Genomic DNA, 57,671 nt, shown 5'->3' with positions numbered 1-57,671 from the left:
CCGCTGACCAGGCCGAAGGAGTCGAGATGACCGCCGAAGTTCACGACCTGCTGGACCAGGTGCTCGCCACCGCGGCGCGTGGCTGGCACGTCTTCCCCTTGATTCCGGGGAGCAAGCGTCCCGCGACCCCGAACCACCCCGCCGCCCGCTGCGACCGGACCGATTTCCGGTGCCGGGACGGGCACACCGGGTGGGAACAGCGCGCCACCACCGACCCGGACCGCATCACCCGCGCCTGGATGACCTGCCCGTGGGGCGTCGGGATCGCCACCGGCCCGTCCGGGCTGCTCGTGATCGACACCGACACCCCCAAGCCCGGCGACGCCATCCCGCCGGCGGAGTTCACCGGCGGTGCGGCCAACGGCGAGGACACCCTCGCCGCGTTGGCGGCCGGGCACGGCGGGCTGCCGGACACCTGGACCGTGACCACCCCGTCGGGCGGGGTGCACCGGTACTTCACCACCCCCGAGCGGCTCGGGAACTCCGCCGGGTTGCTCGGGTGGCTCGTGGACACCCGCGGCTCGGGCGGGTACGTCGTCGCCCCGCCCACCGCGACCCCGGCGGGCCGGTACACCGTGACGCGCGAGACGGCCCCGGCGCCGCTGCCCGCGTGGCTGGTCCAGCGCCTCGCGGGCGGGCGGCACCTGACGGTCACCCGGACCACACCGGTACCGCCGGCCGGCCGCGTCACCGACGTGACCGGGTACGTCCGCGCCGCCCTGGACGGCGAGACCACCAAGGTCCGGGCCGCGCAGCCCGGACACCGGAACCACACGTTGTTCGTGGCCGCCGTGGCGCTGGGCCAGCTCGTCGCCGGCGGCACCCTGCGCGAGGACTTCGCCACCGGCGCGCTGCTCGACGCTGCCGCCGGGCACATCACCGCCGGCGCCTTCACCGACCACGAGGCCGCCGCCACGATCCGCTCCGGCTTCCGCGCCGGGGCCCGCACCCCCAGGCGGGCCGCATGACCACCCCGCCGACCGCGACCGCACCCACCGCACCGCCCACCGCTGAGGGAGCACCCGTCATGACCACCCCCACCACGTCGACCACGCCGCCGACCACACCGTCCGTGCCCCCGTCGGACCCGTACGCGGCAGCCGACTGGCTGCTCGCCCGCCACGAGTGGCCCCGCGACCTCGTCGCTCGGGTCGTGCTGCCCGACGAGGGCCCGCATTGGCTGGACCAGCTCGTGGACGCGCACGCCGACCTCGCCACGTTCACCGCCGCGTGGGCTCGGTATGAGGACACCCACCGTGAGCCCGGCACCCGGGCGACGGATGCCGAGTGGGACGCGTGGGAGGCCGCCGGCCCCCGACCCGCCCCGGCCGCGCGGATGCTCATGGTGATGTCGAGCGGTGAGGCGCGGATGTGCCGCCTGCTCGCGACCCTGCACCCCACCGAGCGCACGGCCTGGTGCCTGGGCGACCTGGACGGGCTCGACCACCGCGGCGTCGCGTTCGTCGTCGACTGGACCGCCGTCGCCCTGGCCGGCGTGGCATGGGACCCGGCCGGCGCCCGCGCCCTGGCCGCCGTCCGGGCGGTGACCCGATGACCCCCGCCATCACCACCCCGCACACACCGAGCGCTGCGGGCCCGTTGCGGGTCGGTGCCCTGTTCGCCGGGTACGGCGGCCTGGACCTCGCCGTCGAGCACGTGTTCGGCGCGCGCACGGTGTGGGTCTCGGAGATCGACCCCGGTGCGTCGAAGATCCTTGCCGCCCGGTTCCCCGGCGCGCCGAACCTCGGCGACGTGACCGCCGTCGACTGGACCACCGTCCCGCCCGTGGACGTCCTCACCGGCGGGTCGCCGTGCCAGGACCTGTCCAACGCGGGCAAGCGCGCCGGCATGCGTCACGGCACGCGGTCGGGGCTGTGGGCCGCGATGTGCGACGCCGTGGAGACCATCCGCCCCCGATTCGTCGTATGGGAGAACGTCCGTGGAGCCCTCAGCGCAGCCGCCGATAGCGCGGTGGAACCCTGCCCGATCTGCCTGGGAGACGACCCGGGTGTCACTCTGCGGGCACTCGGACGTGTTCTCGGCGACCTGGCCGAGCTCGGGTATGACGCGGCATGGGTCGGCCTACGCGCTGCCGACGTGGGAGCCCCCCACGCCCGCTACCGCGTCTTCCTCCTCGCCTGGGACACCACCAGCCCCACCCGGGTGGGAGGCCACCCCGTTGATGCCGACCCCCGAGGCCAAGCTGGGCAGGAGCGGGCCGGACTACGCCCGCCGGCACCGCCCCGGGACGGGCGGGGACTCGCTGCACGAGACCGTCGCACGCCTCACCCCACCGGACCAGGAGCCGAGCCCACCCGAGGAACGGTGACGTTGTTGCCGACGCCGGCTGTGAACGACATGGGCGACGGCAAGACCCTCGAATGGTGGGACGAGTGGGCACCCCGGCAGAAGTCCGCCACCGGCGCCCCCGCACCCCACGGCAAGTCCCTTGCGATCGAGGCCCAACGCATGCTCCCCACCCCCACGACACGGGACCACAAGGGGCACAACCAGCGCGGCGACACCACATGCCTGACCGGCGCGCTGATGCCGACCCCGCGGGCGAGCGACGGCACCCACGGCGGCCCGAACCAGCACGGCAGCGCTGGTGACCTTGCGATGCCGGCCGCCGTGCAGCCCGCCCGGTTCGGGCAGTACGCCCCCGCCATCACCAGGTGGGAGCACATCACCGGCACCCCGGCGCCCGACCCCACCGGCAAGCACGACGCGCCCCGCCTGGCACCGGCGTTCGTCGAGTGGCTCATGGGCCTCCCTGCCGGGTGGGTCACCGACACCGACACCACCCGCAGCGAACAGCTCCGCGCCCTGGGAAACGGCGTCGTGCCCCACCAGGCTGCCGAGGCACTGCGCCACCTGCTGGCCGTCCACGCCGCCGCTCTCGGCGACACCGTCGCGACCGCCCGCCGGCCGCTCGCCGACCGTCCCCTTCACGCCCGCACCGCCGCCTGACCGAGAGGACACACCCGCCATGCGCACGCACACCACCAACGCCGCCACCGCCACTGCCACGGCCCGTCGTGCCGCGCCTGCCCTGCTCACCCCGCAGGAGGTCGCCGACCTGCTGCGCATCCCGGTCCGGTCCCTGTATGTCCAGCGCTCCGCCGGCCGCCCGACCCCGCCCGGGGTCAAGATCGGCCGCCACCTGCGCTACCGGCTCGCCGACGTCGAAGCGTGGATCGACGACCAGTTCGGAGACGCAGCATGAACACCCCCAAGCCTGCCCCCGAGACCACCAACGATGCTGTCCCTGCCGCCGGCCCCACGGCCGGCGGCGGGACGGCCGCCCCCGACGACGGGGGCGGGAAGAAGTCCGCCGCCGCTGTCCTGGTCGACCTGGCCATGGAGCGCTACGACCTCGGCTGCACCCCCGACGGCGAGGCGTACGCCATCCCGCAGACGAGCGCGAACGTCGTGCGGATGCTGCGCGGTGGCCGGTCCTCGCTGCGCGCCGAGCTCGCGAAGACCTACCGCAGCCGTACCGGCGCCATCGCCGGGCAACAGGCCCTCGCCGACGCGATGCTCGTCCTGGAGGGCGCTGCCGGCGAGGCCGACCCCGAGGAAGTGCACCTGCGGGTCGCCGAGCACGCCGGGGCAACGTGGATCGACCTCGGCGACGCCGACGAGCACGTCGTACGGATCGATGCCCGCGGGTGGGAGGTCGTCACCGAAGCACCGGTGTTGTTCCGCCGCACCGCGCTCACGGGCGCCCTGCCAGTGCCGGAGCCGGGCGGGAGCCTGGACGACCTGTGGGCGCTGCTGAACGTCACCGAGACCGACCGCCCGCTGGTGCTCGCGTGGCTCGTCGCGGCGCTCGGGTGGGCGCACATCCCGCACCCGATGCTCGCGCTGCTCGGCGAGCAGGGCACCGGTAAGTCGTCGGCGACGAAGAACCTGGTCCAGCTCGTGGACCCGTCGCCGGTGCCGCTGCGCAAGCCACCGCGGGACGCCGACGGGTGGGTGACCGCGGCGTCCGGGTCGTGGGTCGTCGGGCTGGACAACCTGTCCACCATCCCCGCGTGGCTGTCGGACTCGCTGTGCCGGGCCGTGACCGGTGACGGGGACGTGCGCCGCCAGCTGTACACCGACGACGGACTGTCGGTGTTCTCGTTCCGGCGCGCCATCGTCATGAACGGCATCGACGTCGGCGCGATGGCCCCCGACCTCGCCGACCGGTCCATCGTCGTCAACCTGGACCGCATCACCGAGGACCGCCGGCGCCCCGAGTCGCAGCTCGTCGCCGCGTGGCGCGACGCCTGGCCCCGGGTGTTCGGGGCGCTGCTGGGGCAGGTGCGGGTGTGCAAGGCCAAGATTCCCTCTGTCCGTCTTGGGTCCATGCCCCGCATGGCCGACTTCGCCATGGTCCTCGCCGCGCTGGACCAGATCCACGGCACCGACAGCCTGACCGCCTACCGCGACCAGGCCAACAGCCTCGCGCTGGACGCCGTCACCTCAGACCCGTTCCTCGCCGCCATCACCGAACACATCACCACCCGCTGGGAAGGCACCGCCGCGGACCTGCTCACCCTGGTCCAGCCCGACGGCACGCCCCCACGGTCCTGGCCCCGCAGCGCACGCTCGGTCACCGGCGTGCTCAAGCGCAACGCCCCCGCGCTGCGCGCCGCCGGCTGGTCCGTCGACGACCTCGGAGCGCGGAACAAGGCCGGTGTGACCATCTGGGCTGTCACGCCACCCGAGGAAGCACGGGAATCATCCCCGCCATCCCCGCCATCCCCGCCTTCGCAGGTCACAGCGCTGCGCGAGGCGGGGAACGGCAGGGATAGGCGGGGAAGCGGCGGGGAACCCTTCCCCGCCTCCCCGGCCACTAACCCGCCTATCCCCGCCGTCTCCGACCCTCTGACCTGCGAAGACGGGGAAGCGGGGAAGGCGGGGAACGAACACGGGACATCTCAGGTCGCCGGCTGCCCCGACTGCGGCGAACCCCTCACCGGCCCCGGCTACACCACCCGCTGCCGCCCCCACCACGACGTCGCCACCCTGGAGGTCACCCACCATGTCGCGTGAACCGATGCCCGTAGGAGCCAACGGCAAGGTCAGCGTCTCGCCGTACCTCGGCGCCGTCCTGCTCAGCGGGAAGGGGCGTACCTGGCACACGCCCGACGGCGAGCTGGTGCCTTTGAAGTCGATCACGTGGAGGGCCCGTGCCAACGTGCGCGACCACGACGGGCGGACACGGCGGGTCGAGGCGTGGGGCCGTTCAGCGGCCGCCGCCGAACGGCGCCTGCAGGACAAGCTGACCGTGCGCAAGCGGTCGGCGTCCACCACGATCACCGCCGAGACATGTCTGGAGGTGCTGGCCGACTACTGGCTGCGCACGAAGGTCGACAACGGCAAGCTCGCCGTGAACACCCGGCAGAGGTATCGCTACACGACGGAGGGTTACGTCGTGCCTGGGCTCGGCGGCCTGCGGCTGCGCGAGTGCACGGTGGCTCGCCTGGAGCGGTGGATCGCCGACGAGGCCGCCGAGCACCCGGCCAACGCACGACTGTCGCTCACGTGCCTCAAGGGCATGTTCGACGTCGCCGTCCGAGAGGACGCCATCACGGCGAACCCCGCACGCTCGGTCACGCCCGTGCCGGCGACGGCCGCCGAGGACGTCCGCGCCCTGAGTGTCCCGGAGGTCGTCGAGCTGCGCGCGGCCCTCGCAGGCGACCGCAAGGCCACCGCCGCCGACCTCGGCGACCTGGTTGACCTCATGCTCGCGACCGGGTGCCGGATCGGCGAGGCTCTCTCGCTGCGCTGGCACGAGACCGACACCGCCGAGCACGTCGTCTACCTCACCGGGACGGTCGTCCGTGAAAAGGGCGTCGGACTGTTCCGGCAGGACACCACCAAGGGCAAGAAGCCGCGCGGTCTGCTCATCCCGGAGTTCGCCGTGCAGATGCTCGAACGGCGCTCCACCGCGGTGCCGGACAACGAGCTCGACCTGGTGTTCCCCACGGTGCACGGCGGGCTGCGCGAGGTGACGACGGTCGAGGCGCAGTGGCGCAAGTTCCGCGAGCGTCACGCGGAGTGGACGTGGATCACCCCGCACACCTTCCGCAAGTCCGTGGGGACCGCCGTCGAGCGCGGCGCTGACATCGAGGCGGCAGCCAAGCAGCTCGGGCACGCCCGCTCCGCGGTCACGGCGAAGCACTACGTCGCCGCCCCCGACCTCGGGCCGGACCACCGGGCGATCCTGGAGAAGTTCGGAAGATCTCACTGAGAGGCATTTGGGGGTGTGGGCTGAGCGACCGGGGTCCGTAGCGCAGTCGCCTTGGGCCCCGGCAGGCGGCTACCGACGGCGGGCCCATCTCCGCGTACGCAGCGAGAACTGGACAGCGGTAGCGTCCCTCAAGTGAAAGCGAAGGTGAAGGCAAAGCAGCTCGTCGACCAACTGAGCCAGGCCCTTGACGCAGAGGTCCGGCCAGGTTGGCGTCGCGTCCTCCAGGGTCCGTACAGCGAGTGGAGGTCCACGGACATCCGCGTTTTCGCCGATACCGACAAGTTGCTAGAACTCACGCGAGCCGCAAGGCTCGACACCCACGTTCACCGTGCGCTAATCGACGACGGGTCACATCTCGCCCGCCGCGTCCCCGATGCGATCAGTCCCTATGCCGAAGGAGGTGCCGAGGCCTCGCGCGCCACGGTCGACTTCTACGCTCGAAGCACGACGGCGCGCAGGCTCTGGATCGAAGGCAGGGACGAGGGCGACGTCCTGCGAGCGTGGAGCATCGAACTGGTCATTGGCCAGAATCGGCGGGAGTCAGGCATGACGCTCTGGAGTCGTGACGTCGAGTCCGAAGGGAGACTGAACCAACTTGCCGACCTTCTCGAGCAGCACACCGACCGCGTACCTCGCGGCGTCCGTCTCGGGAGGCTTCGACTGGTCCAGCCGTATCCCGCACCCGACGCTGCCCGTATCGACCACGAGCGTCAGGTAGCACGCAAGGCGGGGTGGTGGGGAGTCCTGGGAGGCGCGATCAGCGGACTGATCGGCGGGTTCCTCAGTGCTCTCGCCACGCTTTCCGCTACGGGTGCCGGCTGACCGCCCGACTCGGCGATGCAGCACGAACGCTCCGGAGGGGCGCCTACCAGCGCCAGCACAGTCAGCTCTCGGCAAGCGTGACGCACGATTGTGGTGAGTTTCCGGTGAGTCAGCACCGTGTAACGCAAGCGGCCCAGGTCAGAAAGTGCTTCTGACCTGGGCCGATGGAGCCGCCTGTCGGAATCGAACCGACGACCTATTCATTACGAGTGAATCGCTCTGCCGACTGAGCTAAGGCGGCGTGCTCTGGCTCCGCGACGGGTCCCCCGTAACGGCGAGCGCGCCCACAGTACCTGATGCGCTCGGCGCTGACCAAAACGGCCGGTGAGCAGCGCGGGGGTTCCGCGCGACAGGGGCGTCACCCGGCTGCATACTCCTGCGCAGGACGTGTCACGACGCAGCCGAGCTCCCCGGAGGGACCCGATGCACACCGCACCCGAGCCACGGACCGACACCGACGTGCGGACGCCGCACGGGTGGTGGTGGAAGGCGCTGATCGGCGGTGCGGCGCTGTGGCTGGTGACGGCCGCGGTGACGTACACGACGCAGAACACGAACCTGGTCCCGACGGTGATCCTGCTGGGCAGCTTCCTGGTGCCGTTCTGCGTGGTGCTGTTCGTCGTGGAGCGGGCGCGGGGCACGCTCGACACCTTGTGGCTGTTCGTCGCGTTCTTCGTGGGCGGCATCTTCGGTGTGCTCGGGGCGTCGATCCTGGAGTCGCGGCTGCTGGAGCCGTCGCTGTGGATCTACGTCGGTGTCGGCGCCATCGAAGAGCTGGTGAAGGCCGTCGTCTTCCTGGCGGTGGGGGCGCGCATCGTGGCCAAGACGGGCCTCAAGGGTGCGCTGCTGGGCGCCGTCGTCGGTGCCGGCTTCGCGGCGTTCGAGTCGGCCGGCTACGCGTTCAACGCGAGCCTGACCCGCTGGGGCAGCATCGACCTCACTGCGCTGCTGGAGACGGAGGCGGTCCGTGGCCTGCTGACGCCGGTGGGGCACGTGCTGTGGACGGCGATCCTCGGCGCGGCGATCTTCCGGGCGGCGTCGGCGGACCGGTACCGGTTCACGGGCGGCGTACTGGGGGCCTACGGGGTGGTGCTGGCGCTGCACGCCCTGTGGGACTCGATGAGCTTCATCGCCGCCTACCTCGCGATCCGGCTCACGGGCGGAGTGCACTACGAGCTGGCGTACGGGCAGATGCTCCCGACGGCGGCGGACAACGCGGGCCGGATCTCCACGATCCTCTACGTGGTCGGCCTCGCCGTCATCTCCTGGGTCGGGATCACCGTGCTGCGCCGGTGGGCCCGGCCGCTTCCGGTGGCGCCGGCCGCCTGACGACGGCCGTCGAGCACGACGTGGGGGTCGCGACCGCGTGCGGTAGCGACCCCCATGTCGTGCTCAGCCCGGCGGCACTCAGCAGGTCGTGCCGTCCTCCGGCACCTCGCCGTCCACCAGGTACGACTCGACGGCGTCGGACACGCACTCGTTGGAGTGGCCGTAGGCGGTGTGCCCCTCGCCCTCGTAGGTGACCAGGACGCCGGAGGACAGGGTGTCGGCCAGGCCCTCGGCCCACACGTACGGGGTGGCCGGGTCGTTCGTGGTCCCGATGACGACGATCGGCGGGGCACCCTCGGCGTGCAGGTCGAACTCCTGCTCCACCGGGGGGTAGGGCCAGTCCGCGCAGGCGACGCCGCCGTAGGCGAAGAACGAGCCCACGGTGGGCGCCGCCTCCTCGATCTCGGCGGCCTGTGCCCGCATGGCGTCGGGGTCGGAGTCGCCGGCGCCGTCGAGGCAGTTCACCGCCCGGAACGCCTCGGAGGAGTTCGTGGAGAACGACCCGTCGGCGTTCCGGTCGTTGTAGACGTCCGCGAGGTACAGCAGCGTGTCACCGGTGCGCTCGTTGATCGCCTCGTCCAGCGCCTGGGTGAGCATCGGCCAGCTCCCCTGGTCGTACAGGGTCACGGCGACCCCGTAGAACGCGAGGGTCTGCGTCACGCTCCGGTCGGGGTCCGACGTCGGGAAGGGCCGCTCGTAGGCCTGGTCGAGGACGGCGCGCACCTGACGCATGCCGTCGTCGGCCGAGCCCGTGAGCGGGCACTGGGCGCCCGCCTGGCAGTCGGTCACGTACGCCCGCAGGGCGTTCTCGAAGCCGACGGCCTGGCCCTCGGAGATCTCGTCCGCCGACAGCGAGGTGTCGATCGCGCCGTCGAGCACGAGCCGGCCCGCACGGTCGGGGAAGAGCCCGGCGTACGTGGCGCCGAGCTGCGTGCCGTACGAGAACCCGAGGTAGTTCAGCTCCTCGTCGCCGAGCACGGCCCGCAGCAGGTCCAGGTCCCGCGCGGCGCTCTGGGTGTCGACCTCGCCGAGCAGGTCGCCGGTGTTCTCGGCGCACGTCTCGGCCCAGGCCCGGGCCTCCTCAGCCATCGCGGAGAGCCCGGCGTCGGTGCTGGGGTCGAAGTCCTTCGACAGCGACTCGTCCTTCCGGGCGTCGTCGAAGCACTCGACGGCCGTCGACCCCTCCACACCCCGCGGGTCGAACCCGACGATGTCGAACGACTGACGCAGGGGCTTGCCGAAGGTCGACGCGACGGACCGCAGGAAGTCGGTCCCCGAGCCGCCCGGCCCGCCCGGGTTGATCAGCAGCGAGCCCTGCTTCTCCCCCTCGGCACGGGTGCGGACCAGGTCGAGCTCGATGGTGCCGGCGTCCGGGTCGTCCCACGACAGCGGCGCGGTGACCGTGGCGCACTCGTAGGAGTCGCACCCGGTCCACTCGAGCGTCTGGCCGTAGAGCTCCTCGAAGCCCTCCGGCGCCCCGTCGGTCACGGCCGACGCCTCGGACGAGCGGACCGGGACCTGCTCCTTGGGCGGCGCGGTGCAGCCCGTGAGCAGCAGGACCCCGCCGAGCAGGGTGGCGACGGTGGCACGGAGGCCGGTCGTGCGGCGCGCGTCGAGTCTCACCGGGTCAACCTACCGTTCCGGGTCCGCGGACCGGACATCGCGCGCGTCGCACGACGTCGCCTCGTGGGAGGTGGCGGGCCGGGCGCCGGGTCAGGCGAACCGGAGGCGGGCCGGAGTCTCGACCGGTGCCGCCTTGCGCAGGAAGTCGCGCCGCTGCGCCGCGAACCCGCGACGGTCGTCGAAGATGTCCCGCGCCATCTCCGCGAGCTCGATCGTGCGGTAGTAGGACAGGGGCCGCGTGGGCGCTCGCCGTTCCTCCGCGGCGTCGAAGCTGCGGCGCCCCTCGCGGGTGGTGAGACTCCGGGCACGCTCGGTGATCCACTCGGCGAACTGCCGTGCGTCGCGGGGCCCGACGCTGTCGACCAGCCCCTGCTGCGCCGCCGCGACGGCCTCGATGGGCAGCTTGGCGCCGAGCAGGCGGTCGGCCGCCTCCTCCCCGACTCGCGCGGAGACGGTCCACGTGTGCAGCTCGGAGCCGAAGATCCCCATGTCGTAGTACGGGTTCAGCACGACACCGTCGCGGGCGAGGACCACGTCGGCGCACAGGCCGACCATCACGCCGCCGGCGCCCGCGTTGGCGGTGAAGACGGCGACGGTGAGCTGGTCGGCCCGCGCGATGGTCTCGCACAGGTCGTCGATCGCCTGGATGTTCGCCCAGGCCTCGGCGGCAGGGTCGTCAGCCGCCTCGATCGCGCCGAGGTGGATGCCGTTGGAGAAGGCGTGCTCGGTGCCGCGCACCACCAGCACGCGGGTGTCCTCCGTGAGCGCCTTCTCGACGGCGGTGGTCAGCCGGCGGCACTGCGCCGTGTGCATCGCCCCGCTGTAGGAACGGATCGTGAGGTACCCCACGTCGCCCTCGCGCTCGTAGACGGACTCCGCCAACGCCTTCGGCACCGGGAGATAGTGGGCCTCGGAGACGTCGAGCACCCAGGAGGCGGGGAGCTTGGTACCGCGGCGCTCCGCCAGTGTGGCCGCGTAGCCGACCCACAGTGTTCCGTCGCCGGTGGCGATCGCGACGGCGTCGCCGTCGTGCCCGACGACGGTGCCGGGCGCCGCGGGCCCCTCCGGCGTCTCGTCGCCGACGGCCGCGTCGAAGAGGCACACCCGCGCACCCCCCACGGTCGCCGGGGCGCCGGGCGCGCCGTCGGCGGCCGCGATCGTCCGCGCCAGCTCGGCCGCCGGCCGGTCCCAGTCGAGCTCGAACGCGGCGCGTCGCAGCAGCGGCAGCTCGCCGGTGCCGGGCACCTCGCGGGTCAGCTCCTCGGCAGGTACCGGCCGCTCACCCTCGGACACCATCCGTAGCACCGTGTCCACGCACCTCATCGCGGCGTCGGCGACGAGCCCGTTGTACAGAGCGCTCTTCGCCACGGGCGGCGACGGCATCGCGAACGTGGAGGTCGCCCACACCGGGCCGGCGTCCATCTCCTCGACGGCGGACAGCGCCGTCACGCCCCAGCGGTCCCGGCCGTCCAGGATGGCGTGGTCCAGCGAGGACGGCCCCCGGTCCCCCACCGGCCCGGGGTGCACGACGACGGTCGTCCAGCGATCCCACACCTCGCGCGGCACGCGGTGCTTGAGGAACGGCGCGAGGATCAGGTCCGGGTCGATCTTCTCCACGGCGGCCGTGAGCGCCTCCGGCGTGTCGAACGTCGGCGCCAGCTCCACCCCGACGTCGTGCCCCCCGTCCTGCAGATGGCACCAGACGCGCTGGGTCAAGCCGTTGAACGCCGAGACGAGCAGCAGGATCTTCATACGAACTCCCTGTGGGTCACGAGGGTCCCCCTGACCCCCACCGCGCTACATCACATGCCAACGACGGCGCTGAGGCAAACGCCGAGGCGTATATCCGCAGAAATCACCCGGACCGCAACCGATGCGACATCTCGGCGTCATCCGGGCGTCATCCCCGGGGACGCCCGGGCGTCAGCCCTGGGGGCGCAGCGCGACCGCCATCGCCTCGAGCGCGAGCAACGGCGCCACGTTCCCCTCCAGCCGTTCGCGCGCCGTGCCGATGGCGTCCATGCGCCGGATCGTCTGCTCCGGCGTCGAGTCCGCCGCCAGCGACCGCACGGCGCCCGCGTGCTCGGTGTTGACCAGCTCCACGTCCGCGCCGAGCTGCACCACCAGCACGTCGCGGTACAGGGAGAGCAGGTCCACCATCGAGCGGTCGAGCACGTCACGCTGCCGGCGGGTGGCCCGCCGCTTCTGGTCGTCCTCGAGCTGCTTGACCTGTGAGCGCAGCCGCGGCGGCAGGGTGTCGCCCTCCTGCACGCCGAGGCCGCGCATCAGCTCCGCCCGCTCGGCGGCGTCCCGCTCGGCGGTCGCCGCGGCAGCCTCCGCCTTGGCCACGTCGACCAGCTCGCCCGCAGCCAGCACGGCGTCACCCACGCCGCGGATGCGCCGCGCGATCTCCAGCACCGAGTCCCGGCGCTCGCGCGCCTCCGGGTCGCGCGCCAGCCGGCGCGCCAGCCCGACGTGCGACTGCGCCGCCCGCGCCGCGGCCAGCGCCACCCGCGGGTCCGCGCCGTCGCGCCGCACCAGCAGGTCGGCGACGTCGGCGGCAGGCGGGACGCGCAGCACGACGCCCCGGCACCGCGAGCGGATCGTGGGCAGCACGTCCTGCGCGCTCGGGGCGCACAGCACCCACACCGTGTGCGGCGGCGGCTCCTCGATCGCCTTCAGCAGCACGTTCGTGGTGCGCTCGGCCATGCGGTCGGCGTCCTCGACCACGATCACGCGGTACCGGCCGGACGACGGCGTGCGGGCCGCGGTCGCGATGAGGTCGCGCACCTCGTCGATGGTGATGACGACCTTGTCCGTCGCCACGACGGTCAGGTCGGGGTGCGTGCCGGCCCGTGTCGTCGTGCAGGCCTGGCACTCCCCGCACCCGCCGGCGGCGCCGCCGTCACCGGTGCACTGCAGGGCCGCGGCGAACGCGCGGGCGGCGACGGACCGGCCCGACCCGGGCGGTCCCGTGAGCAGCCACGCGTGGGTCATCGCGGCCGGGTCCGTGGCGGCGCGTCGCAGCACGCCCACCGCGGCGGGCTGCCCGACGACGTCGTCCCAGACGCTCATCGTCCGCCCTCCGGCAGGCCGGCGGCCTCGTCCACCACGGGGGTGAGGTCGAGGCGGGCGGCGACGTCCACGCGCAGCTGCGCCTGCACGTCCTCGCGCGGGGCGGAGGCGTCGACCACGACCCAGCGCCGCGGGTCGGCCGCGGCACGCCGCAGGAAGGCCTCCCGCGTGCGCCGGTGGAAGGCCTCCCCCGCCCGCTCCAGCCGGTCGGGGGCCCCGGACAGCCGCGTGGCGCCGACGACGGGGTCGAGGTCCAGCAGCACCGTCACGTCGGGCAGCAGGTGGCCGGTGGCCCACAGCGAGAGCCGCTCCACCTCGTCCTCGGAGAGCTCGCGGCCGCCGGCCTGGTAGGCGACCGACGAGTCGAGGTAGCGGTCCGTCACGACGACGGCGCCCCGCTCGAGCGCCGGGCGCACCACCGTCGCGACGTGGTGGGCGCGGTCGGCCGCGTACAGCAGGGCCTCGGTGCGCGGGTCCATGTCGTCCCCGTGCAGGACCGCCTGCCGCAGCTTCGCGCCGAGGGGCGTGCCGCCCGGCTCGCGCGTCAGCACGACCTCGCGGCCCGTCACCTCGCCGAGCCACTGCCCGAGCAGGCGCACGTGCGTGGACTTGCCGACGCCGTCGCCCCCCTCGAAGGAGACGAAGTACCCGGGTGCGTTGCTCACGCGCACACCCTAGCCGCGACCCCTCACACCGACTCCCGCAGGCGGGATCCGCGCCGTGGAGGGACGATGGGAGCGGTCCGACGACGTACCGGCCCTCGACGCACACCTCGACCCCGGGAGGCCCCGATGTCCGAGCCGCTGTCCCCCGTGCTCACGACGGACGAGTGCTGGGAGTTCCTCGCCACGCAGGAGATCGGCCGGCTCGCGACCGCCGTCGGCGGCCACCCCGAGATCTTCCCGCTCAACTTCACCGTCGCGGACCACCACGTCTACTTCAGGACGAGGCCGGGGACGAAGCTCGCGGAGGTGGCGGTCAACTCCCACGTGGCCCTGGAGGCGGACCGGTGGGACGAGGCCGTCGCGCTGAGCGTCGTCGTGCGCGGCACCGCGAGGATCCTGGAGCGCGACGCCGAGGTCGCGGCCGCGGAGGCCACCGGTCTGGTCAGCTACGTCGACGACGGCAAGGACGTCTGGGTGCGCATCAGCCCGACCGAGATCACCGGCCGCCGGCTGGTGCGCGACTGACGCCCGCCGCGCCGGGTCACTCGCCCGGGTAGACGACGCCCACCTGGCGACGCACGTCGTCCAGCGTGTCCATGACCTCGACCGTGCCGTCCCACGACATGCGCGGGCTCTGCGTCTCGCCCGCCGTGACCCGGCGCGCGGCCTCGGCCGCCTGGTACTGCTTGCCCTCGCCGCGGAACCCCTCGTAGGTCCAGACGGCGCCGTCGTGGCGCTCGACGCGGAAGGAGGTCGGGGCGTAGAACGTCCGGGCCACCTCGATGCGACCCTCGGTGCCGGAGATCACCGCGGTCGTGGCGGTGCGCGACCAGAGCGTCGTCGAGAGGGTGGCCTGCACGCCGTCCGGGTAGCCGAGGACCATGCCGACCTGCCCGTCGACGCCGGTGGGCGTGAGCGCGCCGACGGCCGTGACGGTCTCGGGCGCGCCGAGCAGGTCGTGGGCGAACGAGACCGGGTAGACGCCCAGGTCCAGCAGGGCGCCCCCGGCGAGGTCGGGCGCGTACAGCCGGTGCTCCGGCGCGAAGGGGAAGAACTGGCCGTGGTCGGCGACCACGCTCATCACGCGGCCGATCTCGCCGCGCGCGACGACGCCGCGGAGCGCCGCGACGTGCGGCAGGAAGCGCGTCCACATCGCCTCCATGACGAAGACGCCGGCGTCGCGCGCGGCCGCCAGCACCTCGCGGGCCTGGGCGGCGTCCTGCGTGAACGCCTTCTCGACGAGCACGTGCTTGCCGGCGCGGATCGCGAGGAGCGCCTGCTCGTGGTGGTGGGAGTGCGGCGTGGCGACGTACACGACGTCGACGTCCGGGTCGCCCACGAGCGACTCGTAGTCGCCGTGCGCCCGGGCGCCCGGGGCGTGGGCCTGGGCGAACGCCTCCGCCTTCGCCCGGTCGCGCGACCCGACCGCGACGACGGTCGAGGCCGTGTGCCGGCGCACCCCGTCGGAGAACGACCCGGCGATGTTGCCGGCGCCGAGCACGCCCCAGCGCACGGCGGGCGCGTCCGCCGGGTCCGGGACCGTGCCGGCCAGGTCGGCGGCGGTGAGGCGGGGCGCGAACGAGGAGGGCGCGGCAGGAGTCATGCCCCACACCGTAGCCAACCGCCGCGCCCGCGAGGTCGAGCCGAGGGTCCGAGATCGATGTTCCGCACATCGACCTCGAGCCCTCGGCTCGACCTCGGCGCCGGTTACTTCTGATTGCGGACGCTCAGCTCGTAGCCCGCGTCGAGGAACGTCAGGTCACCGGTCGGCAGGTTGGACGTCAGGGTGGCGAAGTCCCGCCGCGGCCCGTTCGCGCACTTCGTGACGAAGCCGCCCTGGGTGAACGCGTCGCCCGTGAGCCGGTACACGTGGTTGCCCGCCGCGTCGACGATCTCGAACTCGTCGGTGCCCGACGGCGTCAGGTCGCACGACGCCACCACCTGCACGGTCCAGTCGTTCTCCTGGATCCCGGTCGTGGCGGACCACTGCCCGTCGGCGGACGAGACGGCCGCCTCCGCGCCGTTCACCATGACGTCGTCCACGAACCACCCGGTGTCCAGGTACGCGGCGTCGGTGGAGTACCGGAACCGCACGCCCGTCGCGCCCGCCGGCAGGTCCGCCGTGAGGTGCACGTACACCGGGTCGTCCACGAAGTACTCCCCGCCCGAGGTGCCGGTCAGCCCGTTGCCCTCGGTGTTGTTGCCGTGCGGGTCGTCGTTCGTCGTCACGACGTTCCCCTCGTCGTCGGCCAGCGGGACCGTCACCCACTCGCCGCCGACCTGCGCCTCGACGAAACCGAAGTCCCAGCCCTCCTCGATGAAGTACCAGGACCAGAAGTCGAGGCTCGTCACGTCGCCGCTGACGTCGACGTCGAGCACGTTCTCCGCCTGGCTGGCGTACCCGCCGTACCAGTGCGTGTCGCCGGTGTGCGGCGCCACCTGGCTCATCGGCTCGCCCTCGAACCCGACCGTCACGCGGGGGCCGGGGTTGCGGAACCGCTCCACCTGCAGGCCGTAGGGCACCGCGACCTCCGACTGGCCGTTCGGCCGGCGGTCCCACCGCGCCTTGGGCTGGGCGCCCTGGTTGAACCCGCGGCCGTCCCAGAACTGGTCGTCCGCGATGTCGATCGTCCACGTCGTGTCCTCGGGGTCCCCGAAGTCCACGGCCTTGATGTCGAAGACGTCGCTGTCCTCGTCGTCCAGGTACACGGCCACGGCCCAGTCCTGGTAGAGCGTCGTGACGTCGGGCAGATCGCCGCCGGCCGCGTTGAACTCGTCGATCGCCGCCTGTACGCCGTCCATCCCGTCGGCCTGGTTCGCGAAGATCCGCTTGACGAGCAGGTCACCGGCCACGCCGTCGTACGTGAGGTCGGGCTCGAAGCTGCCGCCGCCGTTGCCGCCGGCCCGCTCCCAGAGGTACTGGAAGAACGTGAACGACGCGCCGTAGTTCGCCAGTGATCCGGCCCAGCGGGTGAGCGACGTGTCGGCGTAGAACACCTGGTGGTTCGACAGGTGCGAGCCGCCGATGTCGAAGCCGTTGAGGAAGCCCGCGAAGTCCGCCAGCCCCTCGTCCACCCACGACAGCTCGCCCGGGTCGGAGTAGTGGTGCAGCAGGTGCTCCAGCTCGTGCGCGACGACGCCCTCGTACAGCTCGGGGCTGTCGTTGGACGGGTCGCCGTCGTCGTTCCACGGGGAGTCGGCGGGGCCGACCCGGTTCGCCCAGTCGAACGCGTCGATGACGATCGTGTTCATGCCGACCGACTCGATGAAGTCGGGAGCGAAGTAGCCCGCCGTGTAGGTGGTCTCCTCGCAGTCGTAGTAGTTCTCGTCCTGCACGTTGTAGACGACGGTGACGAGCGCGTCGGTGGCGGGCTCGTCCGGGTCGGCGGCGCCCATCTCGCCGAAGTGCTCCTCGTCGACGGCGACGATCTGGTCGGACAGCGTGTCCCCGAGGTAGTCGATCTGCGCCTGGGTGAGCACGAACTCGCTGGCCGAGCGGTCGGCGCAGGGGACGAACTCGTCCCCAGGGGCGTGGTCGAACGCGGGATCGAGGCTGTCGACGCCGGTCGGCGCCGTGCCGTCCAGCGGCGTGCCCGCCGGGACGTAGACGTACACCGGCGTCCCGTCCGGTGTCTCGCCGGCGTACGCCCGGTCGAAGTCCTGGGAGTACGTACCGCCCGCGGCGCTGTCGTTGATCGGCAGCGTGATCGACTCGTCGCCCGGCAGGTTGTCCGGGTCGGCCGCCGCGCCCGCGGGCACGGCCACGGCGGCGGTGAGGAGCAGCGCACCCGCGCCGCTCAGGAGAGTGGTGGCTCGACGACGTTCTCGCAACATCTGGCGATCCCCTCCAGGGGTGGCCCTGCACAACCCCGGGGTGCCGTGGGGCAGGGCCGGATCGTGGAAGCACTGTGCAGTGCGACCGCACCTCGTCGTGCGATCAGGGCACAGTCAACCACCGAGGGCGCAGGCGCGGGGGCTCGTTGCCCTGGCATACGGTGGCGCGCCCACCCAGACGGTTGTGGGTACGAAGATGGCGTGGAATCCGGTCGGGATCCACGCCATCTTCGTACCCACAGCACCCGGGGGCGGCTACTTCTTGGTCGTCGTCTTCTTCGCCGCGGGCTTCCGGGCGGGGGCCTTGCGCTTCTTCGCCGGGCCCTGCGCCCGCTTCTCCGCCAGCAGCTCGATCGCGCGCTCGGGCGTGACGCTGTCCGGCGTGAGGTCGCGCGGGAGCGTCCGGTTGGTCTCGCCGTCGGTCACGTAGGGCCCGAACCGGCCGTCCTTGACGACGATCGGCTTACCGCTGTTCGGGTCGTCCCCGAGCTCGCGCAGGGGCGGCGTCGCCGCCCGCCCGCCGCGGCCGCGCTTCGGCTCCGCGTAGATCTTCAGCGCCTCGTCGAGCGTGATCGTGAAGAGCTGCTCCTCCGAGCCGATGGTGCGCGAGTCGGTGCCCTTCTTCAGGTACGGCCCGTATCGCCCGTTCTGCGCCGTGATCGGCTCCCCCGACTCCGGGTCGGTCCCGACGACGCGCGGCAGCGACAGGATCTTCAGCGCGTCCTCGAGCGTCACCGTCTCCAGCGACATCGACTTCAGCAGCGAACCGGTGCGCGGCTTCGGCTGCGCGGCCTTCGCCTTCTTCTTCGCCGCGGCCGACAGGCTCGGGTCGATCTCCGGCAGGTCGAGCACCTCGGTGACGTACGGGCCGAACCGGCCGTTCTTCGCCACGATCTCGTTCCCGGACTCCGGGTCGACGCCGAGCACCTTGCCGTCCTCGGCGCCCGCGGCCAGCAGCTCGCGTGCCCTGGCGACGGTCAGCTCGTCCGGCGCGATGTCCTCGGGGATCGAGCCGCGCGGCGGGGTGCTGCCCTCGGGGACCTCGGCGCCCAGGTCCTCCACGTACGGGCCGTAGCGCCCCACACGGACCCGGATGCCCTCACCGACCTCGACGGAGTTGATCGCGACCGGGTCGATCTCGCCCAGGTTCGCGACGATGTCGCGCAGCCCCCACCCGGTGGCGTCGCCGCTGCCGTCGCCGAAGTAGAAGCGGGTGAGCCACGCGACGCGCTCGCGGTCCCCCGCCGCGATCTGGTCGAGGTCGGCCTCCATCTCGGCGGTGAAGTCGTAGTCCACCAGCCAGCGGAAGTGCTCCTCCAGGAGCTTGATGACGGCGAACGCGAGCCAGGTCGGCACGAGCGCCTGCCCCTTGGTGCGCACGTAGCCGCGGTCCTGGATGGTGGAGATGGTCGCGGCGTAGGTGGAGGGGCGCCCGATGCCGAGCTCCTCCAGCGCCTTGACGAGCGACGCCTCCGTGTACCGGGCGGGCGGCGTGGTGGAGTGGCCCTCGGCGGTCAGCTCGTCGCCGCGCAGCCGGTCGCCCTCGGCCATCCGCGGCAGGCGGGTCTCCTTGGCCGACTGCTCACGGCCCTCCGCGACGTCCGTCCCCTCCTCGTACGCGGCGAGGAAACCGCGGAACGTGATGACGGTGCCGGACGCGGAGAAGACGGCGTCACGGCCCGCGAGGTCCCCGGCGTCGGCGGACAGCGTCGCGGCGAGGCGCACGGACGCCGTCGACCCCTTGGCGTCCGCCATCTGCGAGGCGACCGTGCGCTTCCAGACCAGCTCGTACAGCTTGAACTGGTCGCCGGAGATCTCCCGCGCCACCTGCGCCGGGGTGCGGAACTCGTCGCCGGCGGGGCGGATCGCCTCGTGCGCCTCCTGCGCGCCCTTGTTCTTCGGCGCGTACAGGCGCGGCGAGCCCGGCACGTACTCGGCACCGTACAGCTCGGCCGCCTGGCGGCGGGCGGCGTCCGTGGCCTCGGCCGACAGCGTGGGCGAGTCGGTCCGCATGTAGGTGATGTAGCCGTTCTCGTACAGCGCCTGCGCGGTGCGCATCGTCTGCCGCGAGCTCATCCGCAGCTTGCGGGAGGCCTCCTGCTGCAGCGTGGAGGTGGTGAACGGCGCGGCGGGCTTGCGCGAGTACGGCTTGGTCTCCAGGGAGCGGACGGCGAACGACGCCTCGGCGAGGCCGGCGACGACGGCGTGCGCGGACGCCTCGTCCAGCCGGACGACGCCGGTGGTCGCCTTGAGCCGGCCGCGGTCGTCGAAGTCGCGGCCCGCGGCGACGCGCTCGTCGTCGAGCGCGGTGAGCCGGGCGCGGAAGGCCTGGCCCGCGCCCCCACCCCACGAGTCTCCTCGCTCCGCTCCGGGGACTCGCGGGGACCCCGGTTCGTCGCCGGCGGTCGGGGCGAACTGCCCGGACACGTCCCAGTAGTCCGCGGTGATGAACGCCATCCGCTCCCGCTCGCGCTCCACGACCAGCCGCGTCGCGACGGACTGCACGCGGCCGGCCGACAGCCCCTGGCGCACCTTGCGCCACAGCACCGGGGACACCTCGTAGCCGTACAGGCGGTCCAGGATGCGGCGGGTCTCCTGGGCGTCGACGAGGTCGATGTCGAGCTCGCGGGTGTTCTCCAGCGCGCGGGCGATGGCCTCGCGCGTGATCTCGTGGAACACCATCCGCTTGACGGGGACCTTGGGCTTGAGCTCCTGGATGAGGTGCCACGCGATGGCCTCGCCCTCGCGGTCCTCGTCCGTGGCGAGGTAGAGCTCGTCGGCGTCCTTGAGCGCGGACTTCAGCTCGCGGACCTTCGACTTCTTGTCCGCGTGCACCACGTAGTAGGGGTCGAACCCGTTGTCGACGTCGACCGCGAACTTCTTGTACGGCCCCTTCTTCATCTCGGCGGGCAGCTCGGACGGCTGGGGAAGGTCACGGATGTGCCCGACGCTCGCCTCGACCTCGTACTCGTCGCCGAGGTAGCCCTGGATCTTGCGAGCCTTGGTGGGCGACTCGACGATCACGAGCTTGCGTGCCTGGGGCATCCGTTCCTGCTTTCCGTGGTGCGTAGGGCGTCCGACCGGCCGGTTCCTGTCACGGTACGACATGACGAGAGCCGACACGGTACGGCGGAGAAGGCCGTGCGACGGCGGCACTCTACCGAGATGCCGCCCGGCGGGGCGCGCCGAGCGTCAGCCCGTGGACCGCGCCGGGTCGCGCGGCCGGGCGGTGGCCTGCCGCACCAGCAGCAGCAGGGCGAAGACGACCGCGGTGGCCGAGAGCACCGCCACGACACCGGCGGCGTACGCGGTGAGGTCGGGCGACAGGGGCAGCGGCCATCCCGTGCCGGCGACGCCGCCGACCGAGACGAGCGCGCCGAGGGACCCCCCGAGCAGCGCCAGCCCCGCCAGCACCGACGAGCCCGGGGACGCGAACGTGTCGCCCGGGCGCCCCGGGCGGTCGAGCGCCGACCCGGCCGTGACGGCGCACACCAGCGCGCCCCACGCCAGCACGACCAGCAGCGCCGCCACGACGTCGGACGGGCGGTGCCACTGGCCCACGAGCGTCGACACGCCCGTGGCGGCCGTGTAGGCCGCTCCGAGCAGCGCGACGACGGGCCGCCACGCCCGCGGCGCGGCCATGAGCATCGCGGCCGAGACCGACGCGGCCACCGTGGTGTGCCCGCTGGGCAGCGTGTTGGCCCCGTTCCACCCGTCGAGCAGGTCGGGCCGGTCGAGGACGGCCTTCTTGAGCACCTGCGTGGTGACGTTGGCTCCCCCGACCAGCACGACGACCTGCACGGTGAGGAACCACCGGCGCCGGGCGGCCGCCATCGCCACGGCCGCCACCACCCCCGCGACGACGAACGCCACGGAGACGACGTCGAGCACGGGTTCCGCCACCGACCACAGCCGGCCCTGACCGTGGGCGGCACCCCACCACGCCATGTCGTCGACCTGCTGCCCGGCCTCCGTGGTGACGAACACCCGCCAGGTGAGCCACACGCCGACGGCGGCGAGCGCCGCGACGACCCCGGCCACGGCGAGCGCACCGCGGCGGGGGCGCGGCGGAGGCGGGAGGACCCCCTCGCGCCACGCGCCGACCGGCAGGATCGGCGCGCCGGCGCCCGCCGGTCCCCGGTCCGGGGACGGCATCGGAGGCGTGCGGGTCGCGGCGGTCACGACGTCAACCTACCGCCCGGGTGTGACCGATCCGTGTGGCCCCTGTGCAATGCCCGGGCGGTGGTCGTCGCCACGCTCAAGCGGCGTGTCGCGCCCCGGGCGGCCCGTGGTGCCACACTGGGTCCTCGTGCGCCTCGTCCCCTGGTTGCGGCGGCTCCTCGCCCGCCGTTCCCCGACCCAGCAGGCCTCCCCGGCCAGCATCCGCCGCCGTCCGGCTCAGGTGATCACCCTCGCCTTCCTGGCGACCATCGCCACCGGCACGCTGCTGCTCAGCCTCCCCGTGGCGTCGACGGGTCAGCGGGCGAGCTTCGTCGAGGCGCTGTTCACCGCGGCGTCGGCGACGTGCGTGACGGGGCTGATCGTGGTCGACACCCAGACCTTCTGGACGCCGTTCGGCCAGGCGGTGATCGTCGTCCTGATCCAGATCGGCGGCTTCGGCGTCATGACCGTGGCGTCCCTGCTCGGCCTGCTGCTGTCCCGGCGGCTCGGCCTGCGCACCCGCCTGGTGGCCGCGGAGTCCACCCACTCCGTGAGCCTCGGCGACGTGAAGCAGGTCATGCTGGGCGCGCTGCGGTTCACCCTCGTGGCGGAGGCGGTCGTCGCCGTCGTCCTGGCGGTGCGCCTGACGGTGACCTACGGCGAGAGCCTCGGGCACGCGGTGTGGTCCGGCGTCTTCCACTCGGTGTCCGCGTTCAACAACGCGGGCTTCTCGATCTACGGCGACTCGCTGATGCGGTTCGTGACCGACCCGTGGGTGTGCCTGCCGATCTGCCTCGCCGTCATCGTCGGCGGCGTCGGGTTCCCCGTGCTGCTGGAGCTGTGGCGGCTGCACCGGACGCGACGCTCCCCCGGCACGCGCTCGTTCCTGTCCCAGCCCTCGCGGTGGAGCGTGCACACGCGGCTGACGCTCTCGGCGACGGCGGTGCTCCTCGTGGTCGGCACCGTCTTCTTCCTCACGGTGGAGTGGCGCAACCCGGCGACGTTCGGGCCGCTGGACCCGCCCGGCAAGGTGCTCGCCGCGTTCACCCAGGCCGTCATGCCGCGCACCGCCGGCTTCAACTCGGTCGACACGTCGCAGCTCAACCACGGGTCGTGGTTCTTCACGGACATGCTGATGTTCATCGGCGGGGGCAGCGCCGGCACGGCGGGCGGCATCAAGATCGGCACGTTCGCGGTGCTGGCGTTCGTCATCTGGTCGGAGCTGCGCGGCGACCCCGACGTCACCCTCTTCGACCGCCGGCTGTCCCTCACCACGCAGCGTCAGGCGATGACCGTGGCGCTGCTCGGTGTCGGGGCGATCGTCGTCCCGACGCTGGCGATCACGGTCTCGGTGCCGGCGAGCGTCATCCCGCTCGACCGGGTGCTGTTCGAGGTGATCTCCGCGTTCACGACGACCGGCCTGTCCACGGGCATCACCGCAGACCTGGAGCCGTGGCACCAGACGATGCTCGTCGTGCTGATGTTCCTCGGCCGGCTGGGCCCGATCACGCTGGGCACGGGGCTGGCGCTGCGCGAGCGGAGGCGGATGTACCGGCGGCCCGAGTCGGCCGTGATCATCGGCTGAGGCGCAGGTGTCAGACTGCCCAGCGACGCACCGACACGACCCGGGGGGACCATGGCGGAACACGTGACCTTCACGAGCAGCACCGGCCCGCGGCTGGCGGGCCTGGTCGACGAGCCCGAGGGCGAGGTCCGCGGCTGGGGCGTGTTCGCCCACGGGTTCACTCTGGGCAAGGACTCCCCGGCGGCGGCGCGCATCTGCAAGCAGCTCGCGGCCGAGGGCATCGGCATGCTGCGGTTCGACAACCTGGGCCTGGGCGGCTCGGAGGGCGACTGGGGCGACGGCTCCTTCACCGTCAAGGTGGCCGACACGGTACGCGCGTGCGAGTTCATGGCGCGGCGCGGCACCCCGGCCGACCTGCTGGTCGGTCACTCGTGGGGCGGGGCGGCGGCGATCGCGGCGGCGCCCGACGCCCCGGGCGTGAAGGCGGTGGCCTCGGTGTGCGCGCCGTTCGACCCGAGCCACGCCGAGCACCACTACGACGACCTGGTGGACCAGGTGCTCGCCGAGGGCGTGGCGGAGTGGCGCGTGGGCGGCAAGCGGTTGAACCTCAAGCGCGGCATGGTGGAGGACGTGCGCGAGGCCGACCTGGAGCACCGGATCGGCGACCTGGGGCTGCCGCTGCTGATCATGCACTCGCCGACCGACAACACCGTCGGGATCGACAACGCCAGCAAGATCTTCGCGGCCGCCCGGCACCCCCGCAGCTTCGTGGCGCTCGACGGCTCGGACCACCTGCTGACCCGGCCGGGTCAGGCGCAGCGGGCGGCGCGCATCGTCAGCGCCTGGGCCAACATGTACCTGACCGACTGAACGACCAGGGGGTGCCGTCCCTCGTCGGGACGGCACCCCCTGGTGGCGCGGGTCGTGGGTCAGCAGTTCTCGGCGGTGTACGTGCTCACGGCCTGCCCGGCCTCCTGGAACGACTCGTCGGAGAGCGACGACATCGCCTCGGACACCTTGGTCATGGCCTCCGTGTCGGTCGGGTCGTCGACGGCGCCCTGGAGGCTGTCGGTGACGCCCCGCAGGGACGTCGCCATGGTGCCCCAGTCGTCGGCGACCTCGGCGGGCGCCTCGACGCCCTCCACCGTGGCCGTCAGCTCCTCGAGCTGGTCGAGCGTGGCCTGCAGGTCGTTGGGGTCGACGTCGGCCATCGTGGAGGACATCTCCGTCAGGACGTCCGTGGCCTCGCAGATGTCGCCGGCGCTCGCCTGGGAGTCGCCCTCACCCTCGCCCTCGGTCTGCTCCTCGGTCCGGCTCGCGGCGTCGCCGGTGTCGGTGGACGAGTCGTCCGAGCCGCCGCCGCAGGCTGCGAGGCCCACGACGAGGAGGGCGCTCGCCGAGACGGCGGCGGCACGGGTCATGGTCTGTCGGATACGCATGGGGCCCATCCTTCCTGACCTGCGCCGATCGTGCCTCGCCTTCTCACGGGGAGATCTCCCCGTCGTGACGAGAGTCACCCCGCGGGCCGGTCAGGAGCCGGGGCGCAGGAACCCGTCCCGGACCAGACCGCGCACGGCGGGGAACAGCTCGGCCCGCAGGTCCGCGGCGGGGACGTCGAACAGCGCCGCGATCGCCCCGACGATCTGTCCGACGGCGAGCTCGCCGTCGCACGCGCCGACGAACGCCGCGAGGCCGGTCGAGGCGTGCACGCCGCGCCCGAACCCGTCGCCCTGGCGCACCACGACGACGTTCGGGTCGGGAGACCCGGGGGTGAGGTACCGCTCCTCGGTGACGTCGGCGGCCACCACCAGGTGCTCCGCGCCCAGCGCGTCGTCGTCCCGCGCGGCCAGCCAGTCGTGGGCGGCGAGCGACGCCGCCAGGTGGGCGCCCAGCGGCTGGCGCACCGATCCGGTGTGCTCCTCGAGGCGGCGCAGCGTCGGCCGGGCGCCGCCGGTCGGGCGGCGCAGGGTCACGACGCCGAACCCGACGCCCTCGACGTCGCGCGCGGCGAAGTCGTCCAACCAGGCGCGGTACGCCGCCGCCCACGCCTCGGGCTCGCGGCCCGGGGTGGTGCCGCCGTCCCGGATCCATGTCTCCGCGTACTCCGCCGGGTCCAGCACCTCCCGCTGGACGACCCAGCCGTCCAGCCCCGCGGCGTCGAGCCAGGAGCCCACGCGCTCCGTCCACGGCTCCCCGCGACGGTGCTCCCAGTTCCCGAGCATCTGGGCGACGCCACCGGGGGCCAGCACCTGCCCGACGCCGGTGACCAGGTCGCGCACGACGTCGTCGCCCGCGCGCCCGCCGTCGCGGTACTCGTAGTCGCCCAGCGCGTCCGCGACGGCACGGCCCGCGTCGCCCGAGCGCGGGGTGATCACGAACGGGGGGTTGGACACCACGAGGTCGAACCGCTCCCCCGCGACCGGCTCGAGCATCGACCCGAGCCGCAGATCGACGTCGGGCTCGACGCCGTCGGGCGGCCCGGGGCGGTTCAGCACCAGGTTGAACCGGGCGAAGTCGAGCGCGCGGGCGGAGACGTCGGTGCCCACGACGTGCCGCGTGTGCCGCGCCGCGTGCATGGCCTGGATGCCGCCCCCGGTGCCGAGGTCCAGCACCCGGTGCACCGGGGCCCGCATCGTCACCTGCGCCAGGGTGGTCGAGGCGCCGCCGGCGCCGAGCACGTGGTCGGTCGCCAGCCGGCCCCCGGTGGCGAGCTCGCCGAGGTCGCTCGCGAGCCACCACGACACCGATCCGCCGGCGTCCTCGGCGGCGTAGGGCCGCAGGTCGACGGCGGCGCGCACGGCGTCCTCGCGGCCGCCGCCGGCGGCGCGGACGAGGCCGAGACGCTCCGCGCCGGCCGTGCCGAGGCGGCCCAGCGCCCGGTCGAGCGCGCCGCGCGGCACGGCCCCGCCGAGGAGGAACAGCGTGGTCAGCGCGGCGCGGGGCTCGGCCGCCGGGTCGAGCGCGGCGAGGACGCGCTCGGCCGGCACGGTCTGCTCGCGGTGCAGCGCGGCCGAGGCGACGTCGCCCAGCAGGTCGCCGACGCCGTCGACGGTGAACGCCGCGTCGTGGAGGTCGGCACGCAGCCGGCCGGCGAGGTCCGCACCGTCCCCGGAGGCGTCGGCGTGCCGCCCGGGCGGGACGGGGCCGGTCACCCCGCGGAGCACGTCGTCGCGAGGTACTCGGTGACCTCCTGGCCGGCGGCCGCGGCCTCGGCCGTGTCGTCCGCGGTGACGGCGTCCGCCATCGCGCTGCTCACGGCGTCGGCGTCGTCCTCGTCGACGTCCTCGAAGGCGTCCACCGCGGCGCCCAGGTAGTCGGACATGGTGCCCCAGGCCGTCGCGACGCCCTCCGTCGGCTCCGCGGACGTCATGGCCCGGTTCCCGGCGCGGAAGCTCTCCACGAGGGTCCGCGGGTGGCCGGCGCTGGCGTCGAGCTGGACGAGCGCCCGGTTCGTCGACGACCACGCCTCCTGCATCAGGGCGCAGCGCTCGGGGTCGACGTCCTCGCCCTCGGCGTCGGGGCTCGGCGACGCGGACGGGCTCTCGGACGCCTCGGCGTCGCTCTCGCTCCCGGTGCCCTCGTCGTCGGTCGCCGCCGCGGACTTCGTGGTCTCCTCGCCGCCCGCACCGCTCATCGTCAGGTCCCCGGGGACGGAGACGGCGGGGGCCGGCTCGGCGAGGGGCTCGGCGTCCTCGGCCGGTCCGCCGCACGCCCCGGCGAGGGCGGCGACGCTCACCAGGCCGACGAGGGCGGCGAGCGTCGACGGGCGACGGAGGGACTGGCGGGGCCGATGCATCCCTATATGGTGAACCACGCGCCCGCGCGAGGGAAAGTCGTCCTGCTCAGGCGCCGTCGCCGGCCGCCCCGCAGTCCTCCTTGAGGAAGGCCGTGATCCGTCCGGACGCCGCGGTCATCGCCGTCGTGTCCAGGTCGCCCATCGCGCTCGCGACGGCGGCCGCCACCGCCTCCGGGTCCTGCCCGGCGCCGTGGGCGCCGGCGACCTCCTCCTCCACGGCGTCGGTGACCGCGGAGAGGTATCCGAGCACGACGTCCCAGTCGTCCGCGACCGCGGCCGGGGGCCGGACGGCGGACAGGGCGTCGCGCGCGTCGCGGAACCCGCGCTGCAGCGTCGCCGGCTCGTCGGCCGACAGCCGCAGCTGCGCCTGCGCCGCGCGCGCCCACGCGTCCTTCGCCTCGGCGCACGACGCCGGCGCGACCGCGCCCTGGTGCCCGGCATCGGGGCCGGCGACGGCACCCGCCGCGAGCCCCGCGCCAAGACCCAGGGCGAGCGCCAGCGCCCCGCTCGCCGTGAGCACCGGGGGCCGGGCCAGCACCCGGGGCAGCGGCCGGGCGTGCCAGCGCGGTGGACGACGCCGGCGGGAGCCCCGCCTCGTCCGTCTCGCTCCCATGTCCGCGAAGAGTACCCGGCGCCGGTCGAGGCTTGACCCGACGCCGCTGTTCGGCCACATTTTGCGCGTGACACGAACTGCTCCCGGTATGTGGGTCGACCCCCAGCACGACCCGCGCGTGACCGGCGTCGACCCTGTGGGCGAGAAGGAGACCGTCTGGGAGTACCTGTGCCGGTACCGCATGACCCTGGTGCTCAAGTGCGAGGGGCTGGACGCGTCGCAGATGGCGCGGCGGGCGGTGCCACCGTCGTCCCTGTCCCTGCTCGGCCTCGTGCGCCACCTGGCGAACGTGGAGCACTACTGGTTCCACCGCGTGCTGCAGGGCAAGCCCGGCCACGGCCCGTTCGAGATGCCCGGCTACCCCGACGTCGACTTCGACGGGGCCCTGCCGGACGAGACGTGCGTCGCGGAGGCCTGGGGCGCGTGGCACGCCGCCGTGGAGGCCTCCGACGACTGGATGGTCGGCGAGGACCTGGACCGCGAGGTCCCGTTCGACGGCGCGACCGTCGAGGCCCGCGACGTGCTGCTCCACCTGCTCGAGGAATACGCCCGGCACATGGGCCACGTCGACCTGCTGCGCGAGTGCCTGGACGGCCGCACCGGCCAGTAGCCACCCCGGCGGGTATCGGCTTGCGCCCCGCCCCTGTCGACGGCTGGGATGTGCGCATGAGCGACGCGACGCAGCGACAGGCCCCCGACGCGGGGACGGACCCCGCCCAGGACCCCCGCGAGCGGTGGGCCGAGCCCGTCGGCGAGCTGCAGACCCACTGGTACTACCTCAAGTCGTACCGCGAGACGATCGCGATGAAGTGCGAGGGACTCGACGCCGAGCAGCTCGCCCGCCGTTCCGTGCCGCCGTCCACCCTCTGCCTGCTGGGGCTCCTGCGGCACCTGGCGGGGGTGGAGCACATGTGGTTCCGCCGCGTGCTGCAGGGCGACGCGCACCTGCCGATGCTCTACGACGCCGACAGCGCGCCCGACGCGGTCTTCGACGGTGCCGTCGCGGACCCGGCCGTCGTCGAGGAGGCCTGGGCCACCTGGCGGCGCGAGACGGAGGCCGCGGACGCGTGGCTCGCCACGCAGACCGACGCGGACATGGGCCGGACGGTCGAGCACCGCGGTCGGCAGGTGCCCGTGCGCGACATCCTCGAGCACCTCGTCGAGGAGTACGCCCGCCATGCCGGGCACGCCGACCTGCTCCGCGAGTGCATCGACGGCCGCACCGGCGCGTAGCCACGCCCCGCAGTGCTGTGGGTACGACGATGGCGTCCGATCAGGCCTGATCGGACGCCATCGTCGTACCCACAGCGGGCTCGGGTCAGACGCGGAGGGCCTCCGTGGCCTGCTCGCGGTCCACCCGGGCGGCGCGCAGCCGGGAGACGACGACCGCGCCGAAGGCGACGGCGGCGGCCGCCACGGCGATGGCGATGCGGACCCCGTGGTTGGCGTCGGCCGGCACGCTCATCATCACCACGGCCGGCGCGATGAGCACGGAGACCAGGTTCATCACCTTGATGAGGGGGTTGATCGCCGGGCCCGCGGTGTCCTTGAACGGGTCGCCGACGGTGTCGCCGATGATCGTCGCCTCGTGCGCCTCCGAGCCCTTGCCGCCGTAGGCGCCGTCCTCCACGATCTTCTTCGCGTTGTCCCAGGCGCCGCCGGAGTTGGCGAGGAAGACGGCCATGAGCACGCCCGCGCCGATGGCGCCGGCGAGGAACCCGGCCAGCGGGCCGACGCCGAGGCCGAAGCCGACCGCGATGGGCGCGAACGCCGCGAGCAGACCGGGCGTCGCGAGCTCGCGCAGCGAGTCCTTGGTGCAGATGTCCACGACCTTGCCGTACTCGGGGCGCTCGTCGTACGTCATGATGCCGGGGTGCTCGCGGAACTGGCGGCGCACCTCGAAGACGATCGCGCCGGCGGCGCGGGTCACGGCGTCGATCGCGAGCCCGGAGAACAGGAACACGGTCGCCGCGCCGAGGATCACACCCACCAGGGTCACCGGCGAGATGATCTCGAAGCTGAGCATCGCGGGCACCAGCCCGCCGCCCATCTCCGCGACGTCCGCGAGCGCGCCCTCCACGGCATCGGCGTACGAGCCGAACAGGGCCGTGGCCGCGAGCACGGCCGTCGCGATCGCGATGCCCTTGGTGATGGCCTTCGTGGTGTTGCCGACGGCGTCCAGGTCGGTGAGGATCTGCGCGCCCTCGTCGTCGACCTCGCCGGACATCTCCGCGATGCCCTGCGCGTTGTCGCTGACGGGGCCGAAGGTGTCCATGGCGACGATCACGCCGACCGTGGTGAGCAGGCCGCAGCCCGCGAGCGCCACGAGGAACAGCGCGAGCCAGAGGGACCCGCCGGCCAGCAGGAAGACGCCGCAGATCGCGGCGGCGACGATGCCCGCGGTGTAGACGGCGGACTCGAAGCCCACCCCGATGCCGGACAGCACGACGGTCGCGGCGCCGGTGCGCGACGTCGCGGCCACGTGCAGCGTCGGCTTGGACGTGGTGCCCGTGAAGTAGCCGGTGATCCACAGGATGACGCCGGCGAGCACGACGCCGATGACGACGGCGAGCGACGCGACGACGCGCGGGTCGGCGGTGACGTCGCCGAGGTCGGCGGTGCCGGCGAGCTGGTCGAAGGAGCCGGGCAGGTACACGAACGCGGCGATCGCGGCGAGGATCGCGCCCACGACGGCCGACAGGTAGAAGCCGCGGTTGATGGCGGCGAGCCCGTTCTCGTTGCCGCGCACCCGGGTGACGAGCACGCCGAGCAGCGCGACGAACGCGCCGATCGCGGTGACGATCAGCGGGAAGACGAGGCCCTGCTCGCCCATGGCGGCCTTGCCGAGGATGAGGGCGGCCACGAGGGTGACGGCGTAGGACTCGAAGAGGTCGGCGGCCATGCCGGCGCAGTCGCCGACGTTGTCGCCCACGTTGTCGGCGATGGTGGCGGCGTTGCGTGGGTCGTCCTCGGGGATGCCCTGCTCGACCTTGCCGACGAGGTCCGCCCCGACGTCGGCAGCCTTGGTGAAGATGCCGCCGCCGACGCGCATGAACATCGCCAGCAGCGCGGCGCCGAAGCCGAAGCCCTCCAGCACCGCGGGAGCGTCGGACCGGTAGACGAGCACGACGAGCGCGGCGCCCAGCAGGCCGAGGCCGACCACGGACATGCCGACCACGCCGCCGGTGCGGAACGCGATGCGCGCGCCGGCCGACCGGCCGTCGGGCCGGGTGGCGGCCGCCGCGACGCGCACGTTGGCGCGGACGGCGAGCCACATGCCGAGGTACCCGATCGCCGCGGAGAAGCCGGCACCCACGAGGAACGCGACGGACCGGCCGACCCGCACCCCGCCGTCGCCGGGCAGCAGGAACAGCAGCGCGAACACGACGACGGCGAACAGCGCCAGGGTGCGGAACTGGCGGTTCAGGTACGCGGACGCCCCCTCCTGCACGCCGTGGGCGATGTCCTGCATGCCCGGGGACCCCTCGGGCGCCGCCAGCACCTGCCTGCGCAGGGCGGCCGCGCACACCAGGGCGGCCAGCGCCACGACGGCGATGACCACGACGATCGTGATGCTGCTGGATCCGAGCGTGAGCATCCGTCCTCCTCGACGTGCTGCAGTCCTGGTCCTGCCGCTCCGCCGACGCCGCCCGGTGGGGCTTCCGACCGCAGGAACGGAAGGTCCCGCCGGCACCGTTGACGGCGGGATGCGCGCGAGTCTACTCACATGTGACGGCCGTCACGAACACGGGCCCGCGGGTGCCGGCGTCGGGCGGGCCGACGGCGCGCTCACCGACCGGCGCCGGGGCACCCCGCCGACGCCCTAGAATCCCCCGGGCGTCCTCCTCGGACGCCCCCGGCGTCGACGGCGACAGAACGGAACGAACCCATGAACTCCCTGGTCCTCATGCTGGTGGGGCTGGCGATGATGCTGGCCGGGTACTTCCTGTACTCGAAGTACCTCGGCAGGCGCGTCTACCGGCTCGCCGCGGGCTTCCGCACCCCCGCCCACGAGCTGTCCGACGGGGTGGACTACGTCCCCACCAACAAGTTCGTGCTGTGGGGGCACCACTTCACCTCCGTCGCGGGCGCCGCCCCGATCGTCGGGCCGGCGGTGGCCGTCATCTGGGGCTGGCTGCCCGCGTTCCTGTGGGTCACGCTCGGCACCGTCTTCTTCGCCGGCATGCACGACATGGGTGCCCTGTGGGCGTCCGTGCGCAACCGGGGCCAGTCGATGGGCATGCTCTCCGGCCGCTACATCGGAGCGCGGGGCCGCAACCTGTTCCTCGTCGTCATCTTCCTGCTGCTGCTCATGGTCGTGGCGGCGTTCGCCACCGTCATCAAGAACCTGCTGATCTCGACCCCGTCGTCGGTCATCCCCGTCTGGGGCGCGATCGTCGTCGCCGCGGTCATCGGCCAGATGATCTACCGCTGGAAGATCAACCTGCTGGTCACCACCGTGATCGGCGTCGTCGCGCTGTACACGCTGATCGTCGTCGGCGACCGGTTCCCGGTCGTGCTGCCGGACCCGGTCCTCGGGATGTCCCCCGCCACGTTCTGGATCGTGGCCCTGTTCGTCTACGCGGGCATCGCCTCGCTGCTGCCGGTGTGGGTGCTGCTGCAGCCGCGCGACTACATCAACGGCGTGCAGCTGTTCATCGGCCTGGGGATCCTCTACCTGTCCGTGCTGTTCGCCAGCCCGGCCGTCGTGGCCCCCGCGATCAACCAGGACGTGCCCGAGGGCACGCCGAGCCTGGTGCCGCTGCTGTTCGTCACCATCGCCTGCGGCGCCATCTCCGGCTTCCACGGCATGGTCGCGTCGGGCACGTCGGCCAAGCAGCTCGACTCCGAGACCGACGGCCGGTTCGTCGGCTACTTCGGCGCGGTCGGCGAGGGCATGCTGGCGCTCGGCGCGATCATCGCCGCCACGGCCGGCTACCGGACCCTCGCCGACTGGGAGGCCGTGTACAGCGCCTTCAACGAGGGCGGCGTGTCCGCGTTCGTCTCGGGCGGCGCCTCCATCGTCAACGCGGGCCTGGGCATCCCCGCCTCGCTGTCGGCGACGATCCTCGCGACGATGGCGGTGCTGTTCGCCGCCACCACCATGGACACGGGCGTGCGCCTGCAGCGGTTCGTCGTGCAGGAGGCCGGCGAGGTCCTCGGGGTCCGGGTCCCCAAGGGCTGGGCCACCGTGATCGTGCTCGTCGTCGCGGTCGGCCTGACGTTCAGCGCCGGCGGGGACGGCTCCGGCGGGCTGCTCATCTGGCCGCTGTTCGGCACCACCAACCAGCTCCTGGCGTCGCTGACCCTCGCGATCGTCGCGGTGGTCCTGCTGCGCAAGAAGCGCAACCCGCTGCCCGTGCTCGTCCCGCTGGTCTTCGTGCTCGTCATGTCGATCTACGCGCTGGTCGTGCAGCTCGGCACCTTCTGGGCGGACCGCAGCTGGCTGCTGCTCGGCCTGGACGTCGTCATCCTCGTCGCGTCCCTGTGGGTGGCGCTGGAGTCCGCGATCGCCATGCGCGCGGCGCGCCGGGGCGACTTCGACCCCGAGACGGACGAGCCGGTGCTGGCGTCGTCGGCCGGCGGAGGCGACGAGCGGGCGTGACGTCGTGACCGTGCGCGACCGCTTGCGCGGGGTGTCCGCCGGGCTCCGGGAGCTCTACGAGGCGCCGTACCGGCGCACGCTCTCGGGCGCCCGGCGGGACGAGGACGACCTGTTCACCGTCGTCGTCCTCGCCGAGGCGCTCGGCGTGCCCAACCCGGCCTCGTACTACACCGTCGAGCTGCTGCCGCTCGTCGCGGAGCGCGTGCACGAGTGGCACACCCGCATGGGCATGGACCGCTCGCCCCTGGAGCACGTGTCGTGCTGCTAGACCTCGCCGCGCGGCGGCGCGTGCTGTTCCTCGGCGGCAAGGGCGGCGTCGGCAAGACGTCGCTCGCCTCAGCGGTGGCCCTCGCGCAGGCGCGCACCGGGCGCCGCGTGCTCCTCGTGTCCACCGACCCCGCGCACAACCTCGGGCACCTGTGGGAGCGGCCCGTCGGGGACGACGCCGTCCGGCTCGCCGGGCCGTTCCCGGGCGGCGGGCTGCTCGACGGCGTCGAGATCGACCCGGCGCGCACCGCCGACGCGCACCTGGCGCAGGTGCGGCGGACCCTGCACCGCCTGGTGGCCCCGCACCTGGCCGGGGAGGTGGACCGCCACCTCGACCTGGCCCGCGACGCGCCCGGCACCCACGAGGCCGCCGTGCTGGAGCGGGTGGCGACCGCCGTCGAGCAGGGCCTGGCGAGCCACGACCTCGTCGTCTTCGACACCGCGCCGTCGGGGCACACGGCCCGCCTGCTCACCCTGCCCGAGACGATGGGCGCGTGGACCGACGGGCTGCTGCGCCGACGCGACCGTTCCGAGCGGCTCGGCGCCGCCGCGCAGATGCTCGGCGGCCGCGGCGAGGCCGAGGCCCGGCGCGACGGCGAGATCCGCCGCGTCCTGGAGGACCGGCGCGCGCGGTTCGCCACGCTGCGCGAGGTGCTCACCGACGCCGGCACCACGGCGTTCGTCGTGGTGCTCGCCGCCGAGCGCCTGCCCGTCGCCGAGACGATCGAGCTGTGCGCCGAGCTCGACGGCCTGCGGGTGCCCGTCGGCGGGCTCGTCGTGAACAAGCGCTCCCCCGCCGACGCCGGAGCGCTGCTCGCCGCCCGGCACGCGCAGGAGGACGCGCACCTGCGCACCCTGCGCGAGGCGCTGGGTCACCTGCCCCTCGACGAGGTGCCGCTGCAGGCCGACGACGTCGTCGGCCCGGCCGCCCTCGACCGCCTGGCGGCGCACCTCGGCTGAGCGCTCAGCCGGGCGGCGGGTGGTCCCGGCAGAACGCGCGCACCGCACGGTCGAACGCGGCGGGCCGGTCGAGGTTCGTCACGTGCCCGCAGCCGGGGATCACGACCAGCGTCGCGTCCGGGATCGCGCGCTCCATCGTGCGGGCCACCGCGAGCGGGGACCGGGCGTCCTGCTCGCCCCACAGCAGCAGGGTGGGCACCACGACGCCGGGCAGCACGGTGCTCAGGTCGGCCTCGGCCATGATCTCCAGCGCGGTCCGCATGCTCGCGGGGCGCACGTCCGCCGTCATCGCGTCGAGCAGCGGGACGAACTCGGCCGGCGGGGCCGCGGCGAACAGCCCCGGGAACATGGGGTCGAACGCCTCGGGCGGGGCGGCGAGCAGCCGCCGCACGCCGTCGACGCGGGCGACGACCTCCCCGGCCGGCAGCGAGCCCTTCCATCCGGCGTACGCGCCCGTGAGGACCAGGGTGGACACCAGCCCGGGGTGCCGCCGGTACAGCTCCAGGACGACCGTGGACCCCCAGGACAGCCCGCCCACGTGGGCAGGACCCACACCCAGGGACCTGATCAGCCCGGCCAGGCAGTCGGCGTAGTCGGCGAGCGTGAAGTCGGACGGCACGTCGTCCGACGCCCCCGCGCCGGGCTCGTCCCACGCGACGACGGTGAGCTCGTCGGACAGCGAGGCGAGCTGCGGCGTCCAGACCCGGCCGTCCTCCGCGGCGCCGTGCACCAGCACCAGCGCGGGCCCCGTCCCCGCCCGCCGGTAGGCGACGTCGAGCCCGTCCACCCCCCCGAGCCGCGCCGCGTCCACGTCGACGCGCACCACCCCGGTCGGCTCGCTCACGGCAGGTCTCCCTCCACCCGCCGGACGCCGCCCGGGCGAGCGCGACGCCGGCGTCCTGAGGCACCAGCGTAGGCACGCCCGCGAACGGCGGCACGTCACGACCCAACGGTCCGGGGGTGGGGAGCGTCAGGGTGGGTAAGGATGCCTGCAGGGAGGACCCATGGCCCACTGGGAGCGCGAGCTGGCCGAGCTCGCCGAGTCACGAGGACGCGCGCTCGTGGGGTACGCCTACGTGCTGTGCGGCGACCAGCGCCAGGCCGAGGACCTGGTGCAGGACGCCCTCGTCAAGGTGTTCTCGCGGCTGCGCCGCCGGGCGCCGGGGGAGCCCGCCCCCGCAGCGGGCGTGCACCCGCTCGACGGCGGCACGAGCGGGACGTCCGAGGCCTACGTGCGCCGCGCGATCCTCACGCTGTACCTCGACGAGTACCGGCGCCGACGGCGGTGGTCCGGCGTGCGGCACCTCGTGGCGGCCGACGACCACGTGCGCGGGCCCGCGTCCGGAGCCACGGCGCGCGCCGACGTCGCCGCTGCCCTGGCGCGGCTGAGCCCCCGCGAGCGGGCGTGCGTCGTCCTGCGCTACTTCGAGGACCTCACCGTGCCGCAGGTGGCCGCACGCCTCGGCCTCGCGCAGGGCACGGTCAAGCGCTACCTGGCGGACGCGACAGGGACGATGCGCGCGGTGCTGCAGGTGGACATCGACACCGCGGGGCCGACGACCCGCACGACCGACGGGAGGGCCGCCCGATGAGCACGAACCACGCACGCGACGACTGGACCGACCCGCGCACCGAGGAGGCCCTGCGGCGCGAGCTCGACACCCTGGCGGGCGTCGGCGCGACGTCGTCGGGGCTCGACGGCGCGCTCGGCGGCGTGCGCTCCCGGGTGCGGCGCCGCCGCACGATCAAGCAGGCCGGGATCGGCGCGACGACGCTCGTCGTGGCGGGCGGCCTCGTCGTGGGCGGCGCGACCCTGCTGCCGGAACCGGACCCGCTGCCCGGCCCTGCGGTCACGCCCTCGCCGACGCGCACGTCGTCGCCGGAGCCGTCCGACGGCGCCACGGTCGACGGCGAGGAGCGGGGCGCGGTGGCGCTCGTCGAGGACGGCTACCAGCCCGCGTGGCTGCAGGGCACCGACCTCGTGTGCGGGATGCCGGCCGACGACCTGCCGGCGAACACGCTGGAGCTGCTCGACGACCCCGCCCTCGGGACCGTGTCGAGCGCGGACGGGACCGACGCGGTGCGGACGTGGCGTGCGCCCACGCGGCTGACCCTCTCGGCCGAGGGCTCCGCCGGGGAGCGCGTGAGCGCCCCGACGCTGCTCTGGGCGCAGGACGGCCGCGTGGTCGACGTCGGGATCGACACGACCGAGGGGGGCATGGACCGGCTCGGCGACGTCGAGCGCGAGCGGGACGCCGAGGACTCCACGGTGACGACCTGCGCCCCGGAGCACGACGAGGAGGGTGGCGCTGACACGTACACGACCGAGCTGCCCGCCGGGGAGTACCAGGTCCGCGCGTACGTCACGGTGTGGTCCGCGGACTACTCGCGGGTCGGGCTGGCGCTCTCCGAGCCCGCCACGGTGGTGGTGGCGGACGACGGGTCAGGCGGCGGCCCTGACTCTGCTGAGCCGGCGGGCGCCGACTGCTCGGCGGACGGGCTCGACGCGGGCCGGCCGGACCTGTCCACGCTGCCCCCGACCGTGCGCGGGACGGCGGAGGCGCTGCTCGACGACGCGCTGGGCTGCGACGACGGCGCGCTCGTGGAGCGTGCGCGGGCCGACGGGACCAGCACGAACTTCGGCGGCCGCACACCCGCGGAGTTCTTCACGCTGCCCGGCGCCGAGGAGCACGACGACGTGTACTCCCACCTGGCCCAACTGGTCGCGGACACCCGGTGGTCCGCCAGCCCGGCCGACGACCAGGGCCCGTTCACGTACGTGTGGCCGCGCGTCGCCACGCAGGAGTGGGCGGGCTCCGACGAGGCGTGGCAGGAGGTGGTGGATGCCGGGCTGCTCGACGCCGGCGAGGCGGCGGACATGCGCGCGGGCGGGGGCTACCTCGGGTGGCGCCTCGGCATCCGCGAGGACGGGACCTGGCGGTTCTTCGTCGCGGGCGACTGAGAAATCCGGGCGCCGAACAGGTGGTTGGTCCGGGACTCGAGTGTCGAGTCCCGGACCAACCACCTGTTCGGCAGCGAGGGAGGGGGGTGGCAGGATGACGGCCATGCCTGACGCCGCTGTGAACAGCACCCCCGTTCCCGAGGCCGCCCGCACCCACGCCGAGGACCTCGGCTCCTTCGTCACCGCGTCGCCGTCGTCGTACCACGCCGCCGCGGAGGTGGCCCGCCGTGCCGAGGCCGCCGGGTTCACCCGCCTGGACGAGGACGCCGCGTGGGACGTCGAGCCCGGCGGCCGCTACGTCGTCGTGCGCGACGGCGCCGCGGTCGCGGTCGTCGTACCGCCGTCGGCCGGTGCCACGACGCCGTTCACGATCCTGGGCACGCACACCGACTCCCCCGGCTTCAAGCTCAAGCCGCGCCCGACGACCGGCGGGCACGGCTGGCAGCAGGCCGGCGTCGAGGTGTACGGCGGGCCCCTGCTCAACTCCTGGCTGGACCGCGAGCTCGAGCTCGCCGGGCGGGTCGTCACCGCCGACGGGACCGAGCACCTGGTGCGCACCGGGCCGTTCGCGCGGATCCCGCAGCTCGCGATCCACCTGGACCGGGCCGTGAACGACGGCCTCGCGCTCGACAAGCAGCGGCACACCCAGCCGGTCTTCGGTCTGGGCGACGTCGCCGACGCGGACGTGCTGGCGGCGCTGGCCGCGAGCGCCGACGACGGCGCGGGCGTCGACCCGGCCGAGATCGCGGGCTACGACGTGCTCGTCGCGGACACGCAGGCGCCGCGCGCGTTCGGCGCCGGCGGGGCGCTGTGGGCGTCGGGGCGGCTCGACAACCTGCTCTCCACGCACGCGGCGCTGGTCGCGCTGCTGGGCGCGGACCCGGCGGCGCTGTCCGGGGTGGCGGTGCTCGCGGCGTTCGACCACGAGGAGATCGGGTCCGGGTCGCGCTCGGGGGCGGCGGGACCGTTCCTCGAGGACGTCCTGGTCCGGGTCTCGACGGCGCTGGGCGCGGACGACGTCGACCGGCGGCGCGCGTTCTCCTCGTCGCTGTGCGTGTCCTCCGATGTCGGGCACGCCGTGCACCCCAACTACCCGGAGCGCCACGACCCGGCGAACCACCCGGTCGCCGGCGGCGGGCCGATCCTCAAGATCAACGCGAACCAGCGGTACGCGACCGACGCGCACGGCGCCGCGCGGTGGGCCGCGGCCTGTGCCGCGGCGGGTGTGCCGAGCCAGGAGTTCGTCTCCAGCAACACGATCCCGTGCGGCTCCACCATCGGCCCCATCACCGCGACGCGGCTCGGCATCCGGGTGGTCGACGTCGGCGCCGCGATCCTGTCGATGCACTCCGCGCGCGAGCTCACCGCCGTCGTGGACCCGTGGTACCTGTCGCGGGCGATGGGCGCGGCGCTCACGCTCTGACCGCGAGGTAGTGCCGTGCGCGCCGCGGTAGGTCTCGGCGCGCACGACCGGAGCGCGCACGGCACTACCGCGGCGCCGGGTCCCGCACCTGTCACAGGGTGGGACACTGACGCCGTGCCCCCCATCGTCGAGACCGCCGAGCACCCGCTGCTCGACGTGCTCACCGCGCACGGCGCCCGCGCCGACCGGCTGACGCACGTGCGCACGTTCCCGGCGCGCGAGGGCACGACGGCCCGCTGGCCCGCCTGGGCGGACCCGGACGTCGTGGCCGGGTACCGGGCGCTGGGCGTCGACCGGCCGTGGGAGCACCAGGCCACGGCCGCCGAGGCCGCGTGGGCGGGCCGGCACGTGGCGCTCGCGACGTCGACCGGGTCCGGGAAGTCCATGGCGTTCTGGCTGCCCGCCCTCACCGCCGTCCGCGGCGGCGTGCCGGACGGCGCCACGGGGATCGAGTCCTCCGCGCGGCGTGGCACGGTGCTGTACCTGGCACCGACGAAGGCGCTCGCCGCCGACCAGCTCGCGGGCCTGGAGCGCCTCCTCGGCGCCGCGGGCACGCGCGACGTACGCGTCGCGACCTGCGACGGCGACACCCCCGTCGAGGAGCGCCGCTGGGTGACCGAGCACGCCGACGTCGTGCTCACCAACCCCGACTTCCTGCACTTCTCCCTGCTGCCGAACCACCGCCGCTGGGCCCGGCTGCTGCGGCGCCTGCGCTACGTCGTCGTGGACGAGGGGCACGCCTACCGGGGGATCTTCGGGGCGCACGTGGCGCTCGTCCTGCGCCGCCTGACCCGGCTGGCGGCGGACCACCGGCCGACGGGCGCGGCCGCGTTCGACCCCGCGGCACGGCCGGCCCCCGGGCCGGCGTTCGTGGTGGCCAGCGCCACGACGGCGGAGCCCGCGGCGAGCGCGGCGCGGCTGATCGGCGTCCCCCCGGACGACGTGGTGACGGTCGCGGGAGACACCTCGCCCGCCGGCCGGCGCACGGTCGCGCTGTGGCAGCCGCCGGAGGTCGCCGGCTACGGTCACGACCCCGCCGCCGACGCCGGCGCCGACACCGGGCAGCACGACCCGTGGGCGCTGCCCGACCCGTTCGACACCGGCCGCACGGAACGCGAGACCGAGCCCGTCGTCACCCGGGAGGCCGCCGCCCCGCACCCGCGGCGCTCCGCGACCGCCGAGGTCGCCGACCTGCTGGCGGACCTCACCGCGCACGGCGCCCGCACGCTGGCCTTCACCCGGTCGCGCCGCGGCGCGGAGTCGGTGGCGCAGCGGACGCGCGACCACCTGCGCGCCGTGTCCGACGACCTGGCCGGGCGGGTCGCGAGCTACCGCGGCGGCTACCTGCCCGAGGAGCGCCGCGAGCTGGAGCAGGCGCTGCGCACCGGCGCCGTGCGCGCCCTGGCGACGACCAACGCCCTGGAGCTCGGCGTCGACGTCTCCGGCCTCGACGCCGTCCTCGTCACCGGGTGGCCCGGCACCCGCGTGTCGCTGTGGCAGCAGGCGGGGCGCGCCGGCCGGGCGGGCGCGGACGGGCTCGTGGCGTTCGTCGCGCGCGAGGACCCGCTCGACACCTACCTGGTGACCCACCCGGAGGCGCTGCTCGACGCGCCCCTGGAGGCCACCGTGTTCGACCCGGGCAACCCCCACGTGCTCGCGCCCCAGCTGTGCGCCGCCGCCCAGGAGCTGCCACTGCGCACCGCCGACCTGCCCGCGTTCGGGGACGCGGCGGCGGTGCGCGAGGTGCTGGACGTGCTGGTGGCCCGCGGGGCGCTGCGCCGGCGACGGTCCGGGTGGTACTGGACGCACGCCCGGCCGGCCGCGCACCTGGCCGACCTGCGCGGGTCGGGCGGCCGGCCGGTACGCGTCGTGGAGGCGGTCACGGGGCGGGTGCTGGGCACGGTCGACGCGGCGTCCGCGGACGGGCAGGTGCATGACGGCGCGGTGTACACGCACCAGGGCACGACGTTCGTCGTGGACCACCTGGACCTGGACGACGGGGTGGCGCTGGTGGCGCGCCGCGACGTCGACCACGCGACGTGGTCGCGCGAGGTCATGGAGATCGCGCTGGAGCGCCCCGGGGACGCCGAGCACCCCGCCCCCGAGGGCGCCCGGCCCGCCGTGGAGCACGAGTGGGGTCCGGTCACGTGGGGGCTCGGCCCGGTGGAGGTCACCAGCCAGGTGGTGAGCTTCCAGCGGCGCCGCCTGCCGGACATGCAGGTGCTCGGTACGGAGGCGCTGGACCTGCCGTCGCGGACCCTGAGCACGACGGCCGTGTGGTGGAGCGTGCCGGACTTCGTGCTGCGCGCCGCCGGGGTCGACGAGGACGCGGCGCCGGGTGCGCTGCACGCGGCGGAGCACGCGTCGATCGGGCTGCTGCCGCTGCTGGCGACGTGCGACCGGTGGGACCTGGGCGGGGTGTCGACGGCGCTGCACGCGGACACCGGCCAGGCGACCGTCTTCGTGTACGACGCCTACCCGGGCGGCGCCGGGTTCGCCGAGCGCGGCTTTGGGCTCGGGGCCCGCTGGCTGCGGGCCACGCGGGACGCGATCGCCGCGTGCGGGTGCACGGACGGGTGCCCGGCGTGCGTGCAGTCGCCCAAGTGCGGCAGCGACAACGCGCCACTCGACAAGTCCGCGGCCGTGCGCTTGTTGGATGCCGTGCTGAGTCACGCTCCCGCGGACTCTACGATCGAGGCGTGACTATCGACACCGAGCTCGCCGAACGCCGTCGTTCCCGCGAGGAGACCCGCGTCGACCCGGCCAACGCCCGCTCCTGGCTGCTGCTGTCGGCGCTGCGGGACGAGCTGTTCGACGACGCCCAGCTCTCCCGCGCGGACCAGGTGATCCTCGACTGCGAGGACGCCGTGGACGACAGCCGCAAGGACGAGGCGCGGCAGAAGGTGCTCGACTGGTTCGCCCGCGGCGGCCGCGCCTGGGTGCGCATCAACGAGCGGGGCTCCGCGGCCTGGGCGAACGACATCCGCGCGCTGTGGGACGCCGACGGGCTGTCCGGCGTGATGCTCGCCAAGACCGAGTCGCCCGACCAGGTGATCGACACCGTGCAGCGGCTCGGCGGGAACCGGCCCGTCATCCCGCTGGTCGAGTCGGCCCTGGGCATCGAGGACGCCGTCAGCATCGCCCGGGCGCCCGGGGCGTTCCGCCTGGCCTTCGGGTCGGGCGACTACCGCCGCGACACCGGCACGGCGAACGAGTCGCTCGCGATGGCGTACCCCCGCTCCCGGCTCGTCACCGCGAGCCGCATCGGCGGCCTGCCCGGCCCGATCGACGGGCCCACCGTCGGCACCAGCCACGCGCTGCTGCGCGAGCAGTCCGCCGACGGTGTCAACCTGGGCCTCACCGGCAAGCTGTGCCTCGACCTCGAGACGCCGGCCGTGGTGAACGAGTCCTTCAGCCCCGCCCCGGCGGACGTCGCCTGGGCCATGGACTTCCTCGCCGACTTCGAGGCCGCCGGCGGCGTCATCCGTGACGGCTCGGACAAGCCGCGCCTGGCCCGCGCCCGCAAGATCAGCGAGCGGGCGGCGCTGTTCCACGTGAACCCGGCCTGACCGGCACACCGGTCGCACGGCCTGGCTCCCCCCTACCCGGCTGCCCCGCCCTCGTCCGTCGGCGGCCCGGCAGGCCGAGGGCCGGCCCTGGCGTCGGCGTGCGCGTCGCCGAGCAGGCCGGCCCAGGGCCCGCCGTCGCTCCCGACGGCGGGCCTTGCCGTCCGGACCCGCACCACACCGCCGGGCTCCGGCTCGCACCCGACGAGCTCGGCGCCGTTGCGCCGTGCCGCGTCAGTCGCCACCGTGCACGCGTCCTCGCCGTGACGCGCGACGGTCGCGGCCGCGAGCGCCGCGAGGTCTGCCGCGGCCTGCGCCGAGCCACGTGCCCGCTGCGCGGAACCCAGCGCCCCGACGCCCAGCGCCAGGAGCAGCACGACGGCGGCGACCGCCAGCACCAGGACGGTGCCGGCGCCCCGCTCGGGACCGCCGGTCACGGCTCCACCCACGCGGTCGCCTCGCCGGACGCCCGCACCGGGGCGGCCGCGAACCAGCCGCCGACGACCGGCCGGGTGACGGTGACGCGGACCCAGTCGCCGTCCCTCGAGACGCCCAGCGCGGCCTCCGCACCGCCGACCCGGTCCACCACGCGGCGGACCTCGGCGTCGTCCTGCCCGATCGCGTAGGCGCGGGCTCCGGCCCGGGCCGCGTCCAGGGCACGCATCTGCGCCGTGGACGCGGCCGTGAGCGTGAGCACCGCGACCAGCAGGAGCACCACGACGGGCAGCCCGACGGCCAGCTCGGCCGTGACCGCGCCCCGCTCCGCGGCGGCCCCGTGAGGCGGCGACGGCGCCGCACGGCGCGCCCCGCTGCGTCGCGGCGCCATCAGACGGACAGGGCCGAGCTGATGATGCTCTCGAGCAGCCCGCGGACGGTGTCGCTCTTGAGCACGGCGATCAGCAGCCCGGCGAACCCGACGGCGGCGACCGTCGCGACGGCGTACTCCGCCGTCGCCAGCCCGGCCTCCGGGTCGGACCGGTCGGCGGTGTCGGGCAGGTCGGGTGCGTCGAGCCCGCCCGTCCTGCCCGGGCGCGCCTTCTCCCTCGCACCCGACGCACCGTCCGCTCCGGGTGCCACAGGCGCACCCGGACCATCAGGCGCTCCCTGCCCCACCTGTGCGGCCGCAACCTCGGGGGCCCCCGGACCGGACGTCCCCCGGCGGGTCGTGCGACTCGTCGTGCTGGTCATCTCTCCTCCTTCGCTCCACCGGCAGGCTGCCGGTGCGTGTGCTCCGGCCGGGCGGCCGGAGCATGACCGGCCGGGTGGCCGGTGGTCGGCGTCAGGTTCATCCCGACAGCAGGTCGATCCCCAGGGCGATCAGCACGGGCGCCAGCCCGACGAGCACGAACGCCGGGAGGAAGCAGGCGCCCAGGGGCAGCACCAGGCGCACCGCGAGCCGGGCGGCCGCCGTCCGGGCGGCGGCGCTGCGCGCGTGCAGCACCTCCTCCCGCGCGGTGCGCAGCGCGTCGGCCGGCGCGGCGCCGTCGGACCAGGCGCTGCGGAGCGCGCGGTGCAGGGGCGCGAGCCGGGCGGGGGCGGATCGCCACGCGTCCTCCCAGGGCGCGCCGAGGCGCAGCGCGGTGGCGGCGTCCCGCAGGGCCGCGCCCTCCGCCCCGCCGACGGCGTCGCCCGTGGCCGCCAGCGCGCGGGGGACCCCGGCGCCCGCCCGGACCGCCGCGGCCAGCAGCTCGAGCAGCACGGGCAGCTCCACGCGGGCCGCGATGCCCGGGCCCGCAGGGCGCGCGGGCGGCGCGACGGCGACCCGGCGTGCGCGGCGTCGGACACCGGCGTGGGACGCCCACCAGGGCGCGGCGCCGCACAGCGCGAGGAGCGCCACGGGTGCGGCGGTCGCGAGGAGGGCCCCGGCGGTCATGCCGGGTCCTCACCGGCACGGCGGGCCGTCGCGACGAGGCGACCGGTCCAGACGCGCCCCGCGGCGAGCAGCAGCAGCCCGGCGGCCACGGACGCGGTGCCCGCACCGCCGTCCACGGCCGTGCCGAGCGGGTCGGCGCCGAGCACCCACCCGAGCAGGGCGCCGAGCGCGGGCAGCCAGAGGAGCACCCGCGCGGTGGCGCGCGGGCCGGCCAGGGACGCCGCCCGCTCCGCCCGCGACTCGGCCTCCGCCGCGAGTGCCCCGGCCACGGCGTCGAGCACGCCGCCGAGCGGGGCGCCGACGTCGCGCGCCAGGCGGGCCGCCGCGGCGATCGACCGGGCGTGCTCGGCGCCGCCCACCAGGGGCGCGAGGTCCCCCTGGCGCGGCACGCCGTCCGGTCCGGCCGGGACGGCCAGGGCCCGCGACCACGCCGCCGCCGGCGGTGCCCCCGCCCGCAGCAGGGCCACCACCTGCGCCATCGCCACCCGGACGGTGTCCCCCGCGGCGTCGGGACCCGTGGCGCGCCGACGCGGCGCCAGTCTCAGGCGCCGACGCGACGATCGGGACAGTGGTGCGCGCCGGCCCGCACGGGCGAGCACCAGCCAGACCGCCAGTCCCGTGGCCGCCCCCGCGGCGGCGCTCAGCACGCCGGCCCCGCGACGTCGGGGACCGACCGTCGCAGGTCGTCCCACGCCGGCCCCGCGACGTCGGGGACCGACCGTCGCAGGTCGTCCCACGCCGGCCCCGCCACCGGGTCGCCGTACCCGTCCCACGACGCGGCGCGGCGCACCTCGAGCCCGCCACCGGCGTCGCGGCCGACGAGGCCGACCTGGGCGAGGTGGCGTCGCCCGCCCCGTCGGCGCAGGTGCAGCACCACGTCCAGGGCGGCGGCCGCCTGGGCGGCGACGGCCTCGCGCGGCATGCCCGCGAGCGCGGCGAGCGCCTCGAGACGCGCGGGGACGTGCTCGGCGGCGTTGGCGTGCACGGTGGCCATGCCGCCGTCGTGCCCGGTGTTCATGGCGAGCAGGAGCTCGCGCACCTCGGCGCCGCGGCACTCCCCCACGACGATGCGGTCCGGGCGCATCCGCAGCGCGCCGCGGACCAGGTCGGTCAGCGTCACCTCGCCCACGCCCTCGACGTTGGGCCGTCGCGCGGCCAGGGCCACGACGTGCGGGTGCCGGGGCGCGAGCTCACGCGCCTCCTCGACCACGAGCAGCCGTTCGCGTGCGGGCACGAGCCCGAGCAGGGCGGCCAGCAGCGTCGTCTTCCCGGTGCCGGTGCCGCCGCTGACCAGCAGGTTCGCCCGCCCCACGACGAGGGCGCCCAGCAGCGGCTGCCACTGCCGGGGCACGGCGCCGGCGTCGACGAGGGCGTCGAGGGTGAGCGTGGTCTGGCGCAGCACGCGCAGGGCGACGACCGCACCCTCGGGCGCCACGGGCTCGACGACGGCGTGCAGTCGCGTCCCGTCGGGCATCCGGGCGTCGACGGTCGGCGCGGCGTCGTCCAGCCGCTGCCCGCTCACGGCCGCCATCCGCACGGCGAGCGCCCGCACGTCCGCCGGGGTACCGAGGTCGACGTCGGCACGGTGCAGGCCGTCGCCCCGGTCGACCCACACGTCCCGGGGCCCGTTGACGAGCACGTCCGTGACGCCCGGCGCGTCGAGCAGCGCCTGCAGCGGCCCGGCACCGGTGAGCTCGGCACGGGCGGCGCGCGTGAGGTCGGTGAGGGCCTGGGAGCCGATGACGCGCCCGCTCGCGCGCAGGGCGTCCGCCACCGCGGCGTCGTCGACCTCGGCACCGGTGGCCCCCACGCGTGCGCGCACGTCGGCGAGCAGCGTGCGGTCCACCGTCCCGGCCGTCACGACGCCCTCGCGAGCGCCGCCGCCAGCCGCGCGGAGGTGCGCCCGACCGGTGCGCGGCGTCCCACCCGGGGCCCCTCGCCCCGTTCGACGGCGGCGGCGAGGCGCGGGTCCCAGGGCAGCTCGGCGACCACGTCGAGGCCGAGCGCGGCCTCGACGGCCGTCGCGTCGACGCGCCCGGGTGCGGGCCGGCGGGCCACCACCCACGGGTCACCCGCCCCGGCCTCCTGGAGGGCGACGGCGGCGGAGGCGGCCCCGGCCACGCCGGGCACGGTGCTGGGCACGACCAGCAGGACGGTGTCCGCGGCGGCGGCGAGCAGCCGCGCGGCGTGGCTCCACCCGGACGCGCGCGGGAGGTCGAGGACGACGCTCTCCCCGGCGCGCAGCAGCCCGGTGGCGACGTCCAGGACGACGGACCCGTCGGGCGGCGCCGCCTGCGCCCGGGTCCCGCTGAGCACGGGCACGCGCCGCCAGCGGGGCAGCGCGGCCACGAGGCCTTCGCCATCGACGTCCCCGCGGGCGGCGGCCAGCTCGGGCCACCGCGCCCCTGGCTCGTCCTCGATGCCGAGCAGGACGTCGGCGCCGGCGCCGGGGACGTCGAGGTCGACGAGCACGGCCCGCTCCCCGGAGCCGCGCAGGGCGTGTGCGAGGGCGGCGGCGAGGGTGCTGGTGCCGGCGCCGCCGCACGCGCCGAGCACCGCCACGGTGCGGCTGGCGCGCAGCGCGGTGCCCGGCCGGGCGAACGGCCCGGCGTCGCCGGCCGCGCCGGGCGGGACGGCGGCGGGCGGGTCGAGGAGCCGGAGCTGCTGGGGTGCGGTGTCCATGGCGTCCACGCTGGCGGGCGGGGCCGGGGACCGGCAGCGGTGCCCCCGGCTCTGTGGACGGCGGTGTCGTGGGGGCGGCCTCCGCGCCTGTCAGACGCTCACGACGGTCCGTCCCTCCGCGGCCAGCTCCCGCTCACGGCGCCACGCGGGGACGAAGCACAGGGCGCCGAGCACGCTGAGCGCGCCGCCGGCGACCATCGCGACGGGCGTCGAGACCGTGTCCGAGATCCAGCCCAGCGACGGCGAGACGACGGCGAACGACGCGAAGGCCGTCATCGACGCCATGGAGAGCACGGTGGACCGGTTGCGCGCCTCCGCCTCGCGGTGCAGGAGCGTGTTGTACAGCGGGCCACCGGCACCGTGGAGCGCGTACGTCACGAGGTAGGCCACCACGAGCGCCGCAGGCCCGGCCACCAGGCCCATCCAGACGGCGCCCAGGCCGTTGAGGACGCGCGCGGCGATGGCCGCGCGCACCACCCCGACGCGCCGGGAGGCGAGACCCGCGAGCGTGGCCCCGAGCGCGAACACGCCCCAGCCCGCGGCGGCAGCCGGGCCGACGAGCGTGCCCGCCGCCGCCTCGTCGCCAAGGATCTCCGCGAGCCGGATCGGGAGGAACTGCTCGAACACCACCATGGCCGCGGCCCAGAAGACCTCGACGAGCAGCAGAGACCGCAGCACCCGGTTGCCGCCCGCGAGCCGCAGGCCGGCGACGACGGTCCCCGGCGTCCGCCGCGCCGAGTCGAGGGCGCGCCGCAGCCGGCTCGGCCCCGCGCCCGCCTCGACGGGGCGGTCCTCGCGCAGCAGCAGGCACACCATGACGAGGTGCCCGGCGGCGAGGACGGCGTAGACGACGTAGGGCAGCGTGAGCGCCGACCAGGCGTCCACCGGGTCCCACCACACGAGCCCGCCGGAGACCAGCGCGCCGAGCGCGATCGAGGCGCCGAGCACGCCGCCCTGGCGCGAGAGCGTGCGGTCGACGTCGGCGCCCGGGCTGGTCGCGTGCACGGTGTCGACGAACCAGGCCTCCATCGGGCCGGAGTCCAGGGCGCGGAACGTGCCCATCGCGGCCGCGGCGAGCGCGAACGCCCAGAACGACTGCGCGGTCGCGAACAGGGTCGCGGCGAGCACCTGCATCGACGCCGCGGCGACGAGCACGGGCCTCCGCCCGAACGCGTCCGCGGTGCCGCCGGTCGGCAGCTCGAGCGCGAAGACCACGATGCCGGTGACGGAGGCGAGCGTGAGGGTCTGGGTGACCGAGAGCCCCCGGTCGATCGGCAGGAGCGTCGTCACCGAGACGACGAGACCCACGGGGAACCAGCGGGTGGCGGTCAGGAGCAGGAAGATCCGCCGGGCCGCGGCGGGCGTCAGGGTGCTCACCGGGGCTCCTCGAGGTCGTGCCGCCCGTCCGGCGCGTCGGGGACGTCGGAGGGGTCGAGCGGAAAGGCGAACCGCCACACCTGCACGCGACGCGCGGCAGTGTCGCCGCGCCCGGCGCTGGCGTAGCGCCGGAGCACGGCCGCGATCTCGGCGTCCATCGCCTCGGCCTGCTCGGGCGTCACCTCGACCCACGTGTCGGACATCCCGGACACGTCGCGCCAGGCGTCGGGCCAGGCGTCGGCCGCGTCGAGCCACCGCGAGTAGTGGTCGTCGAACTGCCGGTGGTAGTCGCGCACCAGCCAGTCGACGGCGGTCCGCGCGTCCTCGTCGTCGTCGAACGCGGTGTTCTCCCACGAGTGCGCCTCGGTGCTCGCCCGCCAGATCCGCTCCTTGCCACGGCCCTCGCCGGTGTCCTCGACCAGACCGACGCCCTCGAGCCGGCGCAGGTGGTAGCTGGTGGCGCCGGTGTTGCTGGTCAGCGTGGCGGCGAGCGCGGTCGCCGACGCCGGCCCGTCGCGCCGCAGCGCGCCGAGCAGCCGGGAGCGCAGCGGGTGGGCGAGCACCTTGACCGCCTCGGCGGTGAGCGCGAGGTGGCGGGCGGGCCGGTCGTCCTGGGGGTCGGGTCGGTCGGGAGGCGTCATGGGTGCACAGTATCTGTGCACAGGGTCTATGCACAAGAGTTGTGCAGAGGGTTTGTGCACCGTCGGCGTGACCGCCCTCGGCCCGCCGGGCTAGGCTCGGCTGCGTGAGCGGCCCCGCGGACGACCCGGCGACGACGCCCTCGGCCACCGGCACGACGGGCCACCGGGTCGCGGCGTTCTTCGACCTGGACAAGACGATCATCGCGACCAGCTCCTCGGCCGCGTTCTCCCGGCCGTTCTACGCCGGCGGCCTCATCACCCGCGGCGACGTGCTGCGCAGCGCCTACGCCCACCTGCTGTTCATGGCCGGCAACGCCGACGCCGACCAGACGGAGCGGATGCGCAAGCACCTGTCCGAGCTCGCCACGGGCTGGGAGGTGAGCAAGGTGCAGCAGATCGTCGCCGAGACGGTGCACGAGCTCATCGACCCGTACGTCTACGCCGAGGCCGTGGACCTGATCGCCGAGCACCACGAGCTGGGGCACGACGTCGTCATCGTGTCGGCCTCCGGCGCCGAGCTGGTGGACCCGATCGCCACGGTCCTCGGCGCGGACCACGTCATCGCCACCCGCATGGCCGTCCAGGACGGCCGGTACAGCGGCGAGATCGAGTTCTACGCCTACGGCGAGCAGAAGGCCGAGGCCGTGCGGGAGCTCGCCGCGGCCCGCGGGTACGACCTCGCGCGCAGCTACGCCTACTCCGACTCGATCACCGACGCCCCGATGCTCGGTGCCGTCGGGCACGGGTTCGCCGTCAACCCGGACCGGGCCCTGCGCCGCGCCGCGGCCGAGCACGGCTGGGGCGTGCTCACCTTCAGCCGCCCGGTCGCGCTGCGCCGCGCCCTGCGGCCGCCGGTCGCCCTGCTCGCCGCGTCCGTGCTGGTCGGCGCCGGGGTCGCGGTCTGGCTGCTGCGGCGGTGGCGGCGCCGGCAGCCGTGACCCGGCAACGGCGCCGGAGACCCTGTTGCGCCACGGCGTCGTAGGGCGTCTCATGGAGAGAAGACGGCCGGACGCGGGACCCACGCACAGGAAGTCCCCGATTGAGGACCCACCCGGCGGGAACGGACCCGCTCGGTGATCGATGACGCGCCTGATATCCGCGTCCGGTACGGCGAGAGCGGCGCTCGGACGACACGTCTCCCGGGCGCCGTCCTCGTGTCGCGCCGCGGACCCGCCGTACCGGCCCCGCGGCGGCGCCCTTTTGCGAGGACCGCGGCCGAACGGTGGGACGGCGTGACCCCGATCACCCCCGCGGTCTAGACTCCCGACGGCGGGGCCTCTCGGGGACCCGCTGCTCCCGCGCGCGCCGCGCCGCGCCGGCGGGATCGCACCAGCGACGATGCGCACCGGAGGTAAGCGTGCCAGACAACGAGACCACCGCCCCCAGCCTCGAGAACCTCCTGCACGAGACGCGGGCGTTCCCGCCCAGCACCGAGTTCGCCGCGCAGGCCAACGCCCAGGCGTCGCTGTACGAGGAGGCGGACGCCGACCGCCTCGGCTTCTGGGCCGACCGGGCACGTGAGCTCGTGACCTGGAAGTCGCCGTTCACGCAGACCCTCGACTGGTCCGACGCCCCGGTGGCGCGGTGGTTCGCGGACGGCACGCTCAACGCCGCCTACAACGCCGTCGACCGGCACGTCGACGCCGGCCTGGGCGACCGCGTCGCCATCCACTTCGAGGGCGAGCCCGGCGACACCCGGACCGTCACGTACGCCGACCTGCAGCGCGAGGTCTCCCGCGCCGCCAACGCGCTCGCGTCGCTCGGCGTGACCAAGGGCGACCGGGTCGTCATCTACCTGCCGATGCTCGTCGAGTCCGTCGTCGCGATGCTCGCGTGCGCCGGCCTCGGTGCCCCCCACTCCGTCGTGTTCGGCGGCTTCTCCGCCGACGCGCTGCGCAGCCGCATCGCCGACGCGGGGGCGAAGGTCGTCATCACGGCCGACGGCGGCTACCGCCGCGGCGCCGCGTCGGCGCTCAAGCCCGCCGTCGACGAGGCGGTCGCCCCCAAGGAGGGCGAGCCCGCCACGACCGTCGAGCACATCCTCGTGGTGCGGCGCACCGAGCAGGACGTCGCCTGGACCGAGGGGCGCGACGTGTGGTGGCACGACGTCGTCGACGCCGCGTCCGACGTGCACGAGCCGGAGTGGGTCGACGCCGAGCACCCGCTGTTCATCCTGTACACGTCGGGCACCACCGGGAAGCCGAAGGGCATCCTGCACACCACGGGCGGCTACCTCACCCAGGCCGCCTACACCCACCGGAACGTGTTCGACCTCAAGGCCGAGTCCGACGTCTACTGGTGCACCGCCGACATCGGCTGGGTCACCGGCCACACGTACATCGTGTACGGGCCGATGCTCAACGGCGCCACCCAGGTGCTGTACGAAGGCACCCCCGACACCCCGCACAAGGGCCGCTGGTGGGAGCTCGTCGAGAAGTACAAGGTCTCGCTGTTCTACACCGCCCCGACGGCGATCCGGGCCTGCATGAAGTGGGGCGAGGACATCCCCGCCGGCTTCGACCTGTCCTCCCTGCGCCTGCTCGGCTCGGTCGGCGAGCCCATCAACCCGGAGGCGTGGATGTGGTACCGCCGCGTCATCGGCGGCGACACCGCGCCCATCGTGGACACCTGGTGGCAGACGGAGACGGGCGCGATCATGATCAGCCCGCTGCCCGGCGTCACCGCCACCAAGCCGGGCTCCGCCCAGGTCGCGCTGCCCGGGATCGCGGCCGACGTCGTCGACGACGAGGCGCACTCCGTGCCGGACGGCGGCGGCGGGTACCTCGTGCTCTCGGAGCCGTGGCCGTCGATGCTGCGCGGCATCTGGGGCGACCTGCAGCGGTTCAAGGACACCTACTGGTCGCGGTTCGAGGGCCTGTACTTCGCCGGTGACGGCGCGAAGAAGGACGAGGACGGCGACATCTGGCTGCTCGGCCGGGTGGACGACGTCATGAACGTCTCCGGGCACCGCCTGTCCACCACGGAGATCGAGTCCGCCCTCGTCTCGCACGACGTCGTGGCCGAGGCCGCCGTCGTCGGCGCCGCGGACGAGCTGTCCGGGCAGGCCGTCGTGGCCTTCGTCATCCTGCGCGGCGAGCACGCCGACGACGCCGCCACGGACGAGGGCTCGGCCCGTGTGGAGAAGGCGCTGCGCGACCACGTGGCCACCCAGATCGGCCCGATCGCCAAGCCGAAGAAGATCCTCGTGGTGCCGGAGCTGCCCAAGACGCGCTCGGGCAAGATCATGCGGCGCCTGCTGCGCGACGTCGCCGAGAACCGCACCGTGGGCGACGCCACGACCCTCGCCGACTCGTCGGTGATGGACCTCATCGCGGCCGGCCTGAGCAAGCCCTCCGCCTCCGAGGACTGACCCCGCCCACGCGCTGTGGGTACGAAGACGGCGTGGAATCCGGTCGGATTCCACGCCGTCCTCGTACCCACGGCGCGGCGGTCGGTGAGAATGGGGTCGTGCGTATCGCTCCCCCGCTGCAGATCGGCCCCCTCGACCCGGACGCCCAGGACGCGGTGCGGCGGCTCGCCGCCGAGACCGCCGACCACGACGGCGTCGCCCCGCTGTCCGAGCAGCCCCTGCTCCACCTGGGCACGGACGCGGACTGGCTCACCCACGTCGTCGCGCACGACAAGCACGGCGGCACGATCGGCTACGCGCAGGTCGACCGGGGCGGGGACGTGGCCGGCGCCGAGCTCGTCGTGCACCCGGACCACCGGCGCCGCCACACGGGCAGCATGCTCCTGCGCACGGCGGAGCGCGACGCCCGGCTGCCCGCCGTCTCCGGCGCGCCCGGCCAGCGCGGCAAGCCGCTGCGTGTCTGGGCCCACGGCGACCTGCCGCCCGCCCGCGCGTTCGCGGCGGCGCGGGGGTACGACGTCGCCCGCGAGCTGCTGTTCCTCGCCCGCCCGCTCGCCGGGGCCGCCCCGTCCGGTACCGCCCAGGCGCCGGACGGGTTCACCGTCCGCGGCTTCCGGCCCGGCGAGGACGACGACGCGTGGGTGGCGCTCAACGCGCGCGCGTTCGCCGACCACCCGGAGCAGGGCCGCCTCACGGCCGACGACCTGCGCGCCCGGGCGGCCGAGCCCTGGTTCGACGCCGCCGGGTTCTTCCTGGTCGAGCCGGCCGGTGGCGGCGCCCCGGTGGCCTACCTGTGGACGAAGGTCGAGCCGGGGCAGCCCGACGGCGCCCGCGACGGGGAGGTGTACGCCGTCGGCGTCGACCCGGCGGCGCAGGGGCACGGGCTGGGCCGCGCGCTGACCGCCGTCGCGCTGGAGCACCTGGCGGCCGTCGGCTGCGACCGCGCCGTGCTGTACGTGGACGGCGACAACACGGCGGCACGGGCCACCTACGACCGCGCCGGGTTCACGACGGCCGCACGGGACGTGCAGTACGCTCCGGCGCCCGCGACCATGTCCTGACCTCGGACACCCGTCGTTCACGTTTCGGTGCCACGATGGGGTCATGACGGCTCCACGCACCCCCCGCACGGCCCGTACCAGGGACGACCGCGGCAGGTTCGTCGCGGCGACGGCCCCCGCCGAGCTGCTGGACGCACGCACCCGGACGACCGCCGCGGCGGGCCCCGCGACGGGGCCCATGGACCGTCAGCTCGCGGCCCACATCGCCGAGCACATCGCCGAGGAGCCCGTCCCCGAGGCCGTCGACGGCCTGCACGCCGCCGGCGAGCAGGACCCGCTGCCCGACGACCGCTTCGCGGAGCGCGAGCTGAGCTGGCTCGCGTTCAACGAGCGGGTGCTCGAGCTCGCGGAGGACACCTCGCTGCCGCTGCTCGAGCGCGTGCGCTTCCTGGCGATCTTCGCGTCCAACCTGGACGAGTTCTTCATGGTCCGGGTAGCCGGCCTCAAGCGCCGCATCGCGACCGGGATCGCGGTGCAGACGGCGTCGGGCATGGGCCCGCGCCAGGTGCTGGAGGCGATCAGCGACGGCGCCCACCGGCTGATGAAGCGGCACGCGAAGGTCTTCCGCTCGGACGTGCAGCCGGCGCTGGCGGCGGAGGCCATCACGATCGTGCACTGGGACGAGCTGGAGCAGCGCGAGCAGGAGCGCCTGCACAAGTTCTTCCGCAAGCAGATCTTCCCCGTCCTGACGCCGCTCGCCGTCGACCCGGCGCACCCGTTCCCCTACATCTCGGGCCTCTCGCTCAACCTGGCGGTGGTGGTCGCCAACCCGCTCACCGGCAAGGAGCACTTCGCCCGCGTCAAGGTGCCGCCGCTGCTGCCCCGGTTCATCGCCGTCGACGACCGCGGCCGTCCCAGCGCGCCCACGCCGACGCAGAAGGGCGGCACGCAGACGTCGTTCGTGCCTCTGGAGGAGGTCATCGCCCAGCACCTCGACCACCTGTTCCCGGGCATGGAGGTGCGGGAGCACCACACCTTCCGCGTCACCCGCAACGAGGACGTGGAGGTCGAGGAGGACGACGCGGAGAACCTCCTGCAGGCCATGGAGAAGGAGCTGCTGCGCCGCCGCTTCGGCCCGCCGGTGCGCCTGGAGCTGACCGAGGGCATCTCGGCGCGCATCCGCGAGCTGCTGGTCCGGGAGCTCGACGTGGTCGAGGACGAGGTCTACACGCTCCCCGGCCCGCTCGACCTCACGGGACTGAACGTCATCGCGGACATCGACCGCCCCGACCTGCACTACCCCCCGTTCGTGCCGACGACGCACCGTCAGCTCGCGGAGGTCGAGTCCGCCACGCCGGGCGACGTGCTGGCCGCCATCCGCGAGCGCGACATCCTGCTGCACCACCCGTACGACTCCTTCTCGACGTCCGTGCAGACGTTCCTGGAGCAGGCCGCCGCCGACCCGAAGGTCCTCGCGATCAAGCAGACGCTGTACCGAACGTCGGGCGACTCACCTATCGTCGACGCCCTCATCGACGCCGCCGAGGCGGGCAAGCAAGTGCTCGCGCTGGTGGAGATCAAGGCGCGGTTCGACGAGCAGGCCAACATCTCCTGGGCGCGCAAGCTCGAGGAGGCGGGCGTGCACGTGGTGTACGGGATCGTGGGCCTCAAGACGCACTGCAAGCTGTCGCTCGTGGTGCGCCAGGAGGCGGACGGGTTGCGCCGGTACTGCCACGTCGGCACGGGCAACTACCACCCCAAGACCGCGCGCATGTACACCGACCACGGGCTGCTCACGTGCGACCGCGACGTCGGCCAGGACCTCACACGGCTGTTCAACCAGCTCTCGGGCTACGCCCCGCAGTCCAAGTTCCACCGGCTGCTCGTCGCGCCGCGCAGCGTCCGTGCGGGCCTGATCGAGCGCATCGACCGTGAGGCGGCCGCGGCCCGCGCAGGGCACGAGGCGTGGGTGAAGATGAAGGTCAACTCCGCCGTGGACGAGGACACGATCGACGCGCTGTACCGGGCCTCGCAGGCCGGCGCGAAGGTGGACCTCGTCGTGCGCGGCATCTGCGCGCTGCGGCCCGGGGTTCCCGGCCTCAGCGAGAACATCCGTGTCCGGTCGATCCTCGGCAGGTTCCTGGAGCACTCGCGGATCTTCGCGTTCGCGAACAGCGCGGGGCCGGCGATCGGCGAGGGCCCGGACTCGGGGCCCGAGGTCTTCATCGGGTCCGCCGACCTCATGCACCGCAACCTCGACCGCCGCGTCGAGGCGCTGGTGCGCATCGCCGACGAGGCACAGGTCACCGAGCTCCTGGAGCTGATGGAGGCCTCGATGTCCGACCGGACCTCCACCTGGCACCTGGGGCCGGACGCCACGTGGACGCGGCACGCGGTGGGCGACGACGGCGAACGGCTCGTGGACCTGCAGACGCAGCTCGTGCGGCGCCACCGCCGCCGGCCCGAGCGGGTGCGGTGACGTCCGGGACGGCGCCGGCCGGGTCCTCCGGCGCGACCACGGCGGTGCACGCCCCCGCACCGACCCCGGAGCGCGCCCCCGACGTGGTGGCGGCCGGGGCTGTGGTGTGGCGTCGGCGCCGGGGCCGCCTGCAGGTGCAGCTCGTGCACCGGCCGCGGTACGACGACTGGTCGTGGCCCAAGGGCAAGCTCGACGCGGGCGAGACCACGGCGGTCGCGGCGGTGCGCGAGGTCGCGGAGGAGACCGGTCACCCCGTGGTCCTCGGGGTCCCGCTGCCGTCGCTCGAGTACCCGGTGTCCGGGGGCCGCACCAAGCGGGTGCACTACTGGGCGGCGCGGCGCGCGGGCGACGAGGACGGCGGCGCACTGGCGGCACGGCTGCCCACCGCGCGCCCGTCGCGCGACGAGGTGGACGACCGGTGCTGGCTCGACGTCGACGACGCCGCCGGGCGACTGACGCGGGACGCGGACCGGGTGCCGCTCGACGCGCTCCTCGCCGCGGACCGCGCCGGACGCCTGGACACCCGGGCCGTCGTCGTCGCCCGGCACGGGCGCGCGCTCGCCCGCGGCGCATGGCACGGCGCCGAGCCGGACCGGCCGTTGACCCCCGTAGGGCACGCCCAGGCCGCGGCCGCCGTCCCGGTGCTCGCCGCTTTCGGCGTGCGGACCGTGGCCACGAGCCCGTGGGCACGCTGCGCTGCCACGGTCGCGCCGTACGCCCGGGCGGCCGGCCTGCGCCCGGCCGACCACCCGGTCCTCGCGGAATCGCCCACCGCGCGGTCCACGGGGCGGGTGGCCGCAGCGCGGGAGGCGCTGCTGACGGAGCTGATGGCCGACGGGTCGGCGGCGCTGTGCACCCACCGGCCGGTGCTGCCCGCGGTGCTGGACGGCCTGCGCGGGCGTGCCCTGCCCTCGGCCCGCGACGGGCTGCCCACGGTCGACCCGTACCTCGAGCCGGGCGAGCTGCTGGTCGCGCACGTGGCCGGCCCCGCGCACGACGCCCGGGTGGTCGCCACGGAGCGGGTCACCCCGCCGCTGTCCTGAGCGGACGGTGCCCCGCGCGGGCGCCGTCAGGTCAGGAGCGGGTGCAGGATCCAGGTGGTCACGGCGGCCACGGCGGCGGCGGCCGGGATGGTCAGCACCCACGCGATGCCGATGTTCTTCGCCACGCCCCAGCGCACGGCCGACAGCCGCCGGGTGGCGCCGACGCCCATGATCGCCGACGTGATGGTGTGCGTCGTGGAGACGGGGGCGTGCAGCACGAAGGCGTTCACGTACAGGACGAGCGCGGAGACCGACTCGGCGACGAAACCACGGGCCGGGTCGAGCTCGATGATGCGGCGACCGAGCGTGCGCATGATGCGCCACCCGCCCGAGTAGGTGCCGAGCGAGATCGCGGCCGCGGCGGCCAGCTTCACCCACAGCGGGATCGTCCCGTCGTCGGCCGCCCAGCCGACCGTCACGAGCGCCATGTAGATGACGCCCATCGTCTTCTGCGCGTCCTGCAGGCCGTGGCCGAGCGCCATCGCGGCGGCCGACGCCGTCTGGGAGATGCGGAAGCGGCGGGTGACCCGGGACGGCGAGCTGTTCCGGAAGATCCACAGCACGGCGACCATCACCAGGTAGGCGCCGAGGAACCCGATGAGCGGCGAGAAGACCATCGGCAGCACGACCTTGTCGACGATCGACTGGCCGTAGATCGGCAGCCCGCCCGCCAGGCCGGCGCCGACGAGCCCGCCGATCAGCGAGTGCGTCGACGACGAGGGCAGCCCGAACCAC

Annotated in this window: 50 protein-coding genes and 1 tRNA gene (1 of these 51 running past the window's edge); 26 read left to right on the top strand and 25 right to left on the bottom strand. The window is 74.6% G+C overall.

What is annotated here, in order from left to right:
• The first annotated feature begins 26 nt into the window (after positions 1-26).
• The 7 genes from EYB28_RS04225 (at position 27) to EYB28_RS04195 (ending at position 7,066) form a co-directional block, all read left to right on the top strand.
• Complete coding sequence (locus EYB28_RS04225) at positions 27-968, top strand: bifunctional DNA primase/polymerase (RefSeq protein ID WP_166845099.1); 942 nt, start codon at positions 27-29, stop codon at positions 966-968.
• Positions 969-1,027: 59 nt separating this feature from the next.
• Positions 1,028-1,555: a hypothetical protein gene (locus tag EYB28_RS04220; protein ID WP_166845097.1), complete on the top strand. Its 528-nt coding sequence runs from the start codon at positions 1,028-1,030 to the stop codon at positions 1,553-1,555.
• Positions 1,552-2,970 carry a DNA cytosine methyltransferase gene (locus EYB28_RS20285; RefSeq protein ID WP_166845095.1) on the top strand — a complete coding sequence of 473 codons (1,419 nt, stop codon included), beginning with the start codon at positions 1,552-1,554 and terminating at the stop codon, positions 2,968-2,970. Before EYB28_RS04220 ends, EYB28_RS20285 begins: the two co-directional genes overlap by 4 nt.
• A 19-nt stretch (positions 2,971-2,989) precedes the next feature.
• Positions 2,990-3,226, top strand: coding sequence for a helix-turn-helix domain-containing protein (locus EYB28_RS04210; protein WP_166845093.1), 237 nt, complete (start codon positions 2,990-2,992; stop codon positions 3,224-3,226).
• A complete protein-coding gene (locus EYB28_RS04205; RefSeq protein WP_166845091.1) occupies positions 3,223-5,043 on the top strand; it encodes an ATP-binding protein in 1,821 nt (606 codons plus the stop codon). Before EYB28_RS04210 ends, EYB28_RS04205 begins: the two co-directional genes overlap by 4 nt.
• Positions 5,044-5,047: 4 nt before the next feature.
• Positions 5,048-6,244, top strand: coding sequence for a tyrosine-type recombinase/integrase (locus tag EYB28_RS04200; protein WP_166845089.1), 1,197 nt, complete (start codon positions 5,048-5,050; stop codon positions 6,242-6,244).
• Between the two features lie 132 nt (positions 6,245-6,376).
• Positions 6,377-7,066, top strand: coding sequence for a hypothetical protein (locus EYB28_RS04195; RefSeq protein WP_166845087.1), 690 nt, complete (start codon positions 6,377-6,379; stop codon positions 7,064-7,066).
• Between the two features lie 165 nt (positions 7,067-7,231).
• Here EYB28_RS04195 and EYB28_RS04190 read toward each other — a convergent pair.
• Positions 7,232-7,307: transfer RNA gene (locus EYB28_RS04190), tRNA-Thr, on the bottom strand.
• Between the two features lie 182 nt (positions 7,308-7,489).
• Here EYB28_RS04190 and EYB28_RS04185 point away from each other — a divergent pair.
• A complete protein-coding gene (locus tag EYB28_RS04185; protein WP_166845086.1) occupies positions 7,490-8,395 on the top strand; it encodes a PrsW family intramembrane metalloprotease in 906 nt (301 codons plus the stop codon).
• A 78-nt stretch (positions 8,396-8,473) separates the two neighbouring features.
• Here EYB28_RS04185 and EYB28_RS04180 read toward each other — a convergent pair whose 3' ends face one another.
• The 4 genes from EYB28_RS04180 to tmk all read right to left on the bottom strand — a co-directional run bounded on the left by EYB28_RS04180 (position 8,474) and on the right by tmk (position 13,758).
• Positions 8,474-10,018 carry an alpha/beta hydrolase gene (locus EYB28_RS04180; RefSeq protein ID WP_166845084.1) on the bottom strand — a complete coding sequence of 515 codons (1,545 nt, stop codon included), beginning with the start codon at positions 10,016-10,018 and terminating at the stop codon, positions 8,474-8,476.
• Between the two features lie 90 nt (positions 10,019-10,108).
• Complete coding sequence (locus tag EYB28_RS04175; protein WP_166845082.1) at positions 10,109-11,770, bottom strand: enoyl-CoA hydratase-related protein; 1,662 nt, start codon at positions 11,768-11,770, stop codon at positions 10,109-10,111.
• A gap of 171 nt (positions 11,771-11,941) precedes the next feature.
• On the bottom strand, positions 11,942-13,093 hold the full coding sequence (locus EYB28_RS04170; protein ID WP_166845080.1) for a DNA polymerase III subunit delta': 1,152 nt from the start codon (positions 13,091-13,093) through the stop codon (positions 11,942-11,944).
• The gene (tmk, locus tag EYB28_RS04165; RefSeq protein ID WP_166845078.1) at positions 13,090-13,758 is read right to left on the bottom strand and encodes a dTMP kinase; all 669 of its coding nucleotides are present in this window, start codon (positions 13,756-13,758) and stop codon (positions 13,090-13,092) included. Before tmk ends, EYB28_RS04170 begins: the two co-directional genes overlap by 4 nt.
• A gap of 126 nt (positions 13,759-13,884) precedes the next feature.
• Here tmk and EYB28_RS04160 point away from each other — a divergent pair, with 126 nt between their 5' ends.
• Positions 13,885-14,283 carry a pyridoxamine 5'-phosphate oxidase family protein gene (locus EYB28_RS04160; protein ID WP_166845077.1) on the top strand — a complete coding sequence of 133 codons (399 nt, stop codon included), beginning with the start codon at positions 13,885-13,887 and terminating at the stop codon, positions 14,281-14,283.
• Positions 14,284-14,299: 16 nt separating this feature from the next.
• Here the strand turns inward: EYB28_RS04160 and EYB28_RS04155 are convergent, their stop codons facing one another.
• From EYB28_RS04155 to EYB28_RS04140, 4 genes are all read right to left on the bottom strand, one after another.
• Positions 14,300-15,361, bottom strand: a complete 1,062-nt coding sequence (locus tag EYB28_RS04155; protein ID WP_166845075.1) for a Gfo/Idh/MocA family protein — start codon at positions 15,359-15,361, stop codon at positions 14,300-14,302.
• A gap of 104 nt (positions 15,362-15,465) precedes the next feature.
• Complete coding sequence (locus EYB28_RS04150) at positions 15,466-17,592, bottom strand: hypothetical protein (protein WP_166845073.1); 2,127 nt, start codon at positions 17,590-17,592, stop codon at positions 15,466-15,468.
• A gap of 255 nt (positions 17,593-17,847) precedes the next feature.
• Complete coding sequence (topA, locus tag EYB28_RS04145; protein WP_166845071.1) at positions 17,848-20,637, bottom strand: type I DNA topoisomerase; 2,790 nt, start codon at positions 20,635-20,637, stop codon at positions 17,848-17,850.
• A 147-nt stretch (positions 20,638-20,784) separates the two neighbouring features.
• The gene (locus EYB28_RS04140) at positions 20,785-21,774 is read right to left on the bottom strand and encodes a phosphatase PAP2 family protein (protein WP_240930382.1); all 990 of its coding nucleotides are present in this window, start codon (positions 21,772-21,774) and stop codon (positions 20,785-20,787) included.
• A gap of 127 nt (positions 21,775-21,901) precedes the next feature.
• On the opposite strand from EYB28_RS04140, the gene EYB28_RS04135 reads away from it, so the two are divergent.
• Together EYB28_RS04135 and EYB28_RS04130 are read left to right on the top strand one after the other, a co-directional pair.
• Positions 21,902-23,338 (top strand): TrkH family potassium uptake protein, encoded by a 1,437-nt coding sequence (locus tag EYB28_RS04135; RefSeq protein ID WP_240930381.1) that lies wholly within the window; start codon positions 21,902-21,904, stop codon positions 23,336-23,338.
• Between the two features lie 51 nt (positions 23,339-23,389).
• Positions 23,390-24,148: a S9 family peptidase gene (locus tag EYB28_RS04130; RefSeq protein WP_166845067.1), complete on the top strand. Its 759-nt coding sequence runs from the start codon at positions 23,390-23,392 to the stop codon at positions 24,146-24,148.
• A 59-nt stretch (positions 24,149-24,207) separates the two neighbouring features.
• Here EYB28_RS04130 and EYB28_RS04125 read toward each other — a convergent pair whose 3' ends face one another.
• The 4 genes from EYB28_RS04125 to EYB28_RS04110 form a co-directional block, all read right to left on the bottom strand.
• The gene (locus tag EYB28_RS04125; protein ID WP_166845066.1) at positions 24,208-24,717 is read right to left on the bottom strand and encodes a hypothetical protein; all 510 of its coding nucleotides are present in this window, start codon (positions 24,715-24,717) and stop codon (positions 24,208-24,210) included.
• A 90-nt stretch (positions 24,718-24,807) separates the two neighbouring features.
• Positions 24,808-26,430, bottom strand: a complete 1,623-nt coding sequence (locus EYB28_RS04120; RefSeq protein ID WP_166845064.1) for a methyltransferase — start codon at positions 26,428-26,430, stop codon at positions 24,808-24,810.
• Positions 26,427-27,074, bottom strand: coding sequence for a hypothetical protein (locus EYB28_RS04115; RefSeq protein ID WP_166845062.1), 648 nt, complete (start codon positions 27,072-27,074; stop codon positions 26,427-26,429). Before EYB28_RS04115 ends, EYB28_RS04120 begins: the two co-directional genes overlap by 4 nt.
• Before the next feature lie 46 nt (positions 27,075-27,120).
• A complete protein-coding gene (locus EYB28_RS04110; RefSeq protein WP_166845060.1) occupies positions 27,121-27,687 on the bottom strand; it encodes a hypothetical protein in 567 nt (188 codons plus the stop codon).
• 67 nt (positions 27,688-27,754) lie between these two features.
• On the opposite strand from EYB28_RS04110, the gene EYB28_RS04105 reads away from it, so the two are divergent.
• Complete coding sequence (locus tag EYB28_RS04105) at positions 27,755-28,297, top strand: DinB family protein (RefSeq protein WP_240930380.1); 543 nt, start codon at positions 27,755-27,757, stop codon at positions 28,295-28,297.
• A 56-nt stretch (positions 28,298-28,353) separates the two neighbouring features.
• Positions 28,354-28,920: a DinB family protein gene (locus tag EYB28_RS04100; protein ID WP_166845058.1), complete on the top strand. Its 567-nt coding sequence runs from the start codon at positions 28,354-28,356 to the stop codon at positions 28,918-28,920.
• 85 nt (positions 28,921-29,005) lie between these two features.
• On the opposite strand, the gene EYB28_RS04095 is transcribed toward EYB28_RS04100, so the two are convergent.
• Positions 29,006-31,285 carry a sodium-translocating pyrophosphatase gene (locus EYB28_RS04095; protein WP_166845057.1) on the bottom strand — a complete coding sequence of 760 codons (2,280 nt, stop codon included), beginning with the start codon at positions 31,283-31,285 and terminating at the stop codon, positions 29,006-29,008.
• 291 nt (positions 31,286-31,576) lie between these two features.
• On the opposite strand from EYB28_RS04095, the gene EYB28_RS04090 reads away from it, so the two are divergent.
• The 3 genes from EYB28_RS04090 to EYB28_RS04080 are packed head-to-tail and all read left to right on the top strand — an operon-like array spanning position 31,577 to position 34,519.
• Positions 31,577-33,292, top strand: coding sequence for a carbon starvation protein A (locus tag EYB28_RS04090; RefSeq protein WP_166845055.1), 1,716 nt, complete (start codon positions 31,577-31,579; stop codon positions 33,290-33,292).
• Positions 33,293-33,296: 4 nt separating this feature from the next.
• Positions 33,297-33,560: a cory-CC-star protein gene (locus EYB28_RS04085; RefSeq protein ID WP_205710836.1), complete on the top strand. Its 264-nt coding sequence runs from the start codon at positions 33,297-33,299 to the stop codon at positions 33,558-33,560.
• Entirely contained in the window at positions 33,551-34,519 is a 969-nt protein-coding gene (locus EYB28_RS04080) for an ArsA family ATPase (protein WP_166845053.1), read from the top strand. Before EYB28_RS04085 ends, EYB28_RS04080 begins: the two co-directional genes overlap by 10 nt.
• 4 nt (positions 34,520-34,523) lie before the next feature.
• On the opposite strand, the gene EYB28_RS04075 is transcribed toward EYB28_RS04080, so the two are convergent.
• The gene (locus tag EYB28_RS04075) at positions 34,524-35,363 is read right to left on the bottom strand and encodes an alpha/beta fold hydrolase (RefSeq protein ID WP_240930379.1); all 840 of its coding nucleotides are present in this window, start codon (positions 35,361-35,363) and stop codon (positions 34,524-34,526) included.
• Positions 35,364-35,523: 160 nt separating this feature from the next.
• Here EYB28_RS04075 and EYB28_RS04070 point away from each other — a divergent pair, with 160 nt between their 5' ends.
• The 5 genes from EYB28_RS04070 (at position 35,524) to EYB28_RS04050 (ending at position 42,473) form a co-directional block, all read left to right on the top strand.
• Positions 35,524-36,111 (top strand): sigma-70 family RNA polymerase sigma factor, encoded by a 588-nt coding sequence (locus EYB28_RS04070; protein WP_166845051.1) that lies wholly within the window; start codon positions 35,524-35,526, stop codon positions 36,109-36,111.
• Entirely contained in the window at positions 36,108-37,481 is a 1,374-nt protein-coding gene (locus EYB28_RS04065; RefSeq protein WP_166845049.1) for a hypothetical protein, read from the top strand. The genes EYB28_RS04070 and EYB28_RS04065 overlap by 4 nt, the downstream gene beginning before the upstream one ends.
• Before the next feature lie 103 nt (positions 37,482-37,584).
• On the top strand, positions 37,585-38,904 hold the full coding sequence (locus EYB28_RS04060) for a M18 family aminopeptidase (protein WP_166845047.1): 1,320 nt from the start codon (positions 37,585-37,587) through the stop codon (positions 38,902-38,904).
• A gap of 123 nt (positions 38,905-39,027) precedes the next feature.
• A complete protein-coding gene (locus EYB28_RS04055) occupies positions 39,028-41,607 on the top strand; it encodes a DEAD/DEAH box helicase (protein WP_166851662.1) in 2,580 nt (859 codons plus the stop codon).
• A complete protein-coding gene (locus tag EYB28_RS04050; RefSeq protein WP_166845045.1) occupies positions 41,604-42,473 on the top strand; it encodes a CoA ester lyase in 870 nt (289 codons plus the stop codon). The genes EYB28_RS04055 and EYB28_RS04050 overlap by 4 nt, the downstream gene beginning before the upstream one ends.
• Before the next feature lie 32 nt (positions 42,474-42,505).
• Here the strand turns inward: EYB28_RS04050 and EYB28_RS04045 are convergent, their stop codons facing one another.
• The 9 genes from EYB28_RS04045 to EYB28_RS04005 form a co-directional block, all read right to left on the bottom strand.
• Complete coding sequence (locus EYB28_RS04045; RefSeq protein ID WP_166845043.1) at positions 42,506-42,907, bottom strand: Rv3654c family TadE-like protein; 402 nt, start codon at positions 42,905-42,907, stop codon at positions 42,506-42,508.
• The gene (locus EYB28_RS04040; protein WP_166845041.1) at positions 42,904-43,296 is read right to left on the bottom strand and encodes a TadE family type IV pilus minor pilin; all 393 of its coding nucleotides are present in this window, start codon (positions 43,294-43,296) and stop codon (positions 42,904-42,906) included. The genes EYB28_RS04045 and EYB28_RS04040 overlap by 4 nt, the downstream gene beginning before the upstream one ends.
• A complete protein-coding gene (locus EYB28_RS04035) occupies positions 43,296-43,547 on the bottom strand; it encodes a DUF4244 domain-containing protein (RefSeq protein ID WP_240930378.1) in 252 nt (83 codons plus the stop codon). The genes EYB28_RS04040 and EYB28_RS04035 overlap by 1 nt, the downstream gene beginning before the upstream one ends.
• Before the next feature lie 208 nt (positions 43,548-43,755).
• The gene (locus EYB28_RS04030; protein WP_166845040.1) at positions 43,756-44,343 is read right to left on the bottom strand and encodes a type II secretion system F family protein; all 588 of its coding nucleotides are present in this window, start codon (positions 44,341-44,343) and stop codon (positions 43,756-43,758) included.
• The gene (locus tag EYB28_RS04025; RefSeq protein ID WP_240930377.1) at positions 44,340-44,822 is read right to left on the bottom strand and encodes a hypothetical protein; all 483 of its coding nucleotides are present in this window, start codon (positions 44,820-44,822) and stop codon (positions 44,340-44,342) included. The genes EYB28_RS04030 and EYB28_RS04025 overlap by 4 nt, the downstream gene beginning before the upstream one ends.
• Before the next feature lie 161 nt (positions 44,823-44,983).
• A complete protein-coding gene (locus EYB28_RS04020; protein ID WP_166845038.1) occupies positions 44,984-46,204 on the bottom strand; it encodes a TadA family conjugal transfer-associated ATPase in 1,221 nt (406 codons plus the stop codon).
• Positions 46,201-47,025, bottom strand: a complete 825-nt coding sequence (ssd, locus tag EYB28_RS04015) for a septum site-determining protein Ssd (protein ID WP_166845036.1) — start codon at positions 47,023-47,025, stop codon at positions 46,201-46,203. Before ssd ends, EYB28_RS04020 begins: the two co-directional genes overlap by 4 nt.
• A gap of 90 nt (positions 47,026-47,115) precedes the next feature.
• Positions 47,116-48,402 (bottom strand): MFS transporter, encoded by a 1,287-nt coding sequence (locus tag EYB28_RS04010; protein ID WP_166845034.1) that lies wholly within the window; start codon positions 48,400-48,402, stop codon positions 47,116-47,118.
• On the bottom strand, positions 48,399-49,043 hold the full coding sequence (locus EYB28_RS04005) for a helix-turn-helix domain-containing protein (RefSeq protein WP_166845032.1): 645 nt from the start codon (positions 49,041-49,043) through the stop codon (positions 48,399-48,401). Before EYB28_RS04005 ends, EYB28_RS04010 begins: the two co-directional genes overlap by 4 nt.
• A gap of 104 nt (positions 49,044-49,147) precedes the next feature.
• Between EYB28_RS04005 and EYB28_RS04000 the strand changes: the two genes are divergently transcribed.
• The 5 genes from EYB28_RS04000 to EYB28_RS03980 all read left to right on the top strand — a co-directional run bounded on the left by EYB28_RS04000 (position 49,148) and on the right by EYB28_RS03980 (position 56,936).
• Positions 49,148-49,981 (top strand): HAD family phosphatase, encoded by an 834-nt coding sequence (locus tag EYB28_RS04000; RefSeq protein ID WP_166845030.1) that lies wholly within the window; start codon positions 49,148-49,150, stop codon positions 49,979-49,981.
• 419 nt (positions 49,982-50,400) lie between these two features.
• Positions 50,401-52,413: an acetate--CoA ligase gene (acs, locus tag EYB28_RS03995; protein ID WP_205710835.1), complete on the top strand. Its 2,013-nt coding sequence runs from the start codon at positions 50,401-50,403 to the stop codon at positions 52,411-52,413.
• Positions 52,414-52,511: 98 nt separating this feature from the next.
• The gene (mshD, locus tag EYB28_RS03990) at positions 52,512-53,474 is read left to right on the top strand and encodes a mycothiol synthase (protein WP_166845026.1); all 963 of its coding nucleotides are present in this window, start codon (positions 52,512-52,514) and stop codon (positions 53,472-53,474) included.
• Between the two features lie 43 nt (positions 53,475-53,517).
• Positions 53,518-55,893, top strand: coding sequence for an RNA degradosome polyphosphate kinase (locus tag EYB28_RS03985; RefSeq protein ID WP_370459437.1), 2,376 nt, complete (start codon positions 53,518-53,520; stop codon positions 55,891-55,893).
• The gene (locus tag EYB28_RS03980) at positions 55,890-56,936 is read left to right on the top strand and encodes an NUDIX hydrolase (protein ID WP_240930376.1); all 1,047 of its coding nucleotides are present in this window, start codon (positions 55,890-55,892) and stop codon (positions 56,934-56,936) included. The genes EYB28_RS03985 and EYB28_RS03980 overlap by 4 nt, the downstream gene beginning before the upstream one ends.
• Positions 56,937-56,962: 26 nt before the next feature.
• Here the strand turns inward: EYB28_RS03980 and EYB28_RS03975 are convergent, their stop codons facing one another.
• Positions 56,963-57,671, bottom strand: partial view of an inorganic phosphate transporter gene (locus EYB28_RS03975; protein ID WP_166845024.1) — the 3' portion only. It continues 296 nt past the right edge of the window; only the last 709 of its 1,005 coding nucleotides appear in the window; its start codon lies beyond the right edge, outside the window; its stop codon occupies positions 56,963-56,965.

This window comes from Isoptericola sp. BMS4 (genome assembly GCF_011634835.1).
Classification (GTDB): Bacteria; Actinomycetota; Actinomycetes; order Actinomycetales; family Cellulomonadaceae; genus Isoptericola.
Note: the sequence above shows the minus strand (reverse complement) of the source record. Positions and strands in the feature narration are given on the sequence as shown.

Excerpts from the sequence above, each read along its gene's own strand:
- EYB28_RS04225 (WP_166845099.1), top strand. The coding sequence starts at position 27 with ATGACCGCCGAAGTTCACGACCTGCTGGACCAGGTGCTCGCCACCGCG.
- EYB28_RS04220 (WP_166845097.1), top strand. The coding sequence starts at position 1,028 with ATGACCACCCCCACCACGTCGACCACGCCGCCGACCACACCGTCCGTG.
- EYB28_RS20285 (WP_166845095.1), top strand. The coding sequence starts at position 1,552 with ATGACCCCCGCCATCACCACCCCGCACACACCGAGCGCTGCGGGCCCG.
- EYB28_RS04210 (WP_166845093.1), top strand. The coding sequence starts at position 2,990 with ATGCGCACGCACACCACCAACGCCGCCACCGCCACTGCCACGGCCCGT.
- EYB28_RS04205 (WP_166845091.1), top strand. The coding sequence starts at position 3,223 with ATGAACACCCCCAAGCCTGCCCCCGAGACCACCAACGATGCTGTCCCT.
- EYB28_RS04200 (WP_166845089.1), top strand. The coding sequence starts at position 5,048 with ATGCCCGTAGGAGCCAACGGCAAGGTCAGCGTCTCGCCGTACCTCGGC.
- EYB28_RS04185 (WP_166845086.1), top strand. The coding sequence starts at position 7,490 with ATGCACACCGCACCCGAGCCACGGACCGACACCGACGTGCGGACGCCG.
- EYB28_RS04175 (WP_166845082.1), bottom strand. The coding sequence starts at position 11,770 with ATGAAGATCCTGCTGCTCGTCTCGGCGTTCAACGGCTTGACCCAGCGC.
- EYB28_RS04170 (WP_166845080.1), bottom strand. The coding sequence starts at position 13,093 with ATGAGCGTCTGGGACGACGTCGTCGGGCAGCCCGCCGCGGTGGGCGTG.
- EYB28_RS04160 (WP_166845077.1), top strand. The coding sequence starts at position 13,885 with ATGTCCGAGCCGCTGTCCCCCGTGCTCACGACGGACGAGTGCTGGGAG.
- EYB28_RS04155 (WP_166845075.1), bottom strand. The coding sequence starts at position 15,361 with ATGACTCCTGCCGCGCCCTCCTCGTTCGCGCCCCGCCTCACCGCCGCC.
- EYB28_RS04150 (WP_166845073.1), bottom strand. The coding sequence starts at position 17,592 with ATGTTGCGAGAACGTCGTCGAGCCACCACTCTCCTGAGCGGCGCGGGT.
- topA (WP_166845071.1), bottom strand. The coding sequence starts at position 20,637 with ATGCCCCAGGCACGCAAGCTCGTGATCGTCGAGTCGCCCACCAAGGCT.
- EYB28_RS04130 (WP_166845067.1), top strand. The coding sequence starts at position 23,390 with ATGGCGGAACACGTGACCTTCACGAGCAGCACCGGCCCGCGGCTGGCG.
- EYB28_RS04125 (WP_166845066.1), bottom strand. The coding sequence starts at position 24,717 with ATGCGTATCCGACAGACCATGACCCGTGCCGCCGCCGTCTCGGCGAGC.
- EYB28_RS04115 (WP_166845062.1), bottom strand. The coding sequence starts at position 27,074 with ATGCATCGGCCCCGCCAGTCCCTCCGTCGCCCGTCGACGCTCGCCGCC.
- EYB28_RS04110 (WP_166845060.1), bottom strand. The coding sequence starts at position 27,687 with ATGGGAGCGAGACGGACGAGGCGGGGCTCCCGCCGGCGTCGTCCACCG.
- EYB28_RS04100 (WP_166845058.1), top strand. The coding sequence starts at position 28,354 with ATGAGCGACGCGACGCAGCGACAGGCCCCCGACGCGGGGACGGACCCC.
- EYB28_RS04095 (WP_166845057.1), bottom strand. The coding sequence starts at position 31,285 with ATGCTCACGCTCGGATCCAGCAGCATCACGATCGTCGTGGTCATCGCC.
- EYB28_RS04090 (WP_166845055.1), top strand. The coding sequence starts at position 31,577 with ATGAACTCCCTGGTCCTCATGCTGGTGGGGCTGGCGATGATGCTGGCC.
- EYB28_RS04070 (WP_166845051.1), top strand. The coding sequence starts at position 35,524 with ATGGCCCACTGGGAGCGCGAGCTGGCCGAGCTCGCCGAGTCACGAGGA.
- EYB28_RS04065 (WP_166845049.1), top strand. The coding sequence starts at position 36,108 with ATGAGCACGAACCACGCACGCGACGACTGGACCGACCCGCGCACCGAG.
- EYB28_RS04060 (WP_166845047.1), top strand. The coding sequence starts at position 37,585 with ATGCCTGACGCCGCTGTGAACAGCACCCCCGTTCCCGAGGCCGCCCGC.
- EYB28_RS04040 (WP_166845041.1), bottom strand. The coding sequence starts at position 43,296 with ATGGCGCCGCGACGCAGCGGGGCGCGCCGTGCGGCGCCGTCGCCGCCT.
- EYB28_RS04030 (WP_166845040.1), bottom strand. The coding sequence starts at position 44,343 with ATGACCGCCGGGGCCCTCCTCGCGACCGCCGCACCCGTGGCGCTCCTC.
- EYB28_RS04025 (WP_240930377.1), bottom strand. The coding sequence starts at position 44,822 with ATGGCGCAGGTGGTGGCCCTGCTGCGGGCGGGGGCACCGCCGGCGGCG.
- ssd (WP_166845036.1), bottom strand. The coding sequence starts at position 47,025 with ATGGACACCGCACCCCAGCAGCTCCGGCTCCTCGACCCGCCCGCCGCC.
- EYB28_RS04005 (WP_166845032.1), bottom strand. The coding sequence starts at position 49,043 with ATGACGCCTCCCGACCGACCCGACCCCCAGGACGACCGGCCCGCCCGC.
- EYB28_RS03985 (WP_370459437.1), top strand. The coding sequence starts at position 53,518 with ATGACGGCTCCACGCACCCCCCGCACGGCCCGTACCAGGGACGACCGC.